59 protein-coding genes and 1 tRNA gene (2 of these 60 only partly in view) are annotated in these 54,155 nt (G+C 67.5%); 20 read left to right on the forward strand and 40 right to left on the reverse strand.

Annotated features, from left to right (window positions below; all coding sequences use genetic code 11):
- The 4 genes from PE061_RS16730 to tkt all read right to left on the reverse strand — a co-directional run.
- Positions 1-780 carry the 5' portion of a hypothetical protein gene (locus PE061_RS16730; protein WP_271256360.1) on the reverse strand. 591 nt of this gene lie to the left of the window's left edge, so only the first 780 of its 1,371 coding nucleotides appear in the window; the start codon lies at positions 778-780; the stop codon falls past the left edge of the window.
- 100 nt (positions 781-880) lie between these two features.
- Positions 881-2,074, reverse strand: a complete 1,194-nt coding sequence (locus PE061_RS16735) for a phosphoglycerate kinase (protein ID WP_271256361.1) — start codon at positions 2,072-2,074, stop codon at positions 881-883.
- Positions 2,075-2,076: 2 nt separating this feature from the next.
- Positions 2,077-3,084, reverse strand: a complete 1,008-nt coding sequence (gene gap / locus PE061_RS16740; RefSeq protein ID WP_271256362.1) for a type I glyceraldehyde-3-phosphate dehydrogenase — start codon at positions 3,082-3,084, stop codon at positions 2,077-2,079.
- Between the two features lie 24 nt (positions 3,085-3,108).
- Complete coding sequence (gene tkt, locus PE061_RS16745) at positions 3,109-5,079, reverse strand: transketolase (protein WP_271256363.1); 1,971 nt, start codon at positions 5,077-5,079, stop codon at positions 3,109-3,111.
- A gap of 233 nt (positions 5,080-5,312) precedes the next feature.
- Between tkt and PE061_RS16750 the strand changes: the two genes are divergently transcribed.
- The 5 genes from PE061_RS16750 (at position 5,313) to PE061_RS16770 (ending at position 7,133) form a co-directional block, all read left to right on the forward strand.
- Positions 5,313-5,519: a hypothetical protein gene (locus PE061_RS16750; protein ID WP_271256364.1), complete on the forward strand. Its 207-nt coding sequence runs from the start codon at positions 5,313-5,315 to the stop codon at positions 5,517-5,519.
- A gap of 4 nt (positions 5,520-5,523) precedes the next feature.
- The gene (locus tag PE061_RS16755) at positions 5,524-5,835 is read left to right on the forward strand and encodes a cell division protein ZapA (protein ID WP_271256365.1); all 312 of its coding nucleotides are present in this window, start codon (positions 5,524-5,526) and stop codon (positions 5,833-5,835) included.
- A gap of 202 nt (positions 5,836-6,037) precedes the next feature.
- Positions 6,038-6,613 carry a 5-formyltetrahydrofolate cyclo-ligase gene (locus PE061_RS16760; RefSeq protein ID WP_271256366.1) on the forward strand — a complete coding sequence of 192 codons (576 nt, stop codon included), beginning with the start codon at positions 6,038-6,040 and terminating at the stop codon, positions 6,611-6,613.
- Positions 6,610-6,828: a DUF2842 domain-containing protein gene (locus PE061_RS16765; RefSeq protein WP_271256367.1), complete on the forward strand. Its 219-nt coding sequence runs from the start codon at positions 6,610-6,612 to the stop codon at positions 6,826-6,828. The genes PE061_RS16760 and PE061_RS16765 overlap by 4 nt, the downstream gene beginning before the upstream one ends.
- Positions 6,825-7,133: a chorismate mutase gene (locus tag PE061_RS16770; protein ID WP_271256368.1), complete on the forward strand. Its 309-nt coding sequence runs from the start codon at positions 6,825-6,827 to the stop codon at positions 7,131-7,133. Before PE061_RS16765 ends, PE061_RS16770 begins: the two co-directional genes overlap by 4 nt.
- A gap of 42 nt (positions 7,134-7,175) precedes the next feature.
- On the opposite strand, the gene PE061_RS16775 is transcribed toward PE061_RS16770, so the two are convergent.
- Positions 7,176-7,252: transfer RNA gene (locus tag PE061_RS16775), tRNA-Asp, on the reverse strand.
- 213 nt (positions 7,253-7,465) lie between these two features.
- Here PE061_RS16775 and PE061_RS16780 point away from each other — a divergent pair.
- Positions 7,466-7,927 (forward strand): carboxymuconolactone decarboxylase family protein, encoded by a 462-nt coding sequence (locus PE061_RS16780; protein ID WP_271256369.1) that lies wholly within the window; start codon positions 7,466-7,468, stop codon positions 7,925-7,927.
- A complete protein-coding gene (locus PE061_RS16785; protein WP_271256370.1) occupies positions 7,914-8,792 on the forward strand; it encodes a sigma-70 family RNA polymerase sigma factor in 879 nt (292 codons plus the stop codon). The genes PE061_RS16780 and PE061_RS16785 overlap by 14 nt, the downstream gene beginning before the upstream one ends.
- 27 nt (positions 8,793-8,819) lie before the next feature.
- Here PE061_RS16785 and PE061_RS16790 read toward each other — a convergent pair whose 3' ends face one another.
- From PE061_RS16790 to PE061_RS16840, 11 genes are read right to left on the reverse strand one after another with little or no spacing between them, the layout of a single operon-like run.
- Complete coding sequence (locus PE061_RS16790) at positions 8,820-9,215, reverse strand: RidA family protein (RefSeq protein WP_271256371.1); 396 nt, start codon at positions 9,213-9,215, stop codon at positions 8,820-8,822.
- Positions 9,208-9,624 (reverse strand): acyl-CoA thioesterase, encoded by a 417-nt coding sequence (locus PE061_RS16795; protein WP_271256372.1) that lies wholly within the window; start codon positions 9,622-9,624, stop codon positions 9,208-9,210. Before PE061_RS16795 ends, PE061_RS16790 begins: the two co-directional genes overlap by 8 nt.
- 8 nt (positions 9,625-9,632) lie before the next feature.
- Positions 9,633-10,808 (reverse strand): acyl-CoA dehydrogenase, encoded by a 1,176-nt coding sequence (locus tag PE061_RS16800; protein WP_271256373.1) that lies wholly within the window; start codon positions 10,806-10,808, stop codon positions 9,633-9,635.
- Positions 10,809-10,826: 18 nt separating this feature from the next.
- Positions 10,827-11,672, reverse strand: a complete 846-nt coding sequence (gene kynA / locus PE061_RS16805; protein ID WP_336297003.1) for a tryptophan 2,3-dioxygenase — start codon at positions 11,670-11,672, stop codon at positions 10,827-10,829.
- A complete protein-coding gene (gene kynU / locus PE061_RS16810) occupies positions 11,669-12,862 on the reverse strand; it encodes a kynureninase (protein ID WP_271256374.1) in 1,194 nt (397 codons plus the stop codon). The genes kynA and kynU overlap by 4 nt, the downstream gene beginning before the upstream one ends.
- On the reverse strand, positions 12,859-14,487 hold the full coding sequence (locus tag PE061_RS16815) for an AMP-binding protein (protein ID WP_271256375.1): 1,629 nt from the start codon (positions 14,485-14,487) through the stop codon (positions 12,859-12,861). Before PE061_RS16815 ends, kynU begins: the two co-directional genes overlap by 4 nt.
- Positions 14,484-15,635: an acyl-CoA dehydrogenase family protein gene (locus tag PE061_RS16820; RefSeq protein ID WP_271256376.1), complete on the reverse strand. Its 1,152-nt coding sequence runs from the start codon at positions 15,633-15,635 to the stop codon at positions 14,484-14,486. The genes PE061_RS16815 and PE061_RS16820 overlap by 4 nt, the downstream gene beginning before the upstream one ends.
- A complete protein-coding gene (locus tag PE061_RS16825) occupies positions 15,635-16,453 on the reverse strand; it encodes an enoyl-CoA hydratase family protein (protein WP_271256377.1) in 819 nt (272 codons plus the stop codon). The genes PE061_RS16820 and PE061_RS16825 overlap by 1 nt, the downstream gene beginning before the upstream one ends.
- A 5-nt stretch (positions 16,454-16,458) precedes the next feature.
- A complete protein-coding gene (locus tag PE061_RS16830) occupies positions 16,459-16,920 on the reverse strand; it encodes a MarR family winged helix-turn-helix transcriptional regulator (RefSeq protein WP_271256378.1) in 462 nt (153 codons plus the stop codon).
- Positions 16,917-17,663 carry an SDR family NAD(P)-dependent oxidoreductase gene (locus tag PE061_RS16835; protein WP_271256379.1) on the reverse strand — a complete coding sequence of 249 codons (747 nt, stop codon included), beginning with the start codon at positions 17,661-17,663 and terminating at the stop codon, positions 16,917-16,919. The genes PE061_RS16830 and PE061_RS16835 overlap by 4 nt, the downstream gene beginning before the upstream one ends.
- The gene (locus PE061_RS16840; RefSeq protein WP_271256380.1) at positions 17,660-19,951 is read right to left on the reverse strand and encodes a bifunctional salicylyl-CoA 5-hydroxylase/oxidoreductase; all 2,292 of its coding nucleotides are present in this window, start codon (positions 19,949-19,951) and stop codon (positions 17,660-17,662) included. The genes PE061_RS16835 and PE061_RS16840 overlap by 4 nt, the downstream gene beginning before the upstream one ends.
- A gap of 125 nt (positions 19,952-20,076) precedes the next feature.
- Here PE061_RS16840 and PE061_RS16845 point away from each other — a divergent pair, with 125 nt between their 5' ends.
- On the forward strand, positions 20,077-20,901 hold the full coding sequence (locus tag PE061_RS16845) for an alpha/beta hydrolase (protein WP_271256381.1): 825 nt from the start codon (positions 20,077-20,079) through the stop codon (positions 20,899-20,901).
- Position 20,902: 1 nt separating this feature from the next.
- On the opposite strand, the gene PE061_RS16850 is transcribed toward PE061_RS16845, so the two are convergent.
- The 5 genes from PE061_RS16850 to PE061_RS16870 form a co-directional block, all read right to left on the reverse strand.
- Positions 20,903-22,903, reverse strand: coding sequence for an alpha/beta hydrolase family protein (locus PE061_RS16850; protein WP_271256382.1), 2,001 nt, complete (start codon positions 22,901-22,903; stop codon positions 20,903-20,905).
- Between the two features lie 29 nt (positions 22,904-22,932).
- Entirely contained in the window at positions 22,933-25,836 is a 2,904-nt protein-coding gene (locus PE061_RS16855) for a TonB-dependent receptor domain-containing protein (RefSeq protein ID WP_271256383.1), read from the reverse strand.
- Positions 25,837-25,997: 161 nt separating this feature from the next.
- Entirely contained in the window at positions 25,998-26,243 is a 246-nt protein-coding gene (locus PE061_RS16860) for a hypothetical protein (protein WP_271256384.1), read from the reverse strand.
- A 155-nt stretch (positions 26,244-26,398) separates the two neighbouring features.
- Positions 26,399-26,938: a hypothetical protein gene (locus tag PE061_RS16865; RefSeq protein ID WP_271256385.1), complete on the reverse strand. Its 540-nt coding sequence runs from the start codon at positions 26,936-26,938 to the stop codon at positions 26,399-26,401.
- 73 nt (positions 26,939-27,011) lie between these two features.
- Entirely contained in the window at positions 27,012-27,380 is a 369-nt protein-coding gene (locus PE061_RS16870; protein WP_271256386.1) for a glycine zipper 2TM domain-containing protein, read from the reverse strand.
- Positions 27,381-27,547: 167 nt separating this feature from the next.
- Between PE061_RS16870 and PE061_RS16875 the strand changes: the two genes are divergently transcribed.
- From PE061_RS16875 to PE061_RS16890, 4 genes are all read left to right on the forward strand, one after another.
- A complete protein-coding gene (locus PE061_RS16875) occupies positions 27,548-27,889 on the forward strand; it encodes a DMT family protein (RefSeq protein ID WP_271256387.1) in 342 nt (113 codons plus the stop codon).
- 3 nt (positions 27,890-27,892) lie between these two features.
- Positions 27,893-28,162, forward strand: coding sequence for a DUF167 domain-containing protein (locus tag PE061_RS16880; RefSeq protein WP_271256388.1), 270 nt, complete (start codon positions 27,893-27,895; stop codon positions 28,160-28,162).
- Between the two features lie 138 nt (positions 28,163-28,300).
- Entirely contained in the window at positions 28,301-28,795 is a 495-nt protein-coding gene (locus PE061_RS16885; RefSeq protein WP_271256389.1) for an Hsp20/alpha crystallin family protein, read from the forward strand.
- Positions 28,796-29,176: 381 nt separating this feature from the next.
- On the forward strand, positions 29,177-29,539 hold the full coding sequence (locus PE061_RS16890; protein WP_271256390.1) for a hypothetical protein: 363 nt from the start codon (positions 29,177-29,179) through the stop codon (positions 29,537-29,539).
- Positions 29,540-29,628: 89 nt separating this feature from the next.
- Here the strand turns inward: PE061_RS16890 and PE061_RS16895 are convergent, their stop codons facing one another.
- The 4 genes from PE061_RS16895 to PE061_RS16910 form a co-directional block, all read right to left on the reverse strand.
- Positions 29,629-29,886 (reverse strand): DUF2442 domain-containing protein, encoded by a 258-nt coding sequence (locus PE061_RS16895; RefSeq protein WP_271256391.1) that lies wholly within the window; start codon positions 29,884-29,886, stop codon positions 29,629-29,631.
- Between the two features lie 45 nt (positions 29,887-29,931).
- Positions 29,932-30,111 (reverse strand): DUF4160 domain-containing protein, encoded by a 180-nt coding sequence (locus tag PE061_RS16900; RefSeq protein ID WP_271256392.1) that lies wholly within the window; start codon positions 30,109-30,111, stop codon positions 29,932-29,934.
- Positions 30,112-30,120: 9 nt separating this feature from the next.
- Positions 30,121-31,161, reverse strand: coding sequence for a ribonucleotide-diphosphate reductase subunit beta (locus PE061_RS16905; RefSeq protein WP_271256393.1), 1,041 nt, complete (start codon positions 31,159-31,161; stop codon positions 30,121-30,123).
- Positions 31,162-31,254: 93 nt separating this feature from the next.
- Positions 31,255-33,120: a ribonucleoside-diphosphate reductase subunit alpha gene (locus PE061_RS16910; RefSeq protein WP_271256394.1), complete on the reverse strand. Its 1,866-nt coding sequence runs from the start codon at positions 33,118-33,120 to the stop codon at positions 31,255-31,257.
- A gap of 419 nt (positions 33,121-33,539) precedes the next feature.
- On the opposite strand from PE061_RS16910, the gene PE061_RS16915 reads away from it, so the two are divergent.
- The 4 genes from PE061_RS16915 to PE061_RS16930 all read left to right on the forward strand — a co-directional run bounded on the left by PE061_RS16915 (position 33,540) and on the right by PE061_RS16930 (position 37,894).
- The gene (locus PE061_RS16915) at positions 33,540-35,060 is read left to right on the forward strand and encodes a fumarate hydratase (protein WP_271256395.1); all 1,521 of its coding nucleotides are present in this window, start codon (positions 33,540-33,542) and stop codon (positions 35,058-35,060) included.
- Positions 35,061-35,148: 88 nt separating this feature from the next.
- Entirely contained in the window at positions 35,149-35,418 is a 270-nt protein-coding gene (locus PE061_RS16920; RefSeq protein ID WP_271256396.1) for a PepSY domain-containing protein, read from the forward strand.
- A 58-nt stretch (positions 35,419-35,476) separates the two neighbouring features.
- Positions 35,477-36,592 (forward strand): acyltransferase family protein, encoded by a 1,116-nt coding sequence (locus PE061_RS16925; RefSeq protein WP_271256397.1) that lies wholly within the window; start codon positions 35,477-35,479, stop codon positions 36,590-36,592.
- A 102-nt stretch (positions 36,593-36,694) separates the two neighbouring features.
- Positions 36,695-37,894 carry a cation:proton antiporter gene (locus PE061_RS16930; protein WP_271256398.1) on the forward strand — a complete coding sequence of 400 codons (1,200 nt, stop codon included), beginning with the start codon at positions 36,695-36,697 and terminating at the stop codon, positions 37,892-37,894.
- Here PE061_RS16930 and PE061_RS16935 read toward each other — a convergent pair whose 3' ends face one another.
- From PE061_RS16935 to PE061_RS16955, 5 genes are all read right to left on the reverse strand, one after another.
- Positions 37,895-39,199, reverse strand: coding sequence for a serine hydrolase domain-containing protein (locus PE061_RS16935; protein WP_271256399.1), 1,305 nt, complete (start codon positions 39,197-39,199; stop codon positions 37,895-37,897).
- 113 nt (positions 39,200-39,312) lie between these two features.
- The gene (locus PE061_RS16940; RefSeq protein ID WP_271256400.1) at positions 39,313-39,765 is read right to left on the reverse strand and encodes a DUF3617 domain-containing protein; all 453 of its coding nucleotides are present in this window, start codon (positions 39,763-39,765) and stop codon (positions 39,313-39,315) included.
- Positions 39,766-39,856: 91 nt separating this feature from the next.
- A complete protein-coding gene (locus PE061_RS16945; RefSeq protein ID WP_271256401.1) occupies positions 39,857-41,188 on the reverse strand; it encodes an amidohydrolase in 1,332 nt (443 codons plus the stop codon).
- Positions 41,185-41,577, reverse strand: coding sequence for a VOC family protein (locus PE061_RS16950; RefSeq protein ID WP_271256402.1), 393 nt, complete (start codon positions 41,575-41,577; stop codon positions 41,185-41,187). Before PE061_RS16950 ends, PE061_RS16945 begins: the two co-directional genes overlap by 4 nt.
- Positions 41,578-41,662: 85 nt before the next feature.
- Positions 41,663-42,139, reverse strand: coding sequence for a DUF3617 domain-containing protein (locus tag PE061_RS16955; protein ID WP_271256403.1), 477 nt, complete (start codon positions 42,137-42,139; stop codon positions 41,663-41,665).
- Positions 42,140-42,241: 102 nt separating this feature from the next.
- On the opposite strand from PE061_RS16955, the gene uvrB reads away from it, so the two are divergent.
- Entirely contained in the window at positions 42,242-44,431 is a 2,190-nt protein-coding gene (gene uvrB / locus PE061_RS16960) for an excinuclease ABC subunit UvrB (RefSeq protein WP_271256404.1), read from the forward strand.
- Between the two features lie 37 nt (positions 44,432-44,468).
- Here the strand turns inward: uvrB and PE061_RS16965 are convergent, their stop codons facing one another.
- From PE061_RS16965 to PE061_RS16975, 3 genes are read right to left on the reverse strand one after another with little or no spacing between them, the layout of a single operon-like run.
- Positions 44,469-45,080 carry a hypothetical protein gene (locus tag PE061_RS16965; RefSeq protein ID WP_271256405.1) on the reverse strand — a complete coding sequence of 204 codons (612 nt, stop codon included), beginning with the start codon at positions 45,078-45,080 and terminating at the stop codon, positions 44,469-44,471.
- A gap of 50 nt (positions 45,081-45,130) precedes the next feature.
- On the reverse strand, positions 45,131-45,466 hold the full coding sequence (locus tag PE061_RS16970; protein ID WP_271256406.1) for an ArsR/SmtB family transcription factor: 336 nt from the start codon (positions 45,464-45,466) through the stop codon (positions 45,131-45,133).
- The gene (locus PE061_RS16975) at positions 45,450-45,893 is read right to left on the reverse strand and encodes an SRPBCC family protein (RefSeq protein WP_271256407.1); all 444 of its coding nucleotides are present in this window, start codon (positions 45,891-45,893) and stop codon (positions 45,450-45,452) included. Before PE061_RS16975 ends, PE061_RS16970 begins: the two co-directional genes overlap by 17 nt.
- A gap of 130 nt (positions 45,894-46,023) precedes the next feature.
- Here PE061_RS16975 and PE061_RS16980 point away from each other — a divergent pair, with 130 nt between their 5' ends.
- On the forward strand, positions 46,024-47,097 hold the full coding sequence (locus PE061_RS16980) for a DUF2855 family protein (protein WP_271256408.1): 1,074 nt from the start codon (positions 46,024-46,026) through the stop codon (positions 47,095-47,097).
- A gap of 131 nt (positions 47,098-47,228) precedes the next feature.
- Here PE061_RS16980 and PE061_RS16985 read toward each other — a convergent pair whose 3' ends face one another.
- The 4 genes from PE061_RS16985 to PE061_RS17000 all read right to left on the reverse strand — a co-directional run bounded on the left by PE061_RS16985 (position 47,229) and on the right by PE061_RS17000 (position 49,568).
- The gene (locus PE061_RS16985; protein ID WP_271256409.1) at positions 47,229-47,750 is read right to left on the reverse strand and encodes a PEP-CTERM sorting domain-containing protein; all 522 of its coding nucleotides are present in this window, start codon (positions 47,748-47,750) and stop codon (positions 47,229-47,231) included.
- A 182-nt stretch (positions 47,751-47,932) separates the two neighbouring features.
- Positions 47,933-48,598 (reverse strand): hypothetical protein, encoded by a 666-nt coding sequence (locus tag PE061_RS16990; RefSeq protein WP_271256410.1) that lies wholly within the window; start codon positions 48,596-48,598, stop codon positions 47,933-47,935.
- A 231-nt stretch (positions 48,599-48,829) separates the two neighbouring features.
- On the reverse strand, positions 48,830-49,249 hold the full coding sequence (locus PE061_RS16995) for a hypothetical protein (protein WP_271256411.1): 420 nt from the start codon (positions 49,247-49,249) through the stop codon (positions 48,830-48,832).
- Position 49,250: 1 nt separating this feature from the next.
- Entirely contained in the window at positions 49,251-49,568 is a 318-nt protein-coding gene (locus PE061_RS17000; RefSeq protein WP_271256412.1) for a hypothetical protein, read from the reverse strand.
- An 82-nt stretch (positions 49,569-49,650) separates the two neighbouring features.
- Here PE061_RS17000 and PE061_RS17005 point away from each other — a divergent pair, with 82 nt between their 5' ends.
- Positions 49,651-50,148, forward strand: a complete 498-nt coding sequence (locus PE061_RS17005) for a sterol desaturase family protein (protein ID WP_271256413.1) — start codon at positions 49,651-49,653, stop codon at positions 50,146-50,148.
- 44 nt (positions 50,149-50,192) lie between these two features.
- Here PE061_RS17005 and PE061_RS17010 read toward each other — a convergent pair whose 3' ends face one another.
- Genes PE061_RS17010 through crtY form a run of 3 tightly spaced genes read right to left on the reverse strand, consistent with a single transcriptional unit; the run spans position 50,193 to position 53,781 of the window.
- Entirely contained in the window at positions 50,193-51,149 is a 957-nt protein-coding gene (locus PE061_RS17010; RefSeq protein ID WP_271256414.1) for a phytoene/squalene synthase family protein, read from the reverse strand.
- Positions 51,142-52,623 (reverse strand): phytoene desaturase, encoded by a 1,482-nt coding sequence (locus PE061_RS17015; protein ID WP_271256415.1) that lies wholly within the window; start codon positions 52,621-52,623, stop codon positions 51,142-51,144. Before PE061_RS17015 ends, PE061_RS17010 begins: the two co-directional genes overlap by 8 nt.
- A 9-nt stretch (positions 52,624-52,632) precedes the next feature.
- Complete coding sequence (crtY, locus tag PE061_RS17020; protein ID WP_271256416.1) at positions 52,633-53,781, reverse strand: lycopene beta-cyclase CrtY; 1,149 nt, start codon at positions 53,779-53,781, stop codon at positions 52,633-52,635.
- A 112-nt stretch (positions 53,782-53,893) separates the two neighbouring features.
- On the opposite strand from crtY, the gene PE061_RS17025 reads away from it, so the two are divergent.
- Positions 53,894-54,155, forward strand: partial view of a sterol desaturase family protein gene (locus PE061_RS17025; protein WP_271259234.1) — the 5' end (the start) only. Its footprint extends 524 nt past the window's final position; the window shows 262 of its 786 coding nt (coding positions 1-262); the start codon lies at positions 53,894-53,896; its stop codon lies beyond the right edge, outside the window.

Genomic DNA, 54,155 nt, shown 5'->3' on the forward strand with positions numbered 1-54,155 from the left:
GTCCCGCTTCTCCACGTCGTAGCGGTAGAACTGGACGCTGGCCGAACGCCCCAGGCTCGGCGCATCGACGCGGCGAAAGCCGAAGACGATCGCGCCCTCGCCTTCGTCGAGGGCCACCGGCGCCGCCGGATCGACCTTCTTGCCGGTCCACACGACGCCCGGACCCGCGAGCGGCGCATCCAGCTTGAGGCCCGGGTCGTCCGCCTGCGTGAAGCTGTCCCGCGCGGTGATCTTGCCCTCGACCGTTTCGGCGCCGACCATCCGGTCGAAAAAGGCGCTCCGCTCGGCGTCGGCCATCGCCGCGAGCCTTGTCGAGTCCGCGGCAGGCAGTTCGACGAGCCGCCAGCCCTTGATGAGCAGGCAGGACCGGCGATTGGCGCGGCGCTGCTCGCCTTCCACGATGGCGCTGCCGATCAGCCCGCCGAGGCCCGCCCCGATGCCCGCGGCCATCGGCGAGACGTAGGCCGGGTTGTAGACGTAGGTCGCCGTTCCCGACGGCGTGCGCGAGCCGCGCGCGATCAGGCGGCAGGTCTGCCAGTCGGCGTCGTACTCGGCGCGTGTCGCGCCCGGCTTGTTGTAGAAGCGCGTGTCCTTGAGATCGCGCGCGGCGTCCTTCGCGATCTCCTCGGGCGTGTCCTCCGGATCGGCCGGGGGCTGCTGCGCGACCGGCGGACCGCCCGTGCCCCCGATCGGCACCGGCATCACCTGATACTGCGCATATGCCGCCTGCTGCGCAGCGCCTGCGAGCAGAACCACGCCGACCGCGGCCCGTAAATGCATGAATCCCCCCAAGTTCACGACGCCCGGAACGGGCGGCGCAAACATGGTTATTATCTGCCGTTACGCACCTGTAAAGACTGGCTTATGCGCCCGGTCGGAATTACGCCCGCAGCGCCTCGACGCCCGGCAGCACCTTGCCTTCCATCCATTCGAGGAAGGCCCCGCCCGCGGTCGAGACGAAGCTGAAGCTGTCCGCCACGCCGGCGTGGTTGAGCGCCGCGACCGTGTCGCCGCCGCCTGCCACCGAGACGAGGCTTCCCGCCTCGGTGAGCGCCGCCGCCGTGCGGGCGAGCGCGACGGTCGCGGCGTCGAACGGCTCAAGCTCGAACGCACCGAGAGGGCCGTTCCACACCAATGTGCGGCAGGTCTTGAGCGCGTCCGACAGCGCCTCGACGGCGGCGGGGCCGATGTCGAGGATCATCTCGTCCGCACCGACCTCGTGGACGTTGACGGTGCGGTTCGCGGCGTTCGCCTTGAACTCCTTCGCCACCACCACGTCGTAGGGCAGATGCACGGTGCAGCGCGCCGCGTCGGCCTTCGCGAGGATGCCGAGCGCCACGTCCCTCAGGTCGTGCTCGCAGAGCGACTTGCCCACGTCCACGCCGCGCGCGGCGAGGAAGGTGTTCGCCATGCCGCCGCCGATGATGAGGTGATCGACCTTACCGACGAGGTTGTTGAGCACGTCGAGCTTCGACGACACTTTCGCACCGCCGACAACCGCCGCGACGGGACGCTCGGGATCGCCGAGCGCGGCTTCCAGATGTTCAAGCTCCGCCTGCATCGAGCGCCCCGCATAGGCCGGAAGCACGTGCGCCAGCCCCTCGGTCGAAGCGTGCGCGCGGTGCGCGGCGGAGAAGGCGTCGTTGACGTAGAGATCGCCGAGCTTCGCGATCTCGGCGACGAGCGCCGGATCGTTCTTCTCCTCGCCCGCCTCGAAACGGGTGTTTTCGAGAACGGCGATCTCGCCGGGCGCCATCAGGCCCACCGCCTGCTCGGCGGGCGGGCCCTTGCACTCGGTGACGAAGCCGACCGTGCGGCCGAGCACCTTGGCGAGCGCGCTGGAGATCGGCGACAGGCTGAACTCCGCGCTTTCGCCCTTCGGACGCCCGAAGTGCGAGAGCACCAGCACGATCGCGCCCTTGTCGGCGAGCTCGGCGATGGTCGGCTGCGCGGCGCGCAGGCGGGTGTCGTCGCTGACCTTCCCCGCCTGCATCGGCACGTTGAGATCGGCGCGGACGAGGACGCGCTTGCCGGCTACGTCCCCGATGTCGTCGAGCGTCCGGAATTTCGCCATGATCAGAGGAACGCCGCGATGGCTTTCGCGGTGTCGACCATGCGGTTCGAGAAGCCCCACTCGTTGTCGTACCAGGAAACGACGCGCACGAGCTTGCCTTCGAGCACGGCGGTTTCGAGGCTGTCGATGGTAGAAGACGCCGGCGTGTGCTGGTAGTCGATCGAAACCAGCGGCTCGTCGGAATAGCAGAGGATGCCCTTCAGCGGGCCGCTTTCGGACGCCGCCTTGAGGATGGCGTTCACCTCGTCCTTCGTCGTGTCGCGCTTCGGCGTGAAGGTGAGGTCGACGAGGCTGACGTCCGGCGTCGGCACGCGGATCGCCGAACCATCGAGCTTGCCCTTCAGTTCGGGAAGCACCTCGCCCACGGCGCGGGCGGCGCCGGTCGTCGTCGGGATCATCGACATGGCGGCGGCGCGGGCGCGGCGCAGGTCGTCGTGGATCTGGTCGAGGATCTTCTGGTCGTTGGTGTAGGCGTGAACGGTGGTCATCAGGCCGCGCTCGATGCCGAGCGCGTCGTTCAGCACCTTGGCGACCGGCGCGAGGCAGTTCGTCGTGCAGCTCGCGTTCGAGATGATCGTGTGCCCGGCCTCGATCTTGTCGTGGTTCACGCCGAAGACGACGGTGAGGTCGACGTTCTTGCCCGGCGCCGAGATCAGCACCTTCTTCGCGCCCGCCGCGATGTGCTTCTCGGCCGACGCGCGGTCCGTGAAGAAGCCGGTGCACTCGAGCGCGATGTCGACGCCGTTCGCAGCGTGCGGCAGGTTCGCCGGGTCGCGCTCGGCCGAGACCTTGATGCGCTTGCCGTCGATGATGAGATCGTTGCCGTCCACCTCGACGGTGCCCGGATAGGTGCCGTGCACGGAATCGCGCTTGAACAGCAGGGCGTTCGACTTCGCGCTCGAAAGGTCGTTGATCGAGACCAGTTCCAGCCCGCTTTCCGAGCGCTCCAGAATGGCCCGCGCCACAAGACGCCCGATGCGGCCGAATCCGTTGATCGAAACCTTCGCCATGTCTCTCGTACTCCTGTTCCTGTTTTAAGCGAGCCTTCCCCGGACCGTCTTCGCGATGGCGTCGGCGGTCAATCCGAACTTCTCGAACAAGGCTTCGGCGGGCGCGGACGCGCCGAAGCGGTCGATGCCGAGCCTGAGGCCCTTGCGGCCCGTATAGCGTTCCCAGCCGATCGTGGTCCCCGCCTCGACCGAGACGATGAGCGCGTCTTCGGGCAGGATCCCGGCCTGATAATCAGCGCCTTGCAGATCGAAGAGTTCCCAGCACGGCATAGACACGACGTCGCAGCCGATGCCGTCCGCTTCCAGCAGATCGGCGGCGGCGAGCGCGGCCTGCACCTCGGAACCGGTGGCGAGGAACACGACCTTGCGCGCGGCGGATGCGGCACGCAGGCGGTAGGCGCCCTTCGCCGAGAGGTTCTCGCTCGCCTCGCTGCGGACCTGCGGCAGGTTCTGGCGGGAGAGCGCGAGCACCGTCGGGCCGCTGTCGTTTTCGAGCGCGAGCGCCCAGCACTCCGCCGTTTCCACGACGTCCGCCGGGCGCATGACGAGCACGTTCGGCATCACGCGCAGGCTCATCACGTGCTCGATCGGCTGGTGCGTCGGGCCGTCCTCGCCGAGGCCGATGGAATCGTGCGTCATCACGTAGATCGCCTGCGCGCGCTGGAGCGCGCTGAGGCGGATCGCCGGGCGGCAATAGTCGGTGAAGACGAGGAAAGTGCCGCCATAGGGCACGATGCCGCCGTGCAGCGCCATGCCGTTCATCGCGGCGGCCATGCCGAATTCGCGGATGCCGTAATAGACGTAGCGCCCGCCGTAGTTCGCGGCGTCGAGCGTGCCGAGGCCCTTGGTGAGCGTGTTGTTGGAGCCGGTGAGGTCGGCCGAGCCGCCGATCGTGTTCGGCACGGCGGCGTTGATGGCGCCGAGCGCAAGCTCGCTCGCCTTGCGCGTCGCCACCGTCTGCGGCGCGGCGATCAGCGCGTCGATGTGCGCCTTCAGCGCCGGTCCCGCAGCCTTCAGCGCGGAGCCGTCCAGCCACGTCAGGAATTCGGCGTAACCCTCTGCTTTTGCAGCGTTCGCTTTCCAGTCGGCGCTCGTTTTCGCGCCGCGCGCGCCGGAGGCGCGCCACGCCCCCAGAATATCCGCGGGGATTTCGAACGGCGCGTGGTTCCAGCCGAGCGTCTCGCGCGCCGCCGCCACTTCCGCAGCGCCGAGCGGCGAACCGTGCGTCGCCGCCGTGCCCTGCTTGTTCGGCGCGCCGTAGCCGATGATGGTGCGGCAGGCGATCAGCGACGGGCGCGGATCGGCCTTGGCGGCGCGCAGCGCCGCGTCGATGCTCGCGGGATCGTGGCCGTCGCACGGGACGACATGCCAGCCCGCCGCCTCGTAGCGCGCCTTTACATCCTCGGACGTCGACATGGAGGTCGCGCCGTCGATGGTGATGCGGTTGTCGTCCCAGATCACGTTGAGGCGGCCGAGCTTCAGGTGCCCGGCAAGGCCGATCGCCTCGTGGTTGATGCCTTCCATCAGGCAGCCGTCGCCCGCGATCACCCACGTGTGATGATCCTGCACGGCGTCGCCGAAGCGCGCGTTGAGGTGCCGCTCCGCGATCGCCATGCCGACGGCGGTGGCGAGGCCCTGCCCGAGCGGGCCGGTCGTCGTCTCGACGCCGGGAAGCTCGAAATTCTCCGGGTGCCCCGCGCACGGGCTGCCGAGCTGGCGGAAGTTCCTGATCTGGTCGAGCGTCGGCTTCTCGTAGCCGGTCAGCCAGAGCAGCGCATAGATCAGCATCGAGCCGTGGCCGGCGGAAAGCACGAAGCGGTCGCGGTCCGGCCATTCAGGCCACTGCGGATCGTACTTCAGATGCTGCGTGAAGAGAACCGTGGCGGCATCCGCCATGCCCATCGGCATTCCGGGGTGGCCGGAATTCGCGGCCTGAACGGCATCCATCGCCAGCGCGCGGACGGCGTTGGCGAGATCGGCGTGCGTAACAGTCATCTTCGGCTTGGTTCCCCAATATTTCGGCCGGGCGGCGAATCGGCGCGCACAATGGAGAGGGGCTTATGCCGCGTCAACGCCATGTCAAGGCATGGCGGCCATGCGCGCGCGAAACGGGCGGGAATCCATCGGAATCGCGAGAAATCGGTGAACCGTCCGGCGCTTGCCTTGACCGTCATTCGGATTCGTTCTTATGTTCCTCGCCCAAACTGCTGATTTCGGGACTTTTCGGCATGGATCAGATGACCGGTTTCGCGTCGGCGCTGACTCGCCTCGAAGGCGCGCTGGACAGACTCGAGCGCGCCGCGGCGGGTATCGGCGATGCGGACGGCGCGTCCGCCGAACTGGAAGCGCTGCGCCGCAAGCACCGCCGCCTGCGGGACTCCGCCGAGCGCGCCGTCGCCGATCTCGACGTGCTGATCGCGTCGGCGCGGGGTTAGCCGGGTGGGGCAGATCAACGTCACCATCGGCGGCCGCTCCTACCCCCTCGCCTGCCGCGACGGCGAGGAAGACCGCCTGAACCGCCTCGCCGCGCATGTCGACGCCAAGGCCGCCGACCTGCAGGGCGCGCTCGGCCAGATGAGCGAGCCGCGCCTGCTGCTGATGTCGGCCATCCTCATCGCCGACGAGCTTTTCGACCTGAAGGAACGCGACCCGTCGCTCGGCGACACGATCGCAACGAATGCGCTCGAAAAGGCGGCCGAGCGGGTGGAAGCCATTGTCGCAGCCCTTGAGAAGCGCCGCGCCAGCGCCTAGATTGGTATACGGCGGATACTGCCTGGTGCGCGCGATGCGAACATCCCTGAGGCGATATCGACATCCAAGGGTGCTGTCCCTGTGCGGATCCTGGTCCGACCACACGGTGCCCACCTGACGTTACTGGCGTCAGAGGATATTCCGGCAAACGGCCGAGGCGGTTCCGCCACCTGAGTTCTGACCTCGTTTTTCGGATTCCCGTTTGTCCACTGCCTCCCTTTCCGACAAGGACGCCCTGCGCCGCGATGCGCGGGCGGCGCGGGCCGCGTTCGTGCGCGGCCTCTCCCCGGCAGAGCGGCAGGCGCTGGAAACGGCGCTCGCCGAACGGGTCCGCCCTTTCCTCGCCGGCGCGCGCACGATCGGCAGCTATGTGCCGATGGGTCACGAGATCGATCCCGCCGCCTGCCTCCCGCACCTGCCCGCGGGCGCGCAGGTGCTGCTGCCGTGGTTCGGGGGCCGCGACGACGCCATGCGCTTCCGCGTCGCAGGCGGCCTGCTGGAGCCCGGCCCGTTCGGCACGATGCAGCCGCTTTCCGAGGCCGCAGAGGCGGTTCCCGACACGCTTCTCGTGCCGCTCGTCGCGGCCGACACGCACGGCAACCGCATCGGCCAGGGCAAGGGCCACTTCGACCGCGCGCTCGCCGCGCTGCGGGCCGTGCGCCCCACCGTCGCCATCGGCCTCGCGTGGGACGTGCAGATCATGGATGCGCTGCCCGCGGACAGCTGGGACCAGCGGCTCGACGCGGTGGTGACGCCGACACGGACGCTCGCGGCATGACCGATCCGAAACCGAGCCTCAGGAAGCCCTTCGGCGTGCTGCTGCTGATCCTGCTGATCGCGCTCTATGCGCTCGCCGCCGTCGCGGTGGCGGAGCCGGTCACGCGCCTTCCCGCGCTCGTCCAGCTTCCCGTCTGGGTCGCGCTCGGCATCGCCTGGGTCTTCCCGGCCCGTCCCCTCGTTCGCTGGATAGAAACCGGACGCTTTCGCAAATGACCGACATCATCGCCCCGGACGACTGCACCACCATGACCGAGATCCGCGCCGCCATCGACGCGCTCGACCGCGAGATCGTCGCGCTGCTCGCAAGACGGATGCGCTACATTGAGGCGGCGGCGCGCGTGAAGACCGCGCGCGGCGCGGTGCGCGACGAGGCGCGGAAGGCGGAGGTGATCGCAAGGGCCTGCGACGCCGGGGAGGCGCACGGCCTGCCCCGCGAGCACGTGGCGGCGATCTACGACCTGCTCGTGGAGCGCTCGATCGCGCACGAGTTCAGGGTCTTCGACGGTATCGAAGGCTGATTTCGTTTCCTGCGGGAAAGCGCCATTTCCGGCTGTGAGAAATGGCGCGAGTGACGGGGCTCGAACCCGCGACCTCCGGCGTGACAGGCCGGCACTCTAACCAACTGAGCTACACCCGCGCGTTGCTTCGTATTTCGAAAGCCGGGCGTACCTATGGGCGGGACCCGGCGCTGTCAAGACGCATCTGGCGGATTCTGCCGCAAGTGACGCGGAACTGCGAAGCGCTTTGCTGAAAGCCGCCGAAACGCATAAATTTTGCCGGGCATGTCACACCCCGCGCGCCTGCCTCGTCATGTCTGCAAGCGCGCATGGTGCGCGCAAGGAGACGAGACATGACAACCCGCCTGAACAATGCCCACAGCTACGCGCCTGAAGCGATCAAGGCGATGACGGCGCTCGAGGAGAGCTTCAAGGCGAGCGGCCTTGAACAGAACCTGATGGAACTGGTGCGGCTGCGCGCCTCGCAGATCAACGGCTGCGCCTTCTGCATCCACATGCACGCCACCGACCTGCGCCGCGCGGGCGAGGACGAGATGCGGCTCTACATGCTGAACGCGTGGCGCAGATCGACGCTCTACAGCCCCCGCGAACGCGCCGCGCTCGGCTGGACGGAGGCGCTGACCCGCCTTGCGGAAACCGGCGCTCCGGACGCCGACTACGAAGCATTGAAGGCCGAGTTCAGCGAGGCCGAGCAGGTCAACCTCACGCTGCTCATCGGCGCGATCAACACGTGGAACCGCTTGCAGGTCGGCTTCCGCGCCCCGCATCCGGCCCTCCGCCGTGCCGCGGCCTGAAAACACGCCCCTGTTCGAGGCGCAGCGGCCCCGGCTGCTGCGCCTCGCCTACCGGATGCTCGGCTCGGTCGCCGAGGCCGAGGACGTGGTGCAGGACGCGTGGCTGCGCTGGTCGGAGGCCTCCGGCATCGATTCGCCGCCCGCGTGGCTGACGCGCGTGGTGACGCGGCTCTGCCTCGACCGGATGAAGTCGGCGCGGGCGCGGCGCGAGGCCTATTTCGGCACGTGGCTCCCCGAACCGCTGCTCGGCACCGAAGAACCGGAATCCATCGCCGACGACGTCACGCTGACGCTGATGCTCGCGCTCGAACGCCTCTCGCCGCTCGAACGCGCCGCGTTCCTGCTCCACGACGTGTTCGAGGTGAGCCTCGGCGACGTCGCGGCGGCGCTCGGCCGGGACGCCGCGGCTGTGCGCCAACTGGCGGTGCGCGCGCGGCGGCACGTGCAGGAGGCGAAGCCGCGCTATGCGGTGGAGGACGCCGAGGCCGAACGCATCGCGCAGGCCTTCTTCAACGCGGCACGCGACGGCGACACGGCCGCGCTGCAAGACCTGCTCGCCGAGGACGTGGTGATCCATTCCGACGGCGGCGGGCGCGTGCTTGCGTTCCGCAACCCCATCCGCGGCATCGCCCGCGTGCTCCGGCTCTACGCCGGCCTCCGCCGCAAGTTCGGCAATGTCGCCACGCTGCTCCGCCCGCTGCGGATCGACGGCCTGCCCGGCTTCGTCAGCATCGACCGCGGCGTGCTGCAAACGACCGCGCTCTCGATCGAGGACGGCCGCATCACGGCGATCTATATCGTGCGGAACCCCGACAAGCTGGGTCACGTCGTGAGCGCGCTGCCGGAAGGCGCCACGATCAACTGACGTGGTGGAAAGGCTGTGCGCCCTTGCTCAGCGCGGCTTTACCGCGAACGCCTGAATCTCGACCTTGGCGCGGTCCTCGACGAGCGCCGCCACCTGCACGAGCGCCATCGCCGGGAAGTTCTTGCCCATGACGTCGCGATAGGCGGCACCGACGCCTTTCAGGTTGGCGAGATACTCGGCCTTGTCGGTCACGTACCACGTCATCGACGCCACGTGCTCCGGCCCTGCCCCGCCCGCCGCCAGCACGGCGACGACGTTTTCGAGGCATTGCCGCGTCTGCGCGGCGAAATCGTCCGTCTCGAACTCGGCGTTCGCGTTCCAGCCGATCTGGCCGCCGACGAAGATCAGCGTGCCTTCCGCGGCGATGCCGTTCGCATAGCCGAGGGGCTTCACCCAGCCTTCGGGTTGCAGGGTTTCAAACATTGGACGCCTCCAGATGATGTTCGAGCGCGGCGCGCAGGTCGTCCGGCCACGGACGCGCGCGGTGTGTATCGGTATCGGTGGCGACGACCCGCTGCTCCGCCGACCAGAGCAGCGTGCCGCCGCAGGTGATGCGGTGCAGGAAATCGAGCGAGCTTCCGCCGACGCGCTTCACGTCGACCCGGAATTCCAGCAGGTCGCCGTGAACGCCGGGATGGCTGAAGGTGATGTCGAGGCGCACGGTGGGCACCGAAATGCGGCGTTCGCCCATCATCACCGGCCAAGGGGAGCCGATCGAGGCGAAGAACTCCTCCATCACCCCGACGAGCAGGTTGAGATAGGACGGGAAATAGGCGATCCCCGAAGGATCGCAGTCCCCGAACCTGAGGGGGCGAGCGGTCGTGAACGCCACGGCGGGCTTCAGTTCGCGAAGGCCGCGATGCCGGTGATCGCGCGGCCGATGATGAGCGCGTGGACATCGTGCGTGCCCTCGTAGGTGTTGACCACCTCGAGGTTCACGAGATGCCGCGCCACGCCGAACTCGTCGGAAATGCCGTTGCCGCCGAGCATGTCGCGCGCCGTGCGGGCGATCTCCAGCGCCTTGCCGCAGGAATTGCGCTTCAGGATCGAGGTCAGCTCCACCGGCGGATGCCCCGCCTCCTTCATGCGGCCGAGACGCAGGCAGCCCTGGAAGCCGAGCGCGATGTCCGTCGCCATGTCGGCCAGCTTCTTCTGGATGAGCTGGTTCGCGGCAAGCGGCCGCCCGAACTGCTTGCGGTCGAGCACGTACTGCCGCGCCGTCCTGTAGCACGACTCCGCCGCGCCGAGCGCACCCCACGCGATGCCGAAGCGCGCCGAGTTGAGGCAGGTGAACGGCCCCTTGAGGCCGCGCACCTCGGGGAACATCGCTTCCTCGGGCACGAACACCTCGTCCATCAGGATCTGGCCGGTGATCGAGGCGCGCAGGCCGACCTTGCCGTCGATGGCGGGCGCCGAAAGCCCCTCCATGCCCTTTTCGAGCACGAAGCCGCGGATGGCGCCGTCATCGGTCTTCGCCCACACGACGAACACGTCCGCGATCGGCGCGTTGGTGATCCACGTCTTGGCGCCCGAGAGGCTGTAGCCGCCGGGCACGCTCTTCGCGCGCGTCGCCATCGACCCCGGGTCGGAGCCGTGGTCCGGCTCGGTGAGGCCGAAGCAGCCGATCCACTCGCCGCTCGCGAGCTTCGGCAGGTATTTCCGCTTCTGCGCCTCCGAACCGAACGTCTCGATCGGCACCATGACGAGCGAGGACTGCACGCTCATCATCGAGCGGTAGCCGCTGTCGACCGCCTCCACCTCGCGCGCGATGAGGCCGTAGGCGACATAGCCGAGCCCCGCGCCGCCGTATTCCGGTGAGATCGTCGCGCCGAGCAGGCCCAGCTCGCCCATCTCGCGGAAGATCGCCGGATCGGTCTTCTCGTGCCGGAAGGCCTCGGTGACGCGCGATGCCAGCCGGTCCTCGGCATAGCGGCGCGCGGTTTCGGAGATCATCTGCTCCTCTTCGGTCAGCTGCTGCGCGAGGCCGAAGGGGTCGAAGGGATCGAAGGGGTCCAAGGTCGTGCTCCTGAAGAACTAGAGTTCGGTGCGTACTTTCCAGAGTTCGGGGAACAATTCCACCTCCAGCATCTTGCGGAGGTAGGCGACCCCGGAGGTGCCGCCGGTGCCGCGCTTGAGGCCGATGATGCGTTCCACCGTCGTCACGTGGTTGAAGCGCCAGCGCCGGAAATAATCCTCGAAATCGACGAGCTTCTCGGCAAGCTCGTAAAGTGCCCAGTGCTTCTCGGGCGCGCGGTAGACGGTCTTCCACGCCTCGACGACGTCCTGGCTTTCCGCGCGCGGCTTGCGCCAGTCGGTGCGCTCCGCATCGGCCGCCCCGATCGGGATGCCGCTGCGCTGGAGCAGCAGCAGCGCCTCGTCGTAAAGGCTCGGCTTTGCGAGAATGTCCTCGAGCTTCGCCACGATCTCGGGCCGGTGCGCGTGCGGACGCAGCATGGCCTCGTTGCGGTTCCCGGCAAGGAACTCGATGGCGCGGTACTGGTAGGACTGGAAGCCCGAGGACTGGCCGAGCGCGTCGCGGAACTCGGTGTATTCGCTCGGCGTCATCGTCCTCAGCACGTCCCACGCGCTGTTGAGCTGCTCGAAGATGCGCGCGACGCGGGTCAGCATCTTGAAGGCGTTTTCCACGCGGTCCTCGCGCACCGCGTTCATCGCGGCCCGCACCTCGTGAATGGCGAGCTTCATCCACAGCTCCGAGGTCTGGTGCTGGATGATGAACAGCATCTCGTCGTGCGCGGCCGAGAGCGGATTCTGCGCGCTCAGAATGGGATCGAGCGACAGGTAGTCGCTGTAGGACATGCGTTCCCGGAACGACATCTGCGCGCCGTCTTTGGCCGGGTCATAGGGCTGCTGGCTGGTCACGTGACAAGTCCTCTTCTGTGATATTCGGGTTTGTCCCAGCTCCTTGTCCTCAGCACGTCTTCCATGATGGAGACCGCGCCGAGTACCTCCTCCTCGCCGATATAGAGCGGCGTGAAACCGAACCTGAGCGCGTCGGGCGCGCGGAAATCGCCGATCACGCCGCGCGCGATCAGCGCCTGCATGACCGCGTAGCCCTGCGGGTGGCGGAACGACACCTGACTGCCGCGCGCGGCGCTGTCGCGCGGTGAGGCGAGCACGAGGCCGGGGCAGCGCGCCTCGACCTCGCGGATGAAGAGTTCCGACAGTTCGACCGACTTTCGGCGCACGTCGGCCATGTCGACGGCCTCCCACGCATCGAGCGCCGCGTCGAGCACGGCGAGCGCGATGATCGGCGGCGTGCCGACGCGCATCCGCTCGATGCCGGAACCGGGGCGATAGTCCTGATCGAAGGCGAAGGGCGCTTCATGCCCCATCCAGCCGGAGAGCGCCGGGCGAGCGACATCGGCGTGCTCGGCCGCGACATAGATGAACGCGGGCGCACCGGGGCCGCCGTTCAGGTACTTGTAGGTGCAGCCGACCGCGAAGTCGGCGCCCGCGCCCTTCACGTCGACGGGAATCGCGCCCGCCGAGTGCGCGAGGTCCCAGATCGTCAGCGCGCGCGCCGCGTGCGCCTTCGCCGTCAGCTTCGCCATGTCGTGCAGGCGGCCGGTGCGGTAGTCGACCTCGGTGATCATCAGCACGGCGACGCTCTCGTCGATCGCGTCTTCCACGGCTTCGGGCTCGACGACCTTCAGCTCATGCCCCTGCCCCAGCGAGCGGATCAGGCCCTGCGCCATGTAGAGGTCGGTGGGGAAATTGCCGCTGTCCGACACGATGACGCGCCGGTCGGGGCGCATTTCCAGCGCCGAGGCGAGCGCCTGGTAGACCTTGATCGACAGCGTGTCGCCCATCACGACGCTGCCCTCGGGCGCGCCGATGAGCCGGGCGACGCGGTCGCCGATCTTGCGGGGCTGCACCATCCAGCCGGCAGTGTTCCAGCCCCTGATGAGCTCGCCGCCCCATTCCTCCCCGATCACCTTCGCCGCGCGCGCCTTCGCGGCGAGCGGCAGCGGCCCGAGCGAGTTGCCGTCGAGGTAGATGACGCCTTCGGGAATATGGAACTTCGCGCGCGTCGCGCTGAAATCGGTCATGCCTGTCTTTCCGCCTTCAATCGGAACCGCTGGATCTTGCCGCTCTCGGTCTTCGGAAGCGCCGCCGTGAACCGCACGGAGCGGGGGTATTTGTAGGGCGCAATGGTCGCCTTCACGTGGTCCTGCAACACTTTGACGACGCCGTCGTCCGCCGCGACGCCCTCGACGAGCACGACATGCGCCTCGACGATCTGGCCGCGCGCCTCGTCGGCGATGCCGATCACGGCGCATTCGAGCACGTGCGGGTGCTTCAGCAGCGCCGCCTCCACCTCCGGCCCGGCGATGTTGTAGCCCGCCGAGATGATCATGTCGTCGGAACGCGCGGCGAAGTGGAAGCGGCCCTCGGCATCCTGCGTGAAGGAATCGCCGGTGAGGTTCCAGCCGCCCTTCACGTAGTTCGTCTGGCGCTTGTCGGCGAGGTAGCGGCAACCCACGGGGCCGCGCACGGCGAGCCGCCCGACCTCGCCGCGCGGCAGCTCGTTCATGTTCTCGTCGACGATCTTCGCCTCGTAGCCGGTGAGCGGCCGCCCGGTGCAGGCCGGGTGCATGTCGTCGAGGCGGTTCGAGATGAAGATGTGCAGCAGTTCGGTCGCGCCGATGCCGTCGAGGATCGGCTTGCCGGTCTTCCTCACCCAGTCCTCGAACACCGGCGCGGGCAGCGTCTCGCCCGCCGACACGGCGATGCGGAGCGAGGAGAGGTCCGCGCCCTCGTCGAACGCCGCCAGCATCATGCGGTAGGCGGTCGGCGCGGTGAAGCTGATCGTCGCCCTGTAGGTCTCGATGATCTCGATCATGCTCTGCGGCGAGGCGTGCTCCAGCAGCGTCGCCGCCGCGCCGAAGCGCAGCGGGAAGATCGCGAGACCGCCGAGGCCGAAGGTGAAGGCGAGCGGCGGCGAGCCGACGAAAATGTCGTCGGGGCGCACGCCCAGCACTTCCTTCGCATAGGCGTCCGCGATGATGAGCAGGTCGCGGTGGAAGTGCATCGTCGCCTTGGGCTCGCCCGTGGTGCCCGAGGTGAAGCCGAGCAGCGCCACGTCGTCGCGGCCCGTCTTCACCGCCTCGAACGTCACCGGCTTGTCGAGCGCGGCGCGGTCGAGCTCGGCATCGTGGTTGGCGGTGCCGTCGAAGCCGACGACAGCCTTCAGGAAGCGGCTGTCCCTCGCGCACAGCGCCATCTCGTCCATCAGCCGCATGTCGCAGAGCGCGAGGCCGATCTCCGCCTTGTCGACGATCTTCGAAAGCTCGCCCGCGCGCAGCATCGGCATGGTGTTGACGACGACCGCGCCCGCCTTCGTCGCGGCGAGCCAGCACGCGACCATCGCGGGGTTGTTCGCGGAGCGGATCAGCACGCGGTTGCCGGGCTTCACGCCGTAGTCCTCGACGAGCGCGTGCGCGATACGGTTCGACCAGTCGGCGAGTTCCTTGTAGGTGCGCCGCCGCCCGTTGCCGATGAGCGCGGTGTGGTCGCCGAAGCCCCTGGCGACCATCGCGTCGGTGAGTTCGACGCCAGCGTTCAGATAGTCGGGATATTGGAAGCCACCCAGCAGCAGGTCCGGCCATTCCTCGAACGGCGGCAGATTGTCCCGCGTGAACGTATCGACGTGTGCCGACGGCCCCAAAATCATGCCCCACCTCCCATCACCTGACGCGCGATCACCACCTTCTGCACGTCCGACGCCCCTTCGTAGATGCGGAGCGCGCGGATTTCCCGGTACAGGCTTTCGACGATGTGGCCGTGGCGCACCCCGTCCCCGCCATGAAGCTGCACCGCCTTGTCGATCACCGCTTGCGCGCGGTCGGTGGCGTAGAGCTTCGCCATCGCCGCCTCGCGCGTCACGCGCGGCGCGCCCATGTCCTTGGTCCACGCGGCGCGGTAGACGAGCAGCGCGGCGGCATCGACGTCGAGCGCCATGTCCGCGATGTGGCCCTGCACCATCTGGAGATCGAACAGCGGCGCACCGAACAACGTGCGCTCGCCCGTGCGGCGGATGCTCTCTTCGAGCGCGCGCCGCGCGAAGCCGAGCGCGGCCGCGCCCACGGTCGAACGGAACACGTCGAGCACCGACATGGCGATGCGGAAGCCCTCGCCCGGTTTCCCGACCATCGCCGAGGCGGGCACGCGCACGTCGTCGAAGCGCAGCCGCGCGAGCGGGTGCGGCGCGATCACGTCGATCCGCTCGGCGATCTCCAGCCCCAGCACGTCGGCGGGAACGACGAACGCGGAGATGCCCTTCGCGCCCGGCGCCTCGCCGGTGCGCGCGAACACCGTGTAGACGTCCGCGATACCGCCGTTCGAAATCCACGTCTTCTCGCCGGAGAGCACGTAGTCGCCGCCGTCGCGGCGCGCGCTCATGTCCATGTTGGCGACGTCCGACCCCGAGCGCGGCTCGGAGAGCGCGAAGGCGGAGAGCGCCTTTCCGGTGCGCGTCTTCCGCAGCCATTCGCGGTGGCCCTCGTCGCCGAACAGGCTGATCGTGCCTGTGCCGAGGCCCTGCATGGCGAAGGCGAAATCGGCGAGGCCGTCATGCCGCGCCAGCGTCTCGCGCGTGATGCAGAGCGTGCGCACGTCGAGCGGCGCGGGCGTGTCGGGATCGACCGTCGTCGGCAGCAGCCAGCCGCCCTCGCCGAGCATGACGACGAGGCGGCGGCAGGCGGCGTCGACGTCGCCGTGATCGACGGGCAGGTGCGCGCGGCACCACGCCTCCAGCCGCTCGGCATGGCCGCGGTGGCGGTCTTCGAAGAACGGCCAATCCAAAAAGCTGCGGTCCGCCATCAGTCGCCCTCGAACACCGGCGTCTGCTTCGCCACGAACGCGCGGTAGGCGCGCTCGAAGTCGCGCGTCTGCATACAGATCGCCTGCGCCTGCGCCTCGGACTCGATGGCCTGATCGAGGCTCATCGACCATTCCTGGTTGAGCTGCGTCTTGGTGATGCCGTGCGCGAAGGTCGGCCCGGAAACGATGCGCCGCGCGATCTCCAGCGCATCCGCCTCCAGCGCGTCGGCCGCGACCAGCCGGTTGTAGTAGCCCCAGCGCTCGCCTTCCTCGGCGCTCATCGTGCGGCCGGTGTAAAGCAGCTCCGCCGCCCTGCCCTGCCCGATGATGCGCGGCAGCACCGCGCACGCGCCCATGTCGCAGCCCGCAAGGCCGACGCGAGTGAACAGGAACGCCGTCTTTGCCCCAGGCGTCGCGATGCGGATGTCCGACGCCATCGTGATGATCGCGCCCGCGCCCACCGCGACGCCGTCCACCGCCGCGATGATCGGCTTGCCGCAATGGATCATCGCCTTCACGAGATCGCCGGTCATGCGCGTGAAGGCGAGAAGCTGCTTCATGTCCATCGCGACCAGCGGCCCGATGATGTCGTGCACGTCACCGCCCGAGCAGAAATTGCCGCCGTTCGGCAGGAACGCCACCGCGTCGACGTCATCGGCGTAGACGAGCGCGCGGAACGTGTCGCGCAGTTCGGCATAGGAGTCGAACGTCAGCGGGTTCTTGCGCTCGGGCCGGTCGAGCCGGACGCGCGCGATGCGGTCCTCGACCTCCCACAGGAAATGCGCCGGCTTCAATCCGGCCATTGTTTTTCCGGCCATCTGCGTCAATGTCCGCCCTCCCACTTGCTCTGGAATGTCCTGAGTGTGCCCGCCAGATGCGCGTCCTCGTCCGGATCGACATCGGCGAGCAGCGCGTCGATCCAGCGCTCGTGCGCCGCCGCCATCGCCTTGAACTGCGCGGCGCCCGCCTCCGTCAGCCTGACGATGAAGGCGCGGCGGTCGCCGTCCCGCGCCGCGCGCGCGACGAGGCCGTCCGACACCAGCCGGTCGACGATGCCGGTGACGTTGCCGTTGGAAACCAGCAGGAAGCGCGAAATCTCGCCCATCATCATGCCGTCCGGCGCGCGGTACAGCGCCGCCATGACGTCAAAGCGCGGCAGCGTCGTGTCGAACTCGGCCTTCAGCCGCTCGCGCAGCTCCGCCTCGATGAGCCGTGTCGCGCGGAGCAGGCGCAGCCACAGGCGCAGCCGCCCCTTGCCGTCCGCGGACGTGATCGGCGCGCTCACCACGTCTCGCCGCCCGAAACCGAGATGGCCTGCCCGGTGATCGACGCCGCGCCCTCGCTCGCGAGCCAGAGCACGGTCGCGGCGATCTCGTCCGGCGTGATGAAGCGGCCCTGCGGGTTCGTCGCGGCGAGGCTGGCGCGCGCCTCTTCATGGGTCCGCCCGGTCGTCGCCATGATGCGCGCGATCGACTCTTCGAGGAGATCGGTCTCCGTGAAGCCGGGGCACACGGCGTTGACCGTGACGCCCGACTTCGCCGTCTCGGCGGCGAGCGCGCGCATCAGTCCGACGACGCCGTGCTTCGCCGCCACGTAGGGCGCAACATAGGCATAGCCCTTGAGGCCCGCCGTCGAGGCGATGAAGATGATCCGCCCGGCGCGGCGCTTCACCATCGCTGCAAGCGCGGGCTGCACGGTGAGGAAGGCGCCGGTGAGGTTCACGGCGAGCGCCGCCTGCCAGGCCGCCGGCGTCACCTTGTGCGCGGGCGCGCTCTCGGCAGCGCCGGCATTCGCCACGACGATGTCGAACGACCCGTGCGTCTCATAAAGCGCGCACATCGCAGCCTCGTCGGTCACGTCCGCCTGCACGGCGGAAATGCGGTCGCTTTCCGCCGCCACGGCTTCCAACGGCGCGAGGCGACGGCCGCAAATGACGACGTCGACGCCTTGCCCCGCAAGCGCAAGCGCAATGGCCCGGCCCGCGCCGGTGCCGCCGCCCGTGACGAGCGCGGTGCGCCCAGCGATCATACCTTGCCCGTCATCTGCTCGGGCCCCCGCTCGGCGAGGCGGAACGCCTGATCGCGCCCGGCGAGGTAGGGATCGGGCCACGGCGTCTCCTTGTCGCCGAGCGCCGCCGCCGCGTGCAGCGTCCAGTAGGGATCGCTGAGGTGCGGACGCGCAAGGCAGACGAGATCGGCGCGGCCCGCCATCAGGATCGAGTTGGCGTGGTCGGGCTCGTAGATGTTGCCCACCGTCATCGTCGCCATGCCGGTCTCGTTGCGGATGCGGTCGGAAAACGGCGTCTGGAACATGCGGCCGTAGACGGGCCGCGCGCGGATCGAGGTCTGCCCGGCGGAGACGTCGCAAATGTCGACGCCCGCGTCCTTCAGGATTTCCGCGATGCGCACGGCCTCTTCCGGGGTCACGCCCTCGTCGCCGACCCAGTCGTTCGCCGAGATGCGCACCGAGATCGGCTTTTCATCGGGCCATGCGGCGCGAACGGCCCGGAACACTTCCAGCGGATAGCGCATCCGGTTTTCGAGGCTGCCGCCGTACTCGTCCTCGCGGGTGTTGGTGAGCGGGCTGATGAAGGACGAGAGCAGGTAGCCGTGCGCGGCATGGATCTCGATCATGTCGAAGCCCGCGCGGTTCGCCATCTCGGCCGCCGCGACGAACTGGTCGCGAACCCGGTCCATGTCGGCGCGGTCCATCGGCTTCGGCACGGCGTTCCGGTCCGACCACGGCACGGCCGACGCGGCGAGCAGCGGCCAGTTTCCGGCGGGCAGCGGCGCGTCCATTTCCTCCCAGCCGATCTGCGTCGAACCCTTGGGGCCGGAATGGCCGAGCTGCGCGCAGATTTTCGCGGGCGTTTCGGCGTGGACGAAATCGACGAGCCGCTTCCATGCCGCCTCGTGCTCCGGCGCATAGAGGCCGGGGCAGCCGGGCGTGATGCGCCCTTCGGCGCTGACGCAGGTCATCTCGATGAACACGAGGCCGGCGCCGCCCTTGGCGCGCTCGGCATAGTGCACGAAGTGCCAGTCGGTCGGGCAGCCGTCGACGGCCTTGTACTGCGCCATCGGCGAGACGACGATGCGGTTCCGGAGCGTCATGCCGCGCAGGCTCAAAGGCGCGAACATCGGCGCGCGGCGGGCCTTGCCTGCGCCCGCCTGCTCCTGGAACCAGATTTCGGCGCTGTCCAGCCACGCGCGGTCGCGCAGGCGCAGATTCTCGTGCGAGATGCGCTGCGAGCGCGTGAGCAGGGCATAGTTGAACTGCACGGGATCGAGATCGAGGTAGCGCTCCACCTCCTCGAACCATTCCATCGAGTTGCGCGCCGCCGATTGCAGGCGCAGCACCTCCACGCGGCGCGCGTCCTCATACTTCCGGAACGCGTCCGCCAGCGTCGGCTCGCTGTGGATGTAGTCGGCGAGCGCCACGGCGCTTTCCATCGCGAGCTTGCTGCCCGAACCGATCGAGAAATGCGCCGTCGCCGCCGCGTCGCCGAGCAGCGCGACGTTCTCGTAGGACCAGCGCTCGCAGAGCACGCGCGGAAAGTTGATCCACGCCGAACCGCGGATGTGCGCGGCGTTCGACATCAGGCTGTGCCCGCCGAGGTGCTTGGCGAAGATGCGCTCGCACGTCGCGATCGACTCTTCCTTGGTCATCTCGCCGAAGCCGAAAGCGGCCCACGTCTCCTCCGTGCATTCGACGATGAACGTCGCGGTGTCGGCGTCGAACTGGTAGGCGTGCGCCCACACCCAGCCGTGCTCGGTCTTCTCGAAGATGAAGGTGAAGGCGTCGTCGAACTTCTGGTGCGTGCCGAGCCAGACGAACTTGCACTTGCGCACGTCGATGTTCGGCTGGAAATGGTCTGCAAACTCCGTGCGCGTGCGGGAATTGAGCCCGTCCGCGGCAACGACGAGATCGTACTTGTCCATGTAGTGGCGCGTCGGCTCGGCCTCGGTCTCGAAGCGGATCTCGACGCCGAGCTCCAGCGCCCGCGCCTGAAGCAGCAGCAGCAGTTGCTTGCGCCCGATGCCGCAGAAGCCGTGCCCGGTGGAGACCGTCCGCACGCCGTTGTGGACGACGGCGATGTCGTCCCAATAGGCGAAGTGCTCGCGGATCGCTGCGGCGCTGACGGGATCGTTGGCGGCAAGGTTGTCGAGGGTCTCGTCGGAAAGCACCACGCCCCAGCCGAAGGTATCGTCCGGGCGGTTGCGCTCGATCACGGTGATGCAGTGCCCCGGATCGCGCAGCTTCATGCAGATGGCGAAATAGAGGCCCGCAGGCCCGCCGCCGAGTACAGCCACATCCATCGCATGACCTCCCTTGTCGATGAGTCGGAGGCTGACATGGCGGCCTTATTATTTCAAGCTTAAAGTTTCAGGGTTGAAATATTTCTGCATTGACGCATGCTGAAGGACAATGGACGGGAGCGGACATGGACCTTCGCGCGATCACGGACTGGGACGACGCCTACGCCAACGCCGCGCACATCGCGGGCGGCGACCGCTGGCCGGACGCATGGGTGGCGCCCGCCCGGCGCTGGCGCGAGGCGTGCGGCGCGCGCGCGATGCTCGACCTTCCCTACGGAGACGCCCCGCGCAACCGATACGACCTGTTTCTGCCCGAAGGCAGCCCGCGCGGTCTCGTCGTCTTCATCCACGGCGGCTACTGGCTCGCCCTCGACAAGAGCTACTGGTCGCACCTGTCGCGCGGGCCGCTCGCCCGCGGGTTCGCCGTGGCGATGCCGTCCTACACGCTCTGCCCGGAAACCCGCATCGGCGGCATCGCGCGCGAAATCGGCGCCGCGATCGCTGCCGCCGCCGCGCGCATCGACGGCCCCATCTTCATCACCGGCCACTCGGCGGGCGGGCACCTCGCCGCACGCATGGTCGCCGCGCCCTCGCCGCTGCCGCCGGAGGTCGCGGCCCGCGTCGCGCACACCGTACCGATCTCGGTACTCGCCGACCTGCGCCCGCTGATGCGCACGGCAATGAACGCCACGCTCCGCATCGACGACGCCGAGGCCGCCGCCGAAAGCCCCGCTTTGCTCGCCCCGCTGCCCGGCACGCGCGTCACCTGCTGGGTCGGTGCCGACGAACGCCCTGAGTTCCGCCGCCAGTCGGCGCTTCTCGCCAACATCTGGACCGGCCTCGGCGCCGCGACGGCGATCGTCGAAGAACAGGGACGCCATCACTTCAACGTCATCGACGGGCTCGAAGACCCCGATCACCCGCTGACGCGCGCGCTCCTCGGCGAATAGCTCAGTCGGCCTTCAGCCAGCGGTCGTACCAGTCGATGTTGGCGCGGATGCGGTGCGCGAGGTAGCTCGGCACGGTGAGGCCGTGGTTCTCGCCGGGATAGACGATCAGCTTCGTCGGCACGCCCCGCGTCTTCAGCGTCAGGTACATCTGCTCGGCGCCGACGCACGGCACGTTGTCGTCGGCGTCCGCGCACTGGAACAGCGTCGGCGCGGTGATGCGCTCGGGCTCGAGGAACGGATAGGCGAGCTTCTTCCACGTGTCGAAGCTCTCCCACGGCGTGCCGAGTTCGAGGATGTACTCGCGCTGGTACATGTCGACGCCCCACGTCGCGAGGATGTTGGAGACGCCCGCGCCCGCCACCGCCGCCCTGATGCGCTTGTCGTGGGCGATCATGTAGCCGGTGAGGATGCCGCCGTAGCTCCACCCACCGACGCCGATGCGGTCCGGATCGGCGATACCGTTCTCGATGGCGTTGGTGATCCCGGCGCTGATGTCATCGGCGTCGAGGTTGCCCCAGTCGGCATAGATCGCGCGCGAGAAATCGAAGCCGCGCCCCGACGAGCCGCGCGGGTTCACCTTCAGCACCACGTAGCCCGCCGCCGCGAGCGCGCGCGCGTCGAGATCGAACTCGTGGCTGTGCTGGTACACCGGCCCGCCGTGGATGTCCGCGACCAGCGGATAGCGCTTCGCCGGGTCATAATCCGGCGGGAACGTGTAGAAACCGTGGATTTCGGCGTCGCCGCTCCTGAAGCTGACGTCACGAACTTCGCCGAGCGTGCGGTCGTTCAGCCACGGATTATGATCGGTGAGTTGCCGCACGCCCGATTTTTCGAGCGCGAAAAGCTCTGACGGCTTTTCGTTCGTGGTTTCGAGGATGGCGATGCGCCCATCCTTCGCCACGGCATAGTCGTAGGCGAAGCGGGCGCCCTTCGTCAGATAGGTGATCTTGCCGCTCTTCGCGTCCACGCGCGCCAGCCACGTGTCGCGGTCGCCCTCGATCTGCGCGAGGATCGACCCGTCCGGCGCGAAACGCGGGTAGTAGAACCAGAGGTCGAGCTTGGCGGGCCGCGTCACCGCACCCGTCGCGACGTCCGCGACGGCGAGGTGCGGCGTGCCGTAGTAGAGCCACTTGTCCTCCATGCCTTCGAGCCAGACGATGCGCTTCGAATCCGGAGACCATGAAACGCCCGCGCCCCAGTCCGGGTCGTTGTCGGCGTTCGCGGTGGGGCTGATCTTGCGCGGCTCGCCGCCGGAGGGCGGCAGCACGTAGATTTCGGTATTGAGCGTCTTGTCGGTCTCGCCGTGGTCTTTCGCTGTGTAGGCGATGAGCTTGCCGTCCGGCGACCACACGGGCTTCCAGTGGTCGCGCGCGCCGCTCGTCAGCTGCCGCGCCGCGCCCGTCTCGAGGTCGACGATGAACAGCTGCTGCGTGCGGTCGTCGAGGTAGCCGCGCCCGTCCTGCTTGAAATAGAAGCGCTCGGTCTCGACCGGCGGCGGGGTCTTCGCCTTGCTGCCGACCGCCTTGCCGACCTCCGCGACGACGACGGCGGACCTGCCGTCCGGCGACAGGTCGTAGTCGCTGATCCCGCCGGGGATGGCAGTGATGCGCGTGCCCGCCCCACCCGCCGCAGGTATCCGCCAGAGCTGGGCGCTGTCGTCCTCCTCGTCCTCGCCGTCCTTCTTCTCGCCCGCATCGCTGAGGTACACGATGCTCTTGCCGTCCGGCGCATAGCGCGGGCTGTATTCGCTCACCTCCGGCGTACGCGTGAGCGGCGCGGGCGCGCCGCCCTTCCACGGCACGGTCCAGAGGTCGGAGGTCTTTTCATCGCGCTCCCGGTCCGGCGCGGTGACGGTGTAGACGATCGCAGCGCCGTCCGGCGAGAAGCGCGGCTCGCTGACGTCGATGAGCCGATAGTGGTCCTCCGGCACCACCGCCGAGGGCGCCGCGGAGGCAAGGCCGGACGACGCCAGCAGCATGAAACCGCCCAGAATCCGGTACATAAATCCTGCCCCCTTGTGCTGTCCTGCCCTCAGAACGAAACCGTCGCGCCCATGTAGAAATAGCGGCCCATCGCGGAGACCGGATAGGAGGTGTAGTTGAACGCCGGCTTCTCATCGAACAGGTTATTGACGCCGCCGTAGAGGCGGAAGCGCTCGCCGACATCGTAGCTCACCTGCACCTCGTGCTCCCATTTCTCCTTGATCCACAGGTATTTGGGATCGACGATGTCGGGGTCGCCGCGCACGTCCTCGATCGTGAAGCGCCGGGTCTTGTCGAACCAGCTGATGCCGTAGGCGATGGTGAGCGGTCCCTTTTCCCACACGAGATCGAGCGTCGCCGAATAGCGCGGCGCATAGGCCTCGTCGCGGTCCACGTCGATCTCGGCGCCCGGAGTCGCCACAAACTCCAGCCGGTCGAGGTAGTTGCCGGAGAGCGACAGGCTGAACGTCCCCGCCGTATCGGTCGGGATCCGGTAGGCGAGCGTCACGTCGAGGCCCGCGGTGCGGAACTGCGCCACGTTGTCGGGCCGCGACGTGAAGCCGGTGATGAAACCGGTGGCGGGGTCGCGCGTGATCGCGGGGCAGTAGGGATTGTCGATCGTCGGCTGGTCGACGCAAACCTCGGCGAGTTCCTCGGCCTGCGGCGTGTTGATCGCGTCCTTGATCTTGATGTCGTACCAGTCGGCCGTGAGGCTGAAGCCGGGCAGGAAACGGGGACGCAGCACGACGCCCGCCGTCCAGGTTTTTGCGGTTTCTTCCCGAAGGTCGGGATTTCCGCCGCTCAGCCCTTCCGTATAGAGCGATGAGCTGGGATCGCTCGACGGGCTGAAGGTTTCCGGGTCCACGCCGAGCGGCTCGAGGATCGCCGCGCAGTTCGCCGCGCGCGTCGAGGCGCCGCGGTTGAGTTCCTGCGTGTCGCACGGATCGACGATGAAGTTGAAGGACGAGCTTTCGGGCGCGAACAGCTCGGCGATGTTGGGCGCGCGCACCGCCTGCGAATAGGTCGCGCGGAACGAGACGTCGCGGACCGGCGCATAGACGCCATCCACCTTCCATGTCGTCGTCGATCCGACCGTGCTGTAGTCGGAAAGCCGGATCGCACCGCCGAACGACAGCAGGTGGGCGCCCGGCACGTCCTTCAGCAGCGGCACGTTGATCTCGGCGAACACCTCCTTCACGTCGAAGCTGCCGCGCGACGGCTGGATCGCGCCGTACCACGTGAGCCCGTCCCTGATGATCGGATCGGGATCGAACGTGCTCTTTTCCTTGCGGTATTCCGCGCCCACCGCGAAGCCGACCGGGCCGCCGGGCAGTTCGAGGAACGTGCCCGTGTCGCCGGAGATCGAGCCGGAAACGACATGCTGCGTCACCGTGGCGCGGCTGAGGCTGTCCGCGGTCACGAAGCCGATCGCGGCCGGGTCGCTCAGATACTCGCCGAAGATGTTGAAGGGCACGCAGTTCGGGAACGGATTTTCGGGGTCGAGCATCGTCCGGCAGATCGGCGCGCCCGTCTCCGGATCGCTCACCACGTCGATGGCCGCCTGCCATTCCGCCTCCAGCCGGTTGCCCTGGCTGTACGTGCGGGTCTTGGTCTGGCCGTAAACGTAGGACACCTCGTACTTCAGGTGCTCGCTGAACTTACCGCTGGCGCCGAGCACGCCGCGCAGCGTCTCGCGCCGGTTCTCCTCGAAATTGATGCCGAGGTCGAAGTTGTCGCGCGTTACCCACACGCCGTCCGGCATCTCGGAGTCCTCATAGGCCTCCGCCGCCGCGCCGGGGATGATCGCGTCGCGGATCGACTGCGGCATGAACGGGTTCTCGTCCGTCTGGAACAGGTAGAAATCGAAGGTGGGCTGCTGCTGCGTCCACGCCTTGGTGCGGACGTACTTGCCTTCCGCGAACAGCGTGAACGCCTCGCTGAATTCGTAGCGGCCGAGCACGTTGACGAGGTGCCGTTCGAGGCCGGGGAACAGGTCGCCCTGATAGCCGTCGATGGGCGTGCTCGATCCGCCCTGCGTGTAGCCGCCCGATTCCTCCAGCACGAAGCCCCGGTCGTAGACGCGGCCGTTGCCCTCGAAGTCCGCCGCGAAGTCGAAGTCGACATCCACCGCGCCCATGCGCGCGCTGTCGGCATAGCGCGCGTCGTTATAGGGCACGTAGTCGGGGATGTTGGGGTCGTCCGGAATGTCATCCTGATTGCGGAACAGCCATGTCGCACGCGGATTCGTGAGCCGGGACCGCTGCAACTCGTTCAGCCGGTCGTCCCTGTTGTACTCATAGGCGGCGGCGATGTTGCCGCGGCCTTCCGCGAAGTTCTTGCCCGCCGTGATCGCGCCGTAGCGGTTGCCGCCGTCGCCGCGCTGCGAGATGCCGATCTGGCCGCGCGCCGTGATGCCTTCGAAATCGCGCTTCAGGCGGAAATTGACGACGCCGGAGACACCGTCCGCACCGTAGATCGCCGAGGCGCCGCCGGTCAGCACGTCGACGGCCTCGATGAGGTCGGTGGGAATGGTATTGATGTCCACCGCCGCCGAGCCCGCGAGCGCGGAAACATGGCGCCGCCCGTCCACCAACACCAGCGTGCGGTCGGTACCGAGGTTCCTGAGATCGAGAAGATTGAGTCCCGCCTCGCCGAATTCCGTCTCGGAGCCGCCCGTCAGGCTGCCCGTCTGCGAGCCCAGCAGCGCCGGGCTTTGTGCGAGGAAATCGGCGATGTTGGTCTTACCGGACTGCGCGATGGCCTCCGACGACAGCGTCGTCACCGGGTTGGCGAAATCGAGTTCGGGGCGGCTGATGCGCGTGCCGGTGATGACGATGGTTTCGCCGACCTCTTCCGCGGCGACATCCGCCTGTTCGCCTGCCTGCTGCGCCAGCGCCTGCGCGGTCCATGCGGCCGTCGCCATCAGCGCTGCGAATGCGGTGATCGTCCTCATTGCTGCTGCTCCCACCCTTTTGCCGGTTTCCGGCGTTCTTTACGAACTTTCCCGGAACGGAGGATGTCGCAGCCTCAGTAGTTAGTCAATTGTCCAATCGGCAGACGCACGAGCGCCGCCCCCGGCGGGAACGGGAGCGGCGCGGGCGGACGAACGTGTGTTCAGCAGGAGCCGAGCGGATTGCGCGCGCGGTTCCAGCCGAGCGCCGCGAGCCGTTCCGAGCGTTCGAAACGGCGGCGCTCGATGATGCCGTTCAGCTTCATCGCGAGGCCGATCGCAATGAAGGCCCACACCGCCTGCATGTAGTTCTGCAGCGCGAAGCTGGCGGTGCCGACGACGGCGCAAATGATGATGATGGCGGGAAAGACGCGGGCGTACACCGCGTCGGCGAGTTCAACCTTGTCCATGGCCCCTAGACTCCCGAGCTGTACTTTCTTGACCCGAGGCCCATTAGCGGCCGGAATAGCTAACGAGGTCTTGCCGGACGCGGTTAACGCCGAAACTTTGATGGTTAACCTTACGGCCCTGTTATCAATTCCGCCCCGAAGACCCTGATCCCGGTCTATTTGCTGCCCGCGATCAGGCTTGCGGACGTGCCGCCGCCTTCCTTCGCGGAGGCGTGGACCTGCAGGCTGCGCCCGGTCGCCTCGTCCTGCGCAGTGACCATGCGCATGTCGGGCGTCGTCATTTCGCCCGCCACCTTGAGGCCGGCCTTCTGGGCTTCGGCCTTGTACCACGCGACGATCTTTTCGGGCGCGTCGCCGGTCTCGAAGTTGACCATGCCGCCCTTGCCCGTGGCGGAATCGCCGCCCGCGCCGCCGACGACCTTGGCACCCGGATAGAGCGGCGCGAAATCGGGGAGGAAGTTCGCAGCGCCTTCGCCGCTCATGAACTTGCCGGTCTGGCCGTCCGGGCCCGTGACGGTGAACGTCGTGGTGTCGCCGTCCTCGCGGACGCTGTACTGCGCCTCGCCGTCCCCGGTCTCGACGCTGCCCCTGGCGACTTCCCTGCCCTCGCCCTTCGAGGCCTCGCTGGCATCGTTGCCGCCGCACGCCGCGAGCGCGAGGAAAGCCGCGCCCGCCACAAGTCCCTGTTTCATCATGATGATGCCTCCTGTCCGGCCGCCACCCTAACAAAAGCGGATGCCGGACAGGAAGCCTTGTTATTCCGTCAGCTCAGCGGCACTTGACGCCGTCGTCGAGGCTCTTGCCGACAAGGCCGCCCGCGACCGCGCCCAGCACGGCGCCAACGGTCTTGGAGCCGCCCGGCGCGATCTCGTGGCCGAGCACGCCGCCCGCGACGCCGCCGACGATGAGGCCGGTCGTGCCGTCCTTGCGCTTGCAGTAGTAGCGCCCGTCGCGGCCGCGGTAGATCTGCTCGTCGCGGCCGAGGCGGCGTTCGCGGTAGTTGCCCTTGCGGTAGTGATCGTCCGGATACCACCGGTCATGCTTGCGATGCGGCGGGTCGGCGAGCGCCGGGGCCGAGGGCACGGCGGCAAGCGGGATGAGCGAAGCCGCGACAGCAGCAAGAACGACCTTTTTCATAAAACTCTCCACATGATTCACCGGAAGCGACGGCTTCGGCTGCCGAACGCAGGAACGCCGGAACGGCTCCCCTGCCGTCGCTTCCCCGCCAAGGTCGCGGCGGGACGCTGACTCGTTCCTGAACGGCCCGTGGCAACGCACCGGCCCGCGCGCTATGACGTGCTTCCATGCAGACGATCGTGCTTCTCACCTTCTCGAACATCCTGATGACCTTCGCGTGGTACTGGCACCTGAAAGGCAGCGTCGCCGCCGCGAAGCCGATGTTCGTGATCATCCTCATCAGCTGGGGCATCGCCTTCTTCGAATACGCGCTTGCCGTGCCCGCGAACCGCATCGGCGTCGCGGCCGGGTGGACGCCGGGGCAGCTCAAGATCGCGCAGGAGGCGATCGCGCTCACCGTGTTCGGCGTGTTCATGGTCACGTACCTCGGCGAGCCGCTGCACTGGCGGCACCTCGCCGCCTTTGCCTGCATCATGGCCGCGACCGGCTTCCTGTTCGTCGGGCGCTGAAATATGGACACCGCCCTCGCCGCGCTCGTCTCGCCCGAAGGCACGCTCGCCGTGCGCGTGACGCCGAAGGCGCGCGGCGGCGAGCGCATCCTCGTGGAGGACACGCCCGAGGGTCCGCGCGCCCGCGTCTGGGTCTCCGCCCCGCCGGAGGACGGCAAGGCGAACGCCGCCGTCTGCCGCCTCGTCGCGAAGGCGCTCGGCCTGCCGAAATCCGCCGTCAGCGTGTCGCGCGGCGACACCTCGCGCGAGAAGCTGCTGCGCGTCGTGCGCTGATCTGTGCGGTTTTGATGCATCGCAAGGCAACCCGACTCGGGACTGGTGCATAGTGCATCCGTGGCACAAGGCCCCTGCCCCTTCCGTGTGCGCCGGCGCCGACCTTCTGCCCGAATCTGTTCACAAAGGAAGCATGACATGGCATTGAAATCGCTTGCACCGTTCGGCTCCTCCGGTTCGCCCGCGCGGGGCGCCGACCCCTTCGGCAACCTGCGCCACGACATCGAGCGCCTGTTCGAGGACGTGACGCGCGGCTGGCAGCTTCCCGCCGCCTTCCGCGGCGATGGCCTGCTCAATCCGCGCGTCGACATCGCCGAGACCGATCAGGGACTCGAGCTGACGGCGGAACTCCCCGGCATCGACGAGAAGGACATCGACCTCTCGCTCGACGACGACGTGCTGACGCTGAAGGCCGAGCACAAGGCGGAGAAGGAAGAGGAGGACAAGAAGAAGCGCTACCACCTCGTCGAGCGCTCGCACGGCACCTACCTGCGCCGCTTCCAGATTCCCTTCACGCCCGCCGCCGCGAAGGTGAGCGCGAGCTTCGACAAGGGTGTGCTGAAGGTGAGCGTGCCGCGCGCCGCCGCCGAGGATTCGAAGGCACGCAAGATCGCCATCGGCAAGGCCGCCTGACCCGCCGCAAAGGCTGCCGCATCGGCCGCTGCACGGGCCCGCGGCGCGTGCGGCCCCGCACAGCAGGGCGCCTCCCCACGGAGGCGCCCTTCTTTTTTTCGCGCGGAGGGCTCAGGGAGATGCGAGTTTGACTCAGATCAAAGTGGGAACGCGCCGAGGGCTTACCACCAGAAGGGAGGTTCCGCCGGCGACTATCGTCCCACCACCCTCCGCAAGGGGCCGGCGGATCCTCCCCGCAGTAAAACACCTCCTCCTCGGGGGACAGCGCGCTCCTGCTGTCCCCCAATTTCTTTCCCCATCCTTTTGAAGACCTTGCGCCGCCGCCCGCGCCTCACCACGATCCGCGGCGAACGGGACGGATGCGAACGGGGAGGACCGACCATGACCGCTGATTTCGTGCACGCCGATTTCGTTCGGAGGGCCGCGGCCGCGCTGATGCTGCTGACGGGCGCCGGACACGCCGCATTGCTCGCCGTGCGTCCGATGAGCCTGGAACTCGCCGTCACCGCCGCGTTCGGAGTCGCCTATTTCCTGATCGGCGTCTTCCTGTGGCGCGGCACACCCACGGCAAGCCGGGCCGCCCTCTGGGCCGGCCTCATCCTCCCCGCCATCGGCGCCGCGCTCTCCTTCGCCGCAGATCCGCCCGCGAAAGGCGGCTGGACGCCGATCGGCACGGCGTTCGTCGTGATCGACATCGTCGTGGTGCTCGCCTGCCTGTGGCTGCTGATGCGGCGGAGGGGCTGAGGTCGTTCTGTAGCCTATGATCTTTGAGCAGATTCTCAAGCGAAGCGTCGACCGGGTCGGCAGCAACGTGGCGTTACAACGGGTCCGCTTCAGGCCGCTTGCGTGCGCGGCGTCAGACTCCGGTCTCCTCGGCCCGCCAGAAGGCCCGCGATCGAGATATCCTCGTCGAGGTCGTCCCAGTGAAGACCGCTGGGGCTGATCGTCACGCGGGCGCGCTCGGCCGGCGTCCCCCTGAAAAGGCGCGGGAACCAAGCGAGCGGGATGCCCAGCGTGCGCCCGTCGTCGAGTTCGACCCACATCTGATCGTCATCGAAACGAACCGCTGTCGCCCTAGGCGAAATGCTCATGCCACGCCCTTTCGATCTCTTCGCGCCGATCAGCGATGACAAGGCTCAACATGGCCAATGCGCGCGCGTTGAAGCCCGCATTGTACGCCACGTTGACATCGGATGAAGCCGGAACCTGGCGTCTGCACCGTCGCGCGTCACGTGGATGTGCACAGGTTCCCGCGGATTGCCTTCGTTCGAGAAGAAATGAAAGCGATAACCCTGATGCCGAAAGACGACGGGCACGGATGCCCTCTACTCCGCCACCCCCAACAGCCCCTGCTCGTCGCCCGCCTCGTTCGCGGCGGCGGCGAGCTTCGCCGACTTGCGCTTGTCGAAGGCGTCCCACACGTCGGTCCATGAGCCCTTGGTGGCGGCCTTCGAATATTCGGTGGCGCGGGTTTCGAAGAAGTTGGCGTGCTCGACGCCGTTGAGGAGCGGCGTCAGCCACGGCAGCGGGTGCTCGTCGATCATGTAGATCGGCTTCAGGCCAAGCTGGCCGAGCCGCCAGTCGGCGATGTAGCGCACGTATTTCTTGATGTCCTTGGGCGTCATGCCCGCCACCGGGCCCATCTCGAACACGAGGTCGATGAACGCGTCCTCGATGCGCACCGTCTTCTGGCACATGTCCATGATGTCGTCCTTGACGGACGCGGTGAGGCAGTCGCGTTCCTTCACGAAGGTGTGGAACAGCTTGATGATGCCCTCGCAGTGCAGCGACTCGTCGCGCACGCTCCACGAGACGATCTGGCCCATGCCCTTCATCTTGTTGAAGCGCGGGAAGTTCATCAGCATGGCGAAGCTGGCGAAGAGCTGAAGCCCCTCGGTGAAGCCGCCGAACATGGCGAGCGTCTTGGCGATGTCCTCGTCGGTATCGACGCCGAAGGTGGCGAGATAGTCGTGCTTGTCCTTCATCTCCTTGTACTGGAGGAAGGCCGAATATTCGCTTTCGGGCATACCGATGGTGTCGAGCAGGTGACTGTAGGCCGCGATGTGCACCGTCTCCATGTTGCTGAACGCGGTCAGCATCATCTTGATCTCGGTCGGCTTGAAGACGCGGCCGTATTTCTCGTGGTAGCAGTCCTGCACCTCCACGTCCGCCTGCGTGAAGAAGCGGAAGATCTGCGTGAGCAGGTTGCGCTCGTGGTCGGAGAGCTTCTGCGCCCAGTCGCGGCAGTCCTCGCCGAGCGGCACTTCCTCGGGCAGCCAGTGCAGCTGCTGCTGGCGCTTCCAGTAATCGTAAGCCCACGGATACTCGAAGGGCTTGTACTGCTTGGAGGCTTGCAGAAGAGGCATCGCCGTTACTTTCTTGCTCGTGTGAACCGACGAGGAACCGGTTCGAATTCTACATGATTTCCCGCGATCAAAGTACCGCTTTGATCGAAGCGATTACTGGCAGGCCAGACACTCGTCGTAGTCCTTCACCTCGACCTCGATCTGCTTGAGGTCGATGGTGTTGTCCGCCTCCACGCCGCCCGCGAAGCCAGCGCGCTGGATGGACTTCGAGCGGCAGTAGTAGAGCGACTTGATGCCCAGCTCCCACGCCCGGTAGTGCATCATCAGAAGGTCCCACTTCTCGATGTCCGCCGGCAGGAACAGGTTCAGGCTCTGCGCCTGGTCGATATAGGGCGTGCGGTCGCCGGCGAGCTCGAGCAGCCAGCGCTGGTCGATCTCGAACGCGGTGCGGAACGTCGCTTTCTCGTCCGTCGTGAGGAAATCGAGGTGCTGCACGGAGCCGCCGCGCTCGAGGATCGAGCTCCATACCTTGTCGCTGTTCTTCGCCTTCTCGTCGAGCACCCTTTCAAGGTGCGGGTTCTTCACGGTGAAGCTGCCCGACAGCGTCTTGTGCGTGTAGATGTTCGCCGGGATCGGCTCGATGCACGCGGAGGTGCCGCCGCAGATGATGCTGATCGAGGCCGTCGGCGCGATCGCCATCTTGCAGGAGAAGCGCTCCATCACGCCCATGTCCTCGGCGTCCGGGCAGGCGCCGCGCTCGGTGGCGAGCAGCATCGAGGCCTCGTCCACCTGCGCGCGGATGTGGCGGAAGATCTTGAGGTTCCACGATTTCGCCATCGCGCTTTCGAACGGGATCGAGCGCGCCTGCAGGAAGCTGTGGAAGCCCATGACGCCGAGGCCCACCGAGCGCTCGCGCATCGCCGAATACTTGGCGCGCGCCATCTCGTCCGGCGCCCGCTCGATATAGTCGCCGAGCACGTTGTCGAGGAAGCGCATCACGTCCTCGATGAACGCCTTGTCCTTCGACCACTCGTCCCACGTTTCGAGGTTGAGGCTGGAGAGGCAGCAGACGGCCGTGCGGTCGTTGCCGTGCTGGTCGACGCCGGTCGGCAGCGTGATCTCCGAGCACAGGTTCGACGTCGTGACCTTGAGGCCCACGTCGCGCTGGTGCTTCGGCATCGCGTTGTTCACGTGATCGATGAAGATGATGTACGGCTCGCCCGTCGCCAGCCGGGTCTCGACCAGCTTCTGGAACAGCGCGCGCGCATCCACCTGCCCCCGCCTGGAACCGTCCTTCGGGCTGACGAGATCGAAGGGAAGGCCATCTCGCACCGCCTCCATGAAGGCGTCGGTGACGAGGACGCCGTGATGCAGGTTCAAGGCCTTGCGGTTGAAATCGCCGGAAGGCTTGCGGATTTCGAGGAATTCCTCGATTTCCGGGTGCGAGATGTCGAGGTAGCAGGCTGCGGATCCCCGCCTCAGCGATCCCTGGCTTATCGCCAGTGTCAGTGAATCCATGACGCGCACGAACGGGACGATGCCCGACGTCTTGCCGTTGAGGCCCACGGGCTCGCCGATGCCGCGCACATGGCCCCAGTAGGTGCCGATGCCGCCGCCCTTGGAGGCGAGCCAGACGTTCTCGTTCCACGTGCCGACGATGCCCTCGAGGCTGTCGGACACGCTGTTGAGGTAGCAGGAGATGGGAAGCCCGCGCCCGGTGCCGCCGTTCGAGAGCACCGGCGTCGCCGGCATGAACCACAGGCGCGAGATATAGTCGTACAGGCGCTGCGCGTGGGCGTCGCCGTCGGCATAGGCCGCCGCGACGCGGGCGAACAGGTCCTGCGGCTTCTCGCCCGGCAGCAAATAGCGATCCTCGAGCGTCTCCCGGCCGAAATCGGTGAGGAGCGCGTCGCGGCCGTGGTCGATCTCGACGGTGTGCGCCTTCGCGCCGCGGGGGCGAACCGCCGCTGCAACGTCGTCGCCGTCAAGGGTCGCCGTATCCACGCCACTGAAATCCATCTGAGCCGACTCCCCTATGTTCCTGCTTCGTTCCAAATCCGTCAAGGGGTACTGCAGATATGGGGTAGCGGGTGTTTTCCGCAACGGATACGGGCGTTGTCGCGCCGTCCCCGATATCCTCGCAATCCACAGGCCCCGGCGATGTCTCGCCGGACCCGAGGGGACAAACCGACCCTGCCCCGGGAAGCCATCGTTTCCCGTGTGACACAAGCTGTTGTGGTGACCCCCCGGTCCCAGAACCAGACTTTGTGGTGAAGCTGCGACTAACGCAAGGGGGTTTTTACACTATTTAAGTTTTTGTGACGAGATCAGGCACTTAGCTGAATCGCTTGAAGAATCCGTGCAAGACACTGGTGGACGAAGGCGTCCGGGCTGGCTAATCACCGCCCCCAAATCGGTCTTTTCGAGAGGGCTTTTGCATGGCGGTGATCCGCGAAGAAGACGTCATCGAGTCGGTCGCCGACGCGCTCCAGTACATCAGCTACTACCACCCCATGGACTATATCCGCGCGCTCGGCCGCGCGTATGAATTGGAGCAGGGACCGGCCGCGAAGGACGCGATCGCGCAGATTCTCACCAACAGCCGCATGTGCGCCGAAGGCCACCGCCCGATCTGCCAGGACACGGGCATCGTCACCGCCTTCGTGAAGATTGGTATGAACGTCCAGTGGCAAGCTACGAGAACTGTTCAGGAAATGGTCGATGAAGGCGTGCGCCGCGCTTATCTCCACCCGGAGAACCGCCTGCGCGCCTCGATCGTTTCGGACCCGGCGTTCTCGCGCAGGAACACGAAGGACAACACGCCTGCGGTCGTCCATATCGAGATGGTGCCCGGCGACACGGTGGAGATCACCGTCGCGGCGAAGGGCGGCGGCAGCGAGAACAAGTCCAAGTTCAAGATGCTGAACCCGAGCGACTCCATCGTCGACTGGGTGCTGGAGATGGTGCCGCAGATGGGCGCCGGCTGGTGCCCGCCCGGTATGCTCGGCATCGGCATCGGCGGCACGGCGGAAAAGGCCATGACGCTCGCCAAGGAATCGCTGATGGAAGCGATCGACATGGCGGAGCTGAAGGCGCGCGGACCGCAGAATGAGCTGGAGGAACTGCGTATCGAGATCCACGACAAGGTGAACGCGCTCGGCATCGGCGCGCAGGGCCTCGGTGGGCTCGCCACCGTGCTCGACGTCAAGATCTACGACTGCCCGACGCACGCCGCCTCGAAGCCGATCGCGATGATCCCGAACTGCGCCGCGACGCGCCACGCGCACTTCGTGCTCGACGGCTCCGGCCCCGCCTATCTCGAAGCGCCGAACCTCGCCGACTGGCCGAAGGTGGAATGGGCGCCGTCCAAGGAAGCGATCCGGGTGGACCTCGACACGCTGACGCCCGGGATCGTCGCAAGCTGGAAGCCGGGCGACCGCCTGCTCCTCAATGGCAAGATGCTCACCGGCCGCGACGCCGCGCACAAGCGCATCCAGGACATGCTGGCGAAGGGCGAGCCGCTTCCGGTCGATTTCAGGGGCCGCGTGATCTACTACGTCGGCCCGGTCGATGCGGTGCGCGACGAGGCGGTCGGCCCCGCCGGCCCCACCACCGCGACGCGCATGGACAAGTTCACGCGGATGATGCTGGAGCAGGGCCTGATCGCGATGGTCGGCAAGGCCGAGCGCGGCCCCACGGCGATCGACGCGATCCGCGACCACAAGGCCGCCTACCTGATGGCGGTCGGCGGCGCGGCCTATCTCGTCTCCAAGGCGATCAAGTCCGCGAAGGTCCTCGCGTTCGAGGACCTCGGCATGGAGGCGATCTACGAGTTCGAGGTGCGCGACATGCCCGTCACCGTCGCCGTCGATGCGGCGGGCGAGAGCGTGCACCACCTCGCGCCGCTCGTCTGGCGCGAGAAGATCGCGAAGGAACGGCTGCTGGAGCCCGCCGAATAGCGCCGCGCGCACGCCGAACCGCTTTCGTATTGAGGAACCGACAAAACGCAGCGATCGTTTCGCCCGTGTCCACAAGAAGGAGACAGCCATGTTCCGGCAGATCGCCACGGGAATCGGCGCGGCAGCGCTCATCGGCATTTCCGCGCCCGCCTTTGCGGATCGGGGTGCGACCGCGACGGAAATCGAAAAGATCATCCCCGTGCTGAAAGCCGCGGGCTACGTCAGCTGGGAAGAGATCGAACTCGACGACGACGGCCCGCACTTCGAGGTCGACGACGCGCGCAAGGCGGACGGCTCGAAGTGGGATGTGAAGCTCAGCACGACCGACTTCCAGATCGTGCGGGAGAAGAAGGACTGATGCGAACCGGCCTCCGGGAAGTTTGCGTTTGAGCGGCGTATCCGTTGATCCGGGCCGCGTGAGACGGCCTGCGGGCGAACCGCTCTCGCCGCGCCTTTCCGACACGATCGCCGTCACGCGCGTGCTGTGCGTGCTCGGCATCGTCTATGTGCACGCGTGGACCGGCCTCGGCGGCGCCGAACTCGCCGCGGCGGCCGCCACCGGGCAGGGGATGCTCCGTCTCGTGCTGATGGAGGTGTTCGGCCGCAGCGCCGTGCCGCTGCTCGGCATGATCTCGGGCTATCTCGTCGCGGGCGCCGCGATCCGCTCGTGGCGCGCGTTCCTTTCGCGCAAGGCACGCACGATCCTGCTGCCGATGGCGCTCTGGAACGCGCTCGCCATCCTGCTCGTCTCGGGCACGGCATGGCTCGGCTTCCTGAAAGCGCCCGTCCCGGAAAGCCTCTGGTGGCTGATCGACGAGCTGCTCTCGATCCTGACCCCCAATCACATCAACGTGCAGACGCCATTCCTGCGCGACCTCTTCGTCTGCATGGCGATAGCGCCGCTGCTGCTCCGGCTGCGCGGACCGTGGCTGACGGGCGCGATCCTGCTCGTCGCCGCGTGGAGCGTGTCGAACTGGTTCTTTCCGCTGATGCTGCGGTCGCAGATCCTGCTGTTCTTCCTGCTCGGTATCGCCGCGCGCCGCCACGATCTCGGCGCGCGTATCGCCGGGGTGCCGTTCGCCGCGGCGCTCGCACCGTTCGTCGCCGTCGCCGCGATCAAGCTGATCGTCAGCGTGCCCGTGCCCGGCGGCACGGCGATGTCGCCGCAGATCATGCCCCTCTTCGACCTCGGACTCCGCCTCACCGCCGCGCTCGCCTTCGCGCGCGTCGCCTGGGCGCTCGCGGCGCGGCCCGCGATGTTCCGCTGGCTCGAACCCTATGCCTTCTTCCTGTTCTGCTCGCACATGGTGCTGATCTGGCTGTCGACGCCGCTGTTCCTGGCGCTGACCGGCCCGCTCGGATCGCCCGCCTACCCGCTTCTCCTCGTCGTGCATCCGCTGCTCGCGCTCGGTTTCGCACTCGGGCTCGGCCAGCTCCTCATGCTGTTCGCGCCGCGCGCGGCGGAGATTCTGAGCGGCGGGCGGCTGAAGGCGGACCCCGCCGACATGCCCGCGACCCGTTCGGTATCCTGAAGACGCCGCAATCGCGAACAATTCTTGCCGAAGTACGGTGACGAGCGAGCCCCGGCCTGTATAAGATCAGGCAAACTCATTCGAAATCGAAATGCGAGGCGCGTGCACCACGACAACCTGATCCTCATCCTCGTCGGCGGCTTCGTGCTCGCCTTTCTGTTCGGAATGCTGGCGAACCGGCTGAGACTTTCGCCGATCGTCGGCTATCTTCTTGCCGGTGTCGCCGTCGGCCCCTTCACGCCCGGCTGGGTCGCCGACCTCTCGCTCGCGCCGCAGCTCGCCGAAATCGGCGTCATCCTGCTGATGTTCGGCGTCGGGCTGCATTTCTCCCCGAAGGAACTGGTCCGCGTCCAGTCCATCGCGCTTCCCGGTGCCATCGCGCAGATCGCGGTCGCCACCGCGCTCGGCTGGGGCGTCGGGATGCTGATGGGCATGTCGGGGCCGGAAGCCGCCATCTTCGGCTTCTCGCTCTCCGTCGCATCGACCGTGGTGCTGCTGCGCGCCATCGAAAGCCGCGGCCAGCTCAAGACGAGCATCGGCCAGATCGCGGTCGGCTGGCTGCTCGTCGAGGACATGGTGATCATCGTCGCGCTCGTGCTGCTGCCCTTGCTGGTCAACATGGGCGCGCACGACAGCGGCGCGGCGATCGCGCGGGAGATCATGTGGACGTTCGCGAAGATCGCCGCGTTCCTCGCGCTGATGTTCGTCGTCGGCGTGCGCGCCATGCCGACGATTCTCGTGTGGATCGCGCACACGCGCTCGCGCGAGCTGTTCACGCTCGGCGTCCTCTCCATCGCGCTCGGCATCGCGTGGCTCGCCTACGCGGTGTTCGGCGCCTCGTTCGCGCTCGGCGCCTTCGTGGCGGGTCTCGTGCTCAACAGCACGCCGCTCGGCCACAACGCCGCGGAACGCTCGCTGCCGCTGCGCGACGCCTTCGCGGTGCTGTTCTTCGTGTCGGTCGGGATGCTGTTCGATCCGGCGACGCTGGTCCGCGAGCCTATCGGCGTCTTCGCGACGCTGGCCATCATCCTCGTCGGCAAGTCGCTCGCGGCGATCGCCGTGACCAACCTGTTCGGCCGCAACCGGCGCGAGGGCCTCACCATCGCCGCCAGCCTCGCGCAGATCGGCGAGTTCTCGTTCATCCTCGCCGGCCTCGGCGTGACGCTCGAGCTGATCTCGCACGAGACGAACAACCTGATCCTCGCCGCTGCGCTGCTCTCGATCGCGCTCAACCCGTTCATGTTCAAGCTGGCGGACCGGCTGACGCGGGACATGGAATCGCCGCCCGAACCCGCGACCTGATCATTTCGCGCGCATCAGGTGCTCGGCGAGCGCCTGGTAGGCGGGCAACGAGGTCGGGTCGAAGTTCGCGTTCGCCGCCATCGGATGCGAGGCGAACCGGGCGATGACCATTTCGGCCTTCGGGTCGATGTAGATCGCCTGCCCGTGGATGCCGCGCGCGGTGTAGGCGCCGTGCGCGTTGTGGCTCACCCACCACTGGTTGCGGTAGCTCCAGCCCGGCAGCGTCGCATAGCCGGCCTTGGCGAAGTCTTCCTTGCGGGCGCCGCGCACGATGTCCGCGATCGCCGCCGCAGGCACGATCTGCTTCCCGCCCATGCGCCCGCCGCGCCGCATCAGCTCGCCGAAGCGCGCGAGGTCGCGCAGCCGCGCGTTGAAGCCGCCGCCCGCGAACGGCGTACCGACCGGGTCGATCTGGAAATAGCCGTCGGCTTCCGCGCCCATCGGCGCCCAGATCCGCTCCGAAAGCTGTTCGGTGAAGGGCTTGCCGTCGACGCGCGAGACGATCCAGCCGAGCACGTCGGTGTTGACCGTGCGATAGGTGAACGCCTCGCCGTGGGCGCCCGCCTTCGCCACCGTGGCGAGATAGGCGTAGTCGCCGTCCGGCCCCGCGTAGTCCGCCGGGCGCGGCCCCGCGCCGAGCGCCGCGACGTAGCCCGCGAACGGGGAATCGGGATCGCCGTACTTCTCGGTGAAGTCGAGCCCCGTCGTCATGTCCATCACCTGCCGGACGGTGGCGTCGCCGAAACCGCTGTCCTTCAGTTCGGGAATGTAGGATGCGACCGTCCGCCCGGTGTCGAGCTTCCCTTCCGCGACGAGCATGGAGGCCAGCGTGCCGACGAACGACTTGGTTACGGAAAAGGCGATGTGCTCGCCCTCGGGCTTCAGTGCGCCGAAGTAGCGCTCATAGACGATCCGCCCCTTGTGGAGCACGACGATGCCGTCCGTGTAGTTGGCGGCGAGCGAGTCCGCCCACGTCATGGGCTTCGTGCCGCCCATCGGCATGAACGTCACCGCGTCGATGTCGCCGCGCTCGGCGCGCGGCAGCGCGCTCACCGGCCCCGCCCCGCGCGAAACGCCTACCGTCGGCATCAGCTCGCGCCAGTGCGAGAAGCTCCAGCGCCACTGCGGGAAGGTGAAGAAGCTGTAGTCGCCGAACGCGATGCGCCTGTCCGGCGGCGGCGGCGACCCCTGCATCCAGCCGAGCGCCGCGGGATCGCTGGCGGCGGCATCGGGAAACGCGGGCTCCGCACGCGCGGATACGGCAAGGACCGCCGCAGCAAGGGCGATGCCGGTCATGGCTTTCATGGTGTGTCCTCCCCAAGGTCGGGCGAAAGCTATGGGGCGGTGAAAGGCCCGACAAGCGATGAGCTTTGAGAGGCTTTGATGGTATCGGGCCGGCAGGACGCGCCCCGGCGTTGCTAGCAGGCGCCCGTGCGCTTGCCGCTGATCTTCGACGTCATCCGCATGTTGCCGCGCGGCCCCTCGACGACCATGACGTTGGTCGATTCATAGCTCGTCGCGCTGTAGGTGCCGAGCATCGTCATCGTCATCCTGCCCTGCGGCCCCTTGCACTGCATCGCCGCGTTGAGCTTGCCGCCAGCCATGCTGAACTTCGTGTACTCGCATTCGCCGTTGTCGCCCTTGAACATCTGGCGCGGGTCTTTCTCGGCCTGTTCCGGCGTCAGGCAATAGCTGTGGCTGATCGGGCGCTTCTTCATCATCGCCAGCGCCTCGGGCGGCATTCCGGGCATGTCGACGGACGTGACCGTGCCGGTCGACGCCCATTTGCCGGGCGTGAGGACATTTCCGGCGAAGGCGGCCAGAGGCACCGCCGCTGTCGCTGCAAGCAGGAGCCTGGACCCGGCGCGCATGAGGGAAGCCCTTTGTGCCTGAATTACGCCCGCGATTATACTGCGGGCGCAATCAGGGTAAAGATAACAGGCCGTTAACCATAAAATATCGTCAGCGCGGCTTCAGCAGTTCGAGCGCGGCCGTCACCATCGCCTCGGCACCGAGCGTCACCGAGGGTTCCGGCGCGACCTTGAACAGCGGCGAGTGGTGCGACGGCACCGGCGGCCCGCCCGCCTTCGCCGCGTCGAACGCCGCCTGCGGCGTGCCGCCGACCGCGAAGTAATAGCCGGGCACCTTGAGTTCGGGCTGAACGAAGAAGGCGAAGTCCTCCGCCCCCATCGTTTCCTGCACGAACGGCACCATCACGTCCGGCCCCAGATCGCGCGCGAACGCCGCGTTCATGCGCCGGGCGAGCGCCGTGTCGTTGATCGTCGTCGGCGTCCCCTCGCTGACCTTCACCTCGGGCAGCCTGTCCTCGGCGACGCCGTTCGCCCGCGCGACGTTCTTCGCCACGCGCTCGATCGCGGCGATGAGCTGCGCGCGCGTCGCCTCGTCGTTGGCGCGCACGGTGAGCTGGAGGTCGGCGCGGTCGGAGATGATGTTGTGCTTGTGCCCGGCATGGAACGCGCCGACCGTGATCACCGCGGGCGACAGCGGGCCGACCTCCCGGCTCACGATGGATTGCAGCGCCACGACGATGACGGAGGCGATGTAGACCGGGTCCTTGCCGGTATGCGCCGCGGCGCCGTGCGCGCCGACGCCGTGCACCGTGATGTCGACGCTGTCGGCCGACGAATATTGCAGCCCTTCGGACGCGCTGATCCTGTCCGTCGGCAGGTTCGAGGCGACGTGGAAGGCGACCGCGTAGTCGGGCTTCGGAAAGCGCGTGTAGAGCCCGTCCGCCAGCATCGCCTTGGCGCCGCCCACGCGCTCCTCGGCGGGCTGCACGACGAACAGGATCGTGCCCTTCCATTTGTCCTTCATCGCGGCAAGACGGCGCGCGGCGCCCACCATCGCCGTGATGTGCGTATCGTGGCCGCAGGCGTGCATCACCGGATAGACCTGCCCGTCGAGGCCCTTCTGCTTTGCCTTCGAGGCGTAGGCGAGCCCGGACTTCTCCTCGACCGGAAGCCCGTCCATGTCGGCGCGCAGCAGCAGCACGGGTCCGTCGCCGTTCTTCATCACGCCGACGACGCCGGTGCCGCCGACGCCGGTGGTGATCGCCGCCCCCGTCTTCTTCAGCTCGGCCGCCATGCGCTTCGCCGTCTCGGTTTCGAGATAGGAAAGCTCCGGGGTCTGGTGAAAGTGCGTGAACAGCGGGCCGAGATAGGCGTCGTAGTCGGTCTTGATCGCCGATTTCAGCGCCGGATCGGCGGCGGCGGGGCCGGCAAAGGGGGCAGCGAGGGCCACGGCCGCCGCGGCGGCGAGCAGAAAGCGCTTCATTCGGCGCCTCCGATGCGGAACGCACACAGCTTGTTGCCGTCGAGGTCGCGGAAATAGGCGCCGTAGAACGCCTGCGGCCCTTCCTCTCCGCGAATGCCGGGCGCGCCTTCGTCGGCGCCGCCGAGTGCGCGGGCTTTCGCGTAAACCTCGTCGACCTGCCCGCGGCTTCCCGCCGCGAGCGCGATCATCGTGCCGTTGCCCACGGTCGCGGCCTTGCCGTCGTAGGGCGGCGTCACGGCGAGCATCGGCGCGTCATAGCCGGTGCCGTACATGGTGAAGCCGTTGTCGAACGCCATCAGGCGCTTCGCGCCGAACGTGCCGAGCAGCGCGTCGTAGAAACCGCGCGCCTTTTCGATGTCGTTGGTGCCGACGGTTGCATAGCCGAGCATGAGTGCCTCCCGTTTCCAAAGGATTCGAGAGGCGAGGCTAGCAATGCGCGGGGCGGACCGCCAGCCGGTCCGCCCCGAAAAAGCATCAGCAGTTGCCGCTGATCTTCCCGCTGATCACCGACTTCACGTAGACTTGGCCCTTGCTCCCGGCGAAAATCGCCGAGGTCGAGCCCGAATAGGTCGTCGCGCCGCGCGAACCGAGGAAGTCCGCCGTCATCGGGCCATAGGCGCCGTTGCACTGCATCACGGCGCGGATCGTGCTCGCCGCGAGACCGAACTTCGAGAAGGTGCACGACCCGAACGTATTGCCGATCGCGGTCTGGATGTCGGCGGCCGAAGGCTCGCGCGCCATGCAGGTGCTGCCGGAAAGCTTCCGGTTCTTGATCGTCTTGATGTCGGCGGCGCTGAGGCCGGTTCCCGAAACGCTGACGACCGAACCCGTCGTCACCCAAAGCGTCTTGGCGGGCGCGGCCGTCTTCGTTGTGGTTGTCGTCGTCTTCGGCGCCGCGACCGCGGACGTCGCGATCAGCGCAATACAGGCGCCGGCCAGCACACGTTTCATCTCTTGAGACCCCTTTGTCGTTCACCAGACGGCCACCGCCACCGGTCGAGGACCCAGGGCGCCCATCTGGCATTCCGCCCCTACTCCCCCCATAGTTAAACAATGACCAACATCCGGATTCGCACCTCGCTGACCGACCCATCGGAGCAGCCGGTGTTCCAGCCGCATCGTCCCGAGCGCCCGGAGAAGTCCGAGGGCGGGCGGCGTTTCGAGCTGGCGAGCGACTATCAGCCGTCCGGCGACCAGCCGCAGGCGATCGCCGAGCTCGTTTCAGGGATAGAGGCGGGAGACCGCGACCAGGTGCTGCTCGGTGTCACCGGCTCCGGCAAGACCTTCACGATGGCGAAGATCGTGGAGGCCTTGCAGCGTCCCACGCTCGTCCTCGCCCACAACAAGATCCTCGCCGCGCAGCTTTACGGCGAGTTCAGGTCGTTCTTCCCGAACAACGCGGTCGAATATTTCGTCAGCTACTACGACTACTACCAGCCCGAGGCCTACGTCCCCCGGTCGGACACCTACATCGAGAAGGAAAGCTCGGTGAACGAGGCCATCGACCGGATGCGCCACTCGGCGACGCGCGCGCTCCTCGAACGCGACGACGTGCTGATCGTCGCCTCGGTCTCGTGCCTCTACGGTATCGGCTCGGTCGAGACCTATTCGGCGATGACCTTCAAGCTGAACAAGGGCGAGAGCGTCGACAACCGCGAGATCATCAGGAAGCTCGTGGCGCTGCAATACAAGCGCAACGACACGAACTTCGTGCGCGGCAGCTTCCGCGTGCGCGGCGACAGCCTCGAGGTCTTCCCCAGCCACCTCGAGGACATGGCGTGGCGGATCAGCTTCTTCGGCGACGAGATCGAGGAAATCGCCGAGTTCGACCCCCTGACCGGCGAGAAGGGCGCGCGGCTCGACACGGTGAAGGTCTACGCGAACTCCCACTACGTGACGCCCGGCCCGACGCTGAAGCAGGCGACGCTCGCCATCAAGGCCGAGCTTGCCGAACGCCTCAAGGAGTTCGAGGCGGAGGGCAAGCTGCTGGAGGCGCAGCGGCTGGAGCAGCGCACCAACTTCGACCTCGAAATGATCGCCGCGACCGGAAGCTGCGCCGGCATCGAGAACTATTCGCGCTTCCTCACCGGGCGCCTGCCCGGCGAGCCGCCGCCGACGCTGTTCGAATACCTCCCCGAAAACGCGCTGCTGTTCGTGGACGAAAGCCACCAGACCGTGCCGCAGATCGGCGCCATGTCGCGCGGCGACTTCCGGCGCAAGCTGACGCTCGCCGAATACGGCTTCCGCCTGCCCTCGTGCATCGACAACCGCCCGCTGAAGTTCGACGAGTGGGACGCGATGCGTCCCCAGTCGACCTTCGTGTCGGCGACCCCCGGCCCGTGGGAGATGGACCGCACGGCGGGCGTCTTCACCGAGCAGGTGATCCGCCCCACCGGCCTCGTCGATCCGCCCGTGGAGATCCGCCCGGTCGAAAGCCAGGTCGACGACCTCATCGGCGAGATCCGCGAGACGACCGCGAAGGGCTACCGCACGCTCGTCACCACGCTCACCAAGCGCATGGCCGAGGACCTCACCGAGTTCCTGCACGAGGCGGGCATCAAGGTCCGCTACATGCACTCGGACGTCGAGACGCTGGAGCGCATCGAGTTGATCCGCGACCTGCGCATGGGCGTCTACGACGTGCTCGTCGGCATCAACCTGCTGCGCGAGGGGCTGGACATCCCGGAATGCGGCCTCGTCGCCATATTGGATGCCGACAAGGAAGGTTTCCTCCGCTCCGAAACCAGCCTCGTGCAGACGATCGGCCGCGCCGCGCGCAACGTCGACGGCCGCGTCATCCTCTACGCCGACACGATCACCGGCTCCATCGAGCGCGCGCTCGCCGAGACGGACCGCCGCCGCGCCAAGCAGGTCGCCTACAACGAAGAGCACGGCATCACGCCGCAGACGATCCGCAAGACCATCGGCGACATCATCGCGCACGTCACCGACAAGGCCGACCGCGTCACCGTGGAGATCGACGAGGAAACCCCGCACCTCGTCGGCCACAACCTCAAGGCCTGGATCGCCGAGCTCGAAGAGAAGATGAAAGCCGCCGCCGCCGACCTCGAATTCGAAACCGCCGCCCGCATCCGCGACGAGATCAGGAAGCTCGAAGCCTCGGAGCTTGGACTTCCGGCGGACTTGCAGGTGGCAAGGCCCAAGGGCCGGGCGATGGAAGGCAAGCCGGGCACGCGGAAAACACGGTTCGGGAAGACGCGACCGCGGAGGATGGGTATCTAAAATTCAGGCCGTGAACTCATAAGAGTCATCTACGCTGTCAACGCTGCGACTCGTACAGAAAACTCATCATCGGTGTTTCGTACCAGCCCAAGGTGTTCGTGGTACCGAAAGCCGGATTGAGTTTTTGAGCCGCCGCCATCGCTAACGCAGCCTCAGCCTGCGCCTCCTCCTTTCGGTCAAAATAGTGAAGCAGTAAGGCCCGTGCTCCGTGTGCCCGAAAACGGTCGACGGGGAACATGGGACGCTCACTGTGGGTATTCAGGATTTCAAGCGCGCGAGCGTACAGAGACTCTCTTTTGGCTTCGAGCACTAAGCATGGAAAATCCAGGTAAGCCTGTGTTTTGATCGACGGTCGTTGGCACTCTTGCTCAAGAGCTGCCTCATATGAGGCAAAGGCACCATCGAAATCGTTGAGAGCAACAAGTGCTTGCGCTCTTTGTACATAAGCTTGCGATATATCGACGTTTTCACCCAAGCTAAAATATTGCTCAAGCAAGCCAAGTGCTACTTTGGGGTGGGTCTCCGTCAAATACCATGCCTGTATCCTCAAATATTGGAATTTTTGGCGTGCTCGGCGCAGCTTCTGCTCAAAGTTCGCCTCTATTTCCGCATTCCAGGTCGTGTTGCGGAACCAATCATTCCGAGCCATGCGCCCTCCCGCCAACAACTCTCATGGCTATCGAAAACGGCTTGGGTTGACTACTCCCCTTCCACCAGCAGCTTGAGACGCGCCAGACGCTGACGCCACGCTGCTTTCAGGCGTTCGAACTCCGCCTCCGCTGAAGCGAGTCCATCGGCGTCGAGCACCCAGACGTGCTCGCGGCCGCGGATCGTGCCCTGAACCAGCCCGGCGCCTTCCAACACCTTGAGATGCCGCGTCACGGCCTGACGCGTGACGCCCGCGCCGCTGCTGAGGTCGCTGATGGAGGCTTCGCCGCGCTCTGCCAGCGTTTCCACGAGGCGGAGGCGCTGTGGGTCGCCGAGGGCGGCGAATTGTGCGGCGCGATCGGGTGCGCGTTCAGCCTGCGCTTTCAATGTATTTCCTCAGCGATGCGGCCTGTTCGAGCCAGCCGTTGACGTTGTCGCGGAACACCGAGGGCCGCCGCGCCGCGTTGATCGCATCGAAGCCTGTTTCGGTGACGGTGAGCATCGTACCCTCCGCGTGCAGCACGAGATCGAAGGCGGTCGTCGTCTTCGGCTCCTTCGCATAATCGAGGCTGTGGTCGACCCAGCCCGGATGCCAGCGCCAGACGAGGCGGCGGGGCGGTGTCATCTCCACGATATCGACCGCGAAGCGCTCGCCGAGGCAGGTCATCGAGACCGTGCGCCCTTCCGCGAACGGCGCGTCCAGGTCGCTCGCGAACCATGCGCCGAACTCCGCCGCATCCGTCAGCGCGCGCCATACGCGTTCGGGTGTCGCGGCCAGATAGACGCGCTGTTCGATCCTGTCGGTGCCGGTCATGTCTGCCTCCTTTTCATGCAATCATTATGTTGCATTTAGCCGTTCATCACGCAACCGATTTGTTGCACGAAATCGTCAGCTGCCCATGCAGGGTGCGTTTCGATAGGATCGCACGCGGGGAGGACGGATCATGACAGAGACGGTTTTCGGGAAGCGGATACTCATCACGCGCGGAGCCATCGCCGTGACCACGCGCGACAGCAAGCCGCTGCCGGAGGTGGGCGACAGCGACGTGCTCTTCGCCGTCCACCGCATCGCGCTGACGGCGAACAACGTCACCTATGCGGCGGCGGGCGAGATGCTCGGCTACTGGCGTTTCTTTCCGGGCCCCGAGGGCAAAGGCATCCTTCCCGTTTGGGGTTTCGGCGAGGTGGTGGAGAGCCGCGCGCCGGAGTTTGCTGTGGGCGACCGCTTCTACGGATACTGGCCGCTTGCCACGCATCTTCTGGTGCGGGCTCCCGCCTCTGCTCCCGGCGGCTTTACCGATGCCGCGTCGCACCGGCAGGGCCTTGCCGACATCTATAACCGCTATCAGCGCGTAGAGCCGCGCCTTGCGGGCGAGGAAGCGCTCGATGCGCTGTTCCGGCCGCTGTTCATGACCGGGTGGCTGATCGACAGCTTTCTGGAGGGCGCGGGCGATTTCGGGGCTGAACAGGTGATCCTGTCGAGCGCCTCGTCGAAAACCGCGATGGCGGCCGCGTTCAACCTCTCGAAGCGCGGCGCGGTGCAGGTCGTCGGCCTGACGTCGGCGGTGAACCGCGCCTTCACCGAAAGCCTCGGGCAGTACGACCGCGTGCTCACCTACGACGAAGTGGGCGCGCTGGAACAGCGCCCCTCGGTCTTCGTGGACTTCGCCGGCGACCGCGCGCTCACGCACGCCGTGCACCGGCGGCTCGGCGATGCGCTCAGGCACAGCGCCATCGTCGGCATGACCCATTGGACGGAGGGCGGCGACACGCCCCTCCCCGGCCCCGCGCCGACGCTGTTCTTCGCCCCCGCCGTCGCCGAAGCCACGGTCGCCCGCCTCGGCCCCGCCGGTTTCGCGGACGTCACCGGGCGGGCATGGGCGAAGTTCGTGCCCGCCGTGCGCGACAAGCTGGCGGTCGAAACCCTGCACGGCCTCGAAGCCGCCGAAACCGCCTACCGCGACCTCGCGGCGGGCAGGATCGGCGGCGCGGCGGCGATCGTCGTGGAGCTGGATTGACCGCCTGCGGCCGGTATCGGACAGCCCGGAAAACCAACAGGCTGACAGAAAAAGGCCCGGCTCAGCATGAATGCTGAGCCGGGCCGTATGTGTAACGAAGGTTCTTTCGAACCGCCGCCGTTATGACTGGGTTACGCGGCCTTGCGGCGACGCGTCATACCGAGGCCGGCAAGGCCGAGACCGAACAGCGCGAGGGCAGCGGGTTCCGGAACCGCCGTACCGGGCGTGACCGCCGAGAACGACCAGGATGCACCACCCGGAAGGGCGCCCGGGAACGGCGCAAGCGCCGTAACTACGACCTGAAACAGATTCTCACCGCCAGCCAGAAGTACGTCGCTGAACAGGTAGGCGAAAGGAGAGCTCACACCGCCGGAAACCGAAGTCGGAGAAATCTGCGAACCGTCCAAATACAGTTCGAACTGATCTCCGATAAGGCAGCAGTCGGTCAGGGTGATCGTAACGCTGTCACCCGCGTTCGCAGTCAACGAAAAGACCGTCTCCGAGGTGCCGTTGATATTGTCGATCGGGCCAATGCCATCCGACCACCCGAAGCTTCCCGAAGCTCCGGCCGGATTCACTATAAAAGCCGCTACCGCTGGCGTAGCAGTTGCAGCAGATACCATCACCGCCGTGGCCAAGAGTTTCCAGTTCATGACATACCCCCTTCGCAGAATACCGGCAGACTTACGCAAGAATCGGACCACCTTCGCTTTTCCGATGTTTTTGAATTGTCCCTCGATACAACTGTAAAGAATCCAAGACACTATACAGCCTTGTAAGGCTACCCGCCCCACCTCTTGGATTGCAGTTTTTGCAGACCGGACCGGTTGATCCTTTATTCGCGCTCTACCCTTGAAACCGCCGCCACCTGCCGGGTCTGCTGCCAGTCCCTGAGTTCGGCCTGAAACGCCTCGATCTTGCGGAAATGGTCCTGGTAGTCCTGCTCGATGTCGGCGAGCGCGCCGAGCGACCACGCTTCCAGTTCCTTCGAGGGCAGCGCGTTCGCCGCCGCGAGGTAGCGCGCCGTCTTGGCGCAGAACGCGGCCTTGATGGGCGGATAGGCGTAGTGGTTGTAGAGCTTCGTCATCCGGGTGTCGCGGATGCGCAGGCCGTCGCTGCCGTGCTCGCGCCGGTACTTGGCGTCGATCGCCTTGTTGGCGTTCGCCAGCACCGTCTTGTGGGTCTTCAGGAACTGGTTGTAGCCGTCGCGCTGCACCGTGTTCGAGGCCGTCACGCAGCTCAGCGCCGCGACGTTGAGCGCGGAGCGGACGTTGAACATCGTCTCGAGCGGCCCGAGCCCGACGTTGGGCGTGAGGAAACGTCCCTCGCTGTCCTTCGCGGGCAGCACGTAGGCAGGGTCGACACCGGCGGGCGGCTGCGGAGGCCGCAGGACCTGCGGCGGAGGCGGCGGCGCGGGGGACGGTGGCGGCGGTGCGGGCGGCGCGGCGCAGGCCGCAACGCCGAGCGTCAGCGCGAACACCTTCCATTTGCCCCGGCGCATACGTCCCCGCCCCTTTGATCCCGCCTGTTGTGTCACAGCCCGAATCTCCGTGTCCAGCACCCGCGCGACGAATCGAGTCAAAGACACGTCATACGCACGTCACATGCCTGTAACCCCGGTCTGGTTTAGCCTCGGCGCATCGAAACCGGGGACTGAACACGATGGAACGCGGACCCTGCGCCTACAAGCTGCTGATGCTGTGGGCCTGCCGAGCCCAGAAACCGCCGCGTATCAGCTGGCGGCAACGCCTGTCCGACGCGGTGACGCTCCGCCTCGCGAGAGCGTAGTCGGGGCGTAGTTTCGGGGCGCAACCCCGGCCACGCGCTCGCCGCCGAGCAGCGCGCAGCCCATTCCGGCGCGCATCAGCGTGGAGACGAGGTGCGTGTCGCCGAGCCGGGTGAGCTTGTCGCCGATCTCGCCGATGGTCATGTCGCGCCATTCGTCGGGCGTCCGCATCGTGTCCCCGGCCACCTCGGCGATCAGCAGCCAGTCGCGCTCCCGGAGCCTGCCGCCGAGCTCGCGCGCCACGCACGCCGATTCCGGTTTGCCGAAGCCACGCGACAACAGCGCGCTCTCGATCTCCGCGCTCGACGGGTTGCACGCCGCGAGCAGGCCGAGCGCGGGCAGGATCAGCAGCGCGCGGCGTTTCATCCTATGCCCCCATCAGCGCGCAGCCGAGCCCGGCGCGCGTCACCACCTCGACGATCTCGGGATCGCCGATCGCCTGGAACCGCTTCTGGATCTCGCGCAGGCTCATGCGCTCCACCTCGCGCCGGTCGACGCCCTTGGCGAAGCGCGCGAGGCGCTTGAGCTGCGCGGTCGAGAGCCGGTCCACCATCTGGTCCGCCATGCAGCCCGCCACGGGCCGCGAAACGCCCGCGCTCGTCAGGCTGCGCTCGATACGGCTTTCATAGCTCGCACAGCCTGCAAGCAGCGCGGCGGCGGTAACGACAATCGACAACGGCTTCATGCTCGGACTCTCCGCTTCGGGACGGGCTTCATCGCTCTGCCCGCCTTAACCCAAGCTGACCCCGGTGCTATAGCACGGCGGCATGAGCCTCTGGACCGGTATCCTCGTCGCGCTCGCCGCGACGCTCGCGATGGAAGGCGTCGCCTACGCGGCGCACCGCTGGGTGATGCACGGCGTCCTCTGGTCGCTGCACAAGTCGCACCACGAGCCGCGCGCCGGGCTTTTCGAGAAGAACGACTGGTTCGCCGTCATGTTCGCCCTGCCCTCGATCGCCTGCATCTGGCTCGGCGTCGAAGCGGGCTGGCATCCGGCGTGGATGTGGGTGGGCATCGGCATCGCGGGTTACGGCGCGATCTATTTCGGCTTCCATGACGTCATCGTCCATCGCCGCATCGCGCACGGCTACGTGCCGAAAAGCGCCTACATGAAGCGCATCGTGCAGGCGCACCGGCTGCACCACGCGGTCAGCAGCAAGCACGGCACCGTGTCGTTCGGCTTCCTGTGGGCGCCGCCCGTCCGCAGGCTGAAGGCCGAACTCGAGCGCGCCGGCGGCGACATCCGGATGCCGACGGGCGCGTGAGCGCCGCCATGTCGGCCACCGCTACCGCCTCGCCGACTTCGGCCTCACGCCGGAAGCAGCGGCGATGGCGGCGTCCAGTCCGGCGTGTCGCCTTTCTTCCACAGCGCCGGCCGGGGCGGCAGCGGCGATGTGAGGCGCGGCGTCAGGAAGGCGCGCGCCACGAAGCGCAGCTTTTCGGGAACCGAGGTGCTTTGCCGGTGGTCCCACGCCGCCGTTCCGCCCGCGCGCACCTTCGCGCCGATCGCGGCGTAGATGTCCGCGGCGGCGACCACCGCCCGGCCCGCGCGCCGGGGCAGGCGCCGGGCGCCTTCCCGCGCGGAGGCATAGTAGGCATCCGCGAGATCGAGCAGCCGCGCCACGATCGCAACGAGCGCGCCGCGATGCTCGGGCCGAACATGGTCGCCCGGCGGTATCCCGGCATCGGCCAGCCAGTCCTCCGGCAGATAGCAGCGCCCGAGCGCCGCGTCGTCGAACACGTCGCGCGCGATGTTGGTGAGCTGGAAGGCGATGCCGAGGTCGGCGGCGCGCAGCAGCAGGTCGCGGTCGCCCGGCGAAACGCCCATGATCGCCGCCATCATCTCCCCGACGACGCCCGCGACATGGTGGCAGTAGTCGAGCGTGTCCTCGATATGGCGGAAGCGGCGCTCGTACACGTCCATCGCGTAGCCGGCGAGGTGAGCCAGCGGACAGGCTTCCGGTATTCGCGTTTCACGCACAACCGAAGCAAGCGCCCCGAAGGCGTTGATTTTCTGTTCCTCTCCGGCAAACACCGCCCGCGTCCGCCGGGCGAGGTCAGCCAGCCGCGCCTCGGCCGACGCGTCTGTCGCCACGCGGCCCTGCCCGCCCTCCTGCCCGTCGATGGTATCGTCGCAGTGACGGCACCACGCGTAGAGCAGCCACGCGCGGCGGCGGGTCGTGGGGTCGAACAGCCGCGAGGCGAGCGCGAAGCTGCGCGACCCCCGCGCGATGCTGCGCTTCGCCCAGCGGGTCAGCTCATCCATCGGCAAGATCGTCCAGCATCAGCCGCGCCGTCGCCTTCGCAGAGCCGACGACGCCCGGAATCCCGGCGCCGGGATGCGTGCCCGCGCCGACGAAATAGAGGTTGGGGATCACGTCGTCCCGGTTGTGGACGCGGAACCACGCGCTCTGCCAGAGCACGGGTTCGAGGCTGAACGCCGAGCCGAGATGCGCCTTAAGCTCCGTTCTGAAGTCGCTTGGCGTAAACCACCGCTTCACTTCGATATTTTCGAGAAGGCCGGGAAGCAGATGCGCGTCCAGCGACCGGAGGATGCGCTCGGCGTATTCAGGCGCGACACGTTCCCAATCGCCATCGTATTTGCCGAGATGCGGCACCGGCGACAGCGCGTAGAAGCTGCTGCACCCCGGCGGCGACAGGCCGGGATCGGACGCGGTCGGGTGATGCAGGTAGAGCGAGAAATCGTCGGCGAGAACGCCGTTGCCGTAAATGTCGTCGAGGAGTGCACGGTAGCGCGGCCCGAACAGGATGTTGTGGTGCGGCACCTCGGGCCACGTCCCCCGCGCGCCGAAATGGACGACGAACAGCGAAGGCGAAAACCGCTTGCGTTCCAGCGCCTTCGCCGCCGCCTTCCCGCGCGCCGTCGCGCCCAGAAGATCGGCGTAGGTGTGCACGACGTCGCCGTTCGAGGCGACGGCATCGAAGGCGCGGCGCTCACCGCCCGCGACGAGGCCGGTCACGCGGTTTCCGGCGGTTTCGATGGCCGTCACCGGCGTGCCGAGCCGCACGGTGCCGCCAAGATCCTCGAACAGCCGCACAAGGCCCCGCACCAGCGCGTGCGTGCCGCCGCGCGGGAACCACACGCCCCATTTCTTCTCCAGCGCATGAATAAGCGCGTATATCGAACTGGTCTTGAAGGGGTTTCCGCCGACGAGGAGCGTGTGGAAGCTGAACGCCTCGCGCAGCTTCGGGTGGCGGATGTGGCGCGCCACCACCGAATGGACGGAGCGCCACGCGCCGTAGCGCATCAGCCGCGGCGAGGCCGCCAGCATCGAGCGGAAATCGAGGAACGCCTCGTGCCCGAGCGCCTCGTAGCCTTCGCGCAGCACGCCCTCGGAATAGGCGGAGAAGCGCCGGTATCCCTCCACGTCCGCGGGCGACAGCGCGGCGATCCCCGCGGAGAGCCGCGCCTCGTCGCCCGTGTAGTCGAAGGTCGTGCCGTCCGGCCAGTGCAGGCGGTAGAACGGCTCGACCGGCATCAGGTCGACATAATCGGCAAGGCGCCTGCCGGAGAGCGCGAACAGCGCCTCAAGGCAGGTCGGATCGGTGACGACCGTGGGTCCGGCGTCGAAGGTATAGCCCTTGTCCTCGTAGACGTAGGCCCGCCCGCCCGGCTTGTCGCGCGTCTCGAACAGCGTGACGTCATGCCCCGCGGATTGCAGGCGCACCGCGAGCGCGAGGCCGCCGAAGCCGCTGCCGATCACTGCGATTGCGGCCATCGCCTGCGCCTAATCGACCCCGAGCATCACCGCGAGCGCACGCCCCACGGGCACCGGCGGGCGGCCCGCGAGGATGCGCAGCTTGTCGGTGCGCGTCGAAGCGCCCGCGTAGAAGCGCGCGACGATCGCGTCCGGCAGCCGGTAGAAATGCTGGAGCACGCGGTAGCGCGCCGAGGGCGCGGCGGCGCGGAACAGCATCCGCGCCAGCGTGCGGTAGTAGCGCCGCCCGTGCCACGTGCGTGTCGCGTGCGCACGCACGGCGCTGTAGACGAGATCGGGATCGAAGCGCGGCAGGTCGGCGAGGAGATCGGCCGTGCGCACGGCGTCCGGGAAGCTGTAGCCGGTGAGCGGATGAAACAGCCCCGCGCGCATCCCGAGCCGGGCGACCCCGGGCGCGCCTGCCTCCCAGAGCGCCTCGATGTTGCCGGCAAGCGCCAGCGGCAGAACGCCGCGCTCGGCCCCGACGACGCCGTGCGGACCCAGCCCCGCGCCCAGCGCCCACGCCTCGATGCGCGCCTTCACGGCCTCGACGTCGAGGCCGGGATCGTCGCTGTAGCAGGTGTCCTCGATCAGCAGGCGCCGCTCGTCCCACGGCAGCACGTAGACGAAGCGGTAGCCGTCCGCCTGATCGACGCGCGCATCCATGATGAGCGGCATGGCGAGGCCGTGCGGCCGCAGCGTCTCGATCTCGAGGCCGACGAATTTCTGCCACGCCAGTTCGAGCGCCGTCGTCGGCGCATGGCCGCGTCCGTCGATCACCACGCGCGCGCCGAGCCGCTCGCCGGTCTCCAGCGTCACGCCCGCCGCGTCGAGGCCGCGCACCTTGCGGCCGAGCAGCAGGCGGTCCGCCGGCATCGCGGCGCGCACGGCGGCGTCGAGCAGCGCCGAGCGGGCGCTCGCATAGCCGTGCGGCAACGTGCGCGTGAAGGCGGGGAAGCGGACATCGTAGCGCGGCCAGCGCGCGGCATAGAGCGGTGCCGTCCAGTCCCGCTGCGCGGGCGTCATGTCCGTGTCGAAGGAGGACCAGATGTGGTCGCCGCCGATGCGCTCGCCGGCCTCGACGATCGCGACGCGAAGCTCCGGCCGCCGCGCGGCGAGCCTCAGCCCCGCCAGCCCCGATGCCAAACCCCCGCCCACCAGGATCAGGTCGAAATCCATGCCCGCCTAGCTGTACCAGCCCGGCGCGCAAAAGCCACCGGATTTGCATGACCGCCGCCCGCCCGCCTGTTAGAAGGCGCGCGTGGCCGAAGCCGTGTTCACCGTCGCCGCGATGGTCGTCATCGTCGCCCTCCGCTACCTCGCGGTTTCGGGCGCGTTCGCGTGGCTTTCGGCGCGCGTGCGGCCCGGCATCCACGCCGGCCGCATGGCGCGGCAGATCCGCGGCGAGATCCGCTGGTCGCTGATCGCCGCCGCCATCTATGCGGTTCCGGCGGGCCTCGTGCTCCATGCGTGGCAGGCGCACGGATGGACGCGCATCTACACCGATCCGGGCGTATACGGCTGGTGGTGGCTGCCGGGGAGCGTGCTCGCCT

Origin of the sequence: Sphingosinicella microcystinivorans (assembly GCF_027941835.1) — a bacterium.
Lineage (GTDB): Bacteria > Pseudomonadota > Alphaproteobacteria > Sphingomonadales > Sphingomonadaceae > Sphingosinicella.

Bases quoted from the DNA above. Each gene is read 5' to 3' on its own strand.
- PE061_RS16735 (WP_271256361.1), bottom strand. From the start codon at position 2,074: ATGGCGAAATTCCGGACGCTCGACGACATCGGGGACGTAGCCGGCAAG.
- gap (WP_271256362.1), bottom strand. From the start codon at position 3,084: ATGGCGAAGGTTTCGATCAACGGATTCGGCCGCATCGGGCGTCTTGTG.
- tkt (WP_271256363.1), bottom strand. From the start codon at position 5,079: ATGACTGTTACGCACGCCGATCTCGCCAACGCCGTCCGCGCGCTGGCG.
- PE061_RS16750 (WP_271256364.1), top strand. From the start codon at position 5,313: ATGGATCAGATGACCGGTTTCGCGTCGGCGCTGACTCGCCTCGAAGGC.
- PE061_RS16765 (WP_271256367.1), top strand. From the start codon at position 6,610: ATGACCGATCCGAAACCGAGCCTCAGGAAGCCCTTCGGCGTGCTGCTG.
- PE061_RS16770 (WP_271256368.1), top strand. From the start codon at position 6,825: ATGACCGACATCATCGCCCCGGACGACTGCACCACCATGACCGAGATC.
- PE061_RS16780 (WP_271256369.1), top strand. From the start codon at position 7,466: ATGACAACCCGCCTGAACAATGCCCACAGCTACGCGCCTGAAGCGATC.
- PE061_RS16790 (WP_271256371.1), bottom strand. From the start codon at position 9,215: ATGTTTGAAACCCTGCAACCCGAAGGCTGGGTGAAGCCCCTCGGCTAT.
- kynU (WP_271256374.1), bottom strand. From the start codon at position 12,862: ATGACCGATTTCAGCGCGACGCGCGCGAAGTTCCATATTCCCGAAGGC.
- PE061_RS16815 (WP_271256375.1), bottom strand. From the start codon at position 14,487: ATGATTTTGGGGCCGTCGGCACACGTCGATACGTTCACGCGGGACAAT.
- PE061_RS16820 (WP_271256376.1), bottom strand. From the start codon at position 15,635: ATGGCGGACCGCAGCTTTTTGGATTGGCCGTTCTTCGAAGACCGCCAC.
- PE061_RS16825 (WP_271256377.1), bottom strand. From the start codon at position 16,453: ATGGCCGGAAAAACAATGGCCGGATTGAAGCCGGCGCATTTCCTGTGG.
- PE061_RS16835 (WP_271256379.1), bottom strand. From the start codon at position 17,663: ATGATCGCTGGGCGCACCGCGCTCGTCACGGGCGGCGGCACCGGCGCG.
- PE061_RS16840 (WP_271256380.1), bottom strand. From the start codon at position 19,951: ATGGATGTGGCTGTACTCGGCGGCGGGCCTGCGGGCCTCTATTTCGCC.
- PE061_RS16845 (WP_271256381.1), top strand. From the start codon at position 20,077: ATGGACCTTCGCGCGATCACGGACTGGGACGACGCCTACGCCAACGCC.
- PE061_RS16850 (WP_271256382.1), bottom strand. From the start codon at position 22,903: ATGTACCGGATTCTGGGCGGTTTCATGCTGCTGGCGTCGTCCGGCCTT.
- PE061_RS16855 (WP_271256383.1), bottom strand. From the start codon at position 25,836: ATGAGGACGATCACCGCATTCGCAGCGCTGATGGCGACGGCCGCATGG.
- PE061_RS16860 (WP_271256384.1), bottom strand. From the start codon at position 26,243: ATGGACAAGGTTGAACTCGCCGACGCGGTGTACGCCCGCGTCTTTCCC.
- PE061_RS16865 (WP_271256385.1), bottom strand. From the start codon at position 26,938: ATGATGAAACAGGGACTTGTGGCGGGCGCGGCTTTCCTCGCGCTCGCG.
- PE061_RS16870 (WP_271256386.1), bottom strand. From the start codon at position 27,380: ATGAAAAAGGTCGTTCTTGCTGCTGTCGCGGCTTCGCTCATCCCGCTT.
- PE061_RS16875 (WP_271256387.1), top strand. From the start codon at position 27,548: ATGCAGACGATCGTGCTTCTCACCTTCTCGAACATCCTGATGACCTTC.
- PE061_RS16880 (WP_271256388.1), top strand. From the start codon at position 27,893: ATGGACACCGCCCTCGCCGCGCTCGTCTCGCCCGAAGGCACGCTCGCC.
- PE061_RS16885 (WP_271256389.1), top strand. From the start codon at position 28,301: ATGGCATTGAAATCGCTTGCACCGTTCGGCTCCTCCGGTTCGCCCGCG.
- PE061_RS16890 (WP_271256390.1), top strand. From the start codon at position 29,177: ATGACCGCTGATTTCGTGCACGCCGATTTCGTTCGGAGGGCCGCGGCC.
- PE061_RS16895 (WP_271256391.1), bottom strand. From the start codon at position 29,886: ATGAGCATTTCGCCTAGGGCGACAGCGGTTCGTTTCGATGACGATCAG.
- PE061_RS16905 (WP_271256393.1), bottom strand. From the start codon at position 31,161: ATGCCTCTTCTGCAAGCCTCCAAGCAGTACAAGCCCTTCGAGTATCCG.
- PE061_RS16910 (WP_271256394.1), bottom strand. From the start codon at position 33,120: ATGGATTTCAGTGGCGTGGATACGGCGACCCTTGACGGCGACGACGTT.
- PE061_RS16915 (WP_271256395.1), top strand. From the start codon at position 33,540: ATGGCGGTGATCCGCGAAGAAGACGTCATCGAGTCGGTCGCCGACGCG.
- PE061_RS16920 (WP_271256396.1), top strand. From the start codon at position 35,149: ATGTTCCGGCAGATCGCCACGGGAATCGGCGCGGCAGCGCTCATCGGC.
- PE061_RS16935 (WP_271256399.1), bottom strand. From the start codon at position 39,199: ATGAAAGCCATGACCGGCATCGCCCTTGCTGCGGCGGTCCTTGCCGTA.
- PE061_RS16940 (WP_271256400.1), bottom strand. From the start codon at position 39,765: ATGCGCGCCGGGTCCAGGCTCCTGCTTGCAGCGACAGCGGCGGTGCCT.
- PE061_RS16945 (WP_271256401.1), bottom strand. From the start codon at position 41,188: ATGAAGCGCTTTCTGCTCGCCGCCGCGGCGGCCGTGGCCCTCGCTGCC.
- PE061_RS16950 (WP_271256402.1), bottom strand. From the start codon at position 41,577: ATGCTCGGCTATGCAACCGTCGGCACCAACGACATCGAAAAGGCGCGC.
- PE061_RS16955 (WP_271256403.1), bottom strand. From the start codon at position 42,139: ATGAAACGTGTGCTGGCCGGCGCCTGTATTGCGCTGATCGCGACGTCC.
- uvrB (WP_271256404.1), top strand. From the start codon at position 42,242: ATGACCAACATCCGGATTCGCACCTCGCTGACCGACCCATCGGAGCAG.
- PE061_RS16965 (WP_271256405.1), bottom strand. From the start codon at position 45,080: ATGGCTCGGAATGATTGGTTCCGCAACACGACCTGGAATGCGGAAATA.
- PE061_RS16975 (WP_271256407.1), bottom strand. From the start codon at position 45,893: ATGACCGGCACCGACAGGATCGAACAGCGCGTCTATCTGGCCGCGACA.
- PE061_RS16980 (WP_271256408.1), top strand. From the start codon at position 46,024: ATGACAGAGACGGTTTTCGGGAAGCGGATACTCATCACGCGCGGAGCC.
- PE061_RS16985 (WP_271256409.1), bottom strand. From the start codon at position 47,750: ATGAACTGGAAACTCTTGGCCACGGCGGTGATGGTATCTGCTGCAACT.
- PE061_RS16990 (WP_271256410.1), bottom strand. From the start codon at position 48,598: ATGCGCCGGGGCAAATGGAAGGTGTTCGCGCTGACGCTCGGCGTTGCG.
- PE061_RS16995 (WP_271256411.1), bottom strand. From the start codon at position 49,249: ATGAAACGCCGCGCGCTGCTGATCCTGCCCGCGCTCGGCCTGCTCGCG.
- PE061_RS17000 (WP_271256412.1), bottom strand. From the start codon at position 49,568: ATGAAGCCGTTGTCGATTGTCGTTACCGCCGCCGCGCTGCTTGCAGGC.
- PE061_RS17005 (WP_271256413.1), top strand. From the start codon at position 49,651: ATGAGCCTCTGGACCGGTATCCTCGTCGCGCTCGCCGCGACGCTCGCG.
- PE061_RS17010 (WP_271256414.1), bottom strand. From the start codon at position 51,149: ATGGATGAGCTGACCCGCTGGGCGAAGCGCAGCATCGCGCGGGGGTCG.
- PE061_RS17015 (WP_271256415.1), bottom strand. From the start codon at position 52,623: ATGGCCGCAATCGCAGTGATCGGCAGCGGCTTCGGCGGCCTCGCGCTC.
- crtY (WP_271256416.1), bottom strand. From the start codon at position 53,781: ATGGATTTCGACCTGATCCTGGTGGGCGGGGGTTTGGCATCGGGGCTG.